The organism is Streptomyces sp. NPDC001002 (assembly GCF_053599215.1).
Genome location: NZ_JBSFLV010000046.1, coordinates 1 through 56420, shown reverse-complemented (window position 1 = coordinate 56420; position 56420 = coordinate 1). Strand labels below are relative to the sequence as shown.

Here is a 56420-nt window from a genome sequence, read left to right as displayed (position 1 = left end):
TGCGGCGCAGTCGCTCTGCCGTCTTCAGGTGACGCTCTGCCGTCTTCATGTGATCAGCCCTCCCTGCGCTCGAAGTTGAGACCGCCGGGCACCTGGAAGGTGGGCAGGATCTCGATGTGGCCGATGTTGACGTGCCGGGGCGCGTCGACGGCGAACTCGATGGCGTCGGCGATGTCCTCGGGCTTGAGGGACTCGTAGCCGTCGTAGAACTCCCGCTGGGCGGCCTCCATGTCACCGAGGAGGCGGCCGAAGATCTCCGTCTCCACGCGGCCGGGGCAGATCTCGCTGACGCGGACCCGGCGGCCGTAGCCGTCGACCCGGAGTTGGCGGGAGAGGGTGTGCACGGCGGCCTTGGTCGCGTGGTAGATCGTGTTGCCGCCGAAGTTGTAGACACCGGCGATGGAGCTGATGTTGACGATGTGTCCGAGGTCGCGCTCGACCATGCCGGGCATGAGCAGGCGGACCAGGTGCAGGACCGACTGGATGTTGACGGCGATCTGCTCGTCCACGGCGAACTCGTCGGCGGTCAGGATGTTGCCGGTGCGGGAGACGCCCGCGTTGTTGACGAGAACGTCGATCTCCAGGCCGTCGAGTACGGCGGTGAGCGCCTCCGTGTCGGTGATGTCGACGGCGTGCGGGATGCAACCGGTCTCGTCGGCAAGGGTGTTGAGCCGGTCGGCGTTGCGGGCCACGGCGTGGACTTCGAGGCCGCGCTTGGCGAGGCGCTCGACGACCACGGCTCCGATGCCGGTCGACGCTCCGGTGACGAGGGCCGTCCTGTAGTCGGAGATGGGCATGCTGAGGGCTCCTTGCTGTGCGGGGTGGGGGGTGTACGGGCCGTGCGGGTGCGGGGTGCGGGTTGCTTGGGCGCGAGGGAGGCTCGGGCGCGGGGTTGCCTGAATGCCGGGGTGGGTCAGGCGTCGCGCAGGGGCAGGTGTGCCCGGTCCTGCACGCGGGACACGGCGATGAGCGTGCCCAGGGCCGTGATCACGGCGTAGAAGGCCGGCATGTTGACGTTGCCCGTGCGGTCGATCAGGTAGGTCATGAGCAGCGGGGCGGTGCCGCCGAAGAGGGCGGAGGAGACGTTGTAGCCCAGGCCGTAGGCGGAGTAGCGCACGCGGGTCGGGAAGAGTTCGACGAGCAGGATGTGGATGACGCCGGTGTGCCCGGCGAACACGACGGCCATGACGCAGGCGCCGATGACGGCGAGGGCCACGTTGCCGGTGCCGATGAGGAGGTAACAGGGGATGCCGACGACGGCCATGGCGATCGCGGCGCCGGCGATGACCTTCTTGCGTCCGATGCGGTCGGAGAGGCGGCCCATGTACGGGATGGCGATACAGATCGCGACCAGGCTGGAGGCGGTGACGAGGAGGCCCTGGACCTTGCCGAAGTCCAGCTCGCTGCTCATGAAGGTGGGCATGTAGCTGAACAGGACGTAGTAGCCGGAGCCGTTCATCAGCGGGATGAACAGGGCGAGCAGCATGGCGCGGCGGTGCTCGGGCGACTTGAATGCTTCTTTGAGGGGGTTCTTGGACAGCCCGTCCTCTTCTTTCAGGCGCGTGAAGTTGGGCGTGTCGCTGATCCGCTTGCGGATGTAGATGCCGGTGATGCCGAGCGGCACGGCGAGCAGGAACGGGATGCGCCAGCCCCAGGACTGCATGCGGTCGTCGCCGAGTCCGCTGGTCATCGCGGCAGCCACCAGGGTGCCGGTGAGCAGGGCGAGGAACGAGGCGATCTGCGCGTAGCTGGTGTAGAGGCCGCGCCTGCCCTCCGGGGCGTGTTCGGCGAGGAAGCTCATGGCGCCGGACGCCTCGCCGCCGACGGAGAAGCCCTGGGCGACGCGCAGCAGGATCAGCAGGGCGGGAGCGGCGACGCCGATGCTCGCGTAGGTGGGCAGGATGCCGATGGCCGCGGTGGCGATGCTGATCAGCATGATGACGAAGACCAGCATCCGCTGGCGTCCGATGCGGTCGCCGAGGTGACCGCAGATGACGGCGCCGAGGGGGCGGAAGAAGAAGGAGACGGCGTAGCCGAGGAAGACGAGCTGGATCGCGTTGTCCGAGCCGGGGAAGAAGACCGCGGCGAGCGATCCGGCCATGAAGCCGAAGATGCCGTTGTCGTAGAGCTCGGCGAAGATGCCGACGCACCCGGCGAGGGTGACCTTGCGGGCGGTTCTGGGATCGACCGTGTTGGGGACTGGCTGAGCGGCCACGGTACTCATGGCGTCTCCTGTCTTGAGCAGCAGGCGTGGGATGAGGGGTGTTGCGGCTCCGTGCGGGGTGCTTCCAGCGGGTTGGCGGGACGGGGTGGGTTTTGTGTGCGAGTGGGCTGTGTGCGGGTGGGGAGGAAGCGGTTGTGGGTCTGGCGCGGGGCGGTGGGGGCTGGGCGCGCAGTTCCCCGCGCCCCTAAAAGCGGTCGGTCACGTTCCCGCGGGTGCGCGGATGCGTAGGGCGTCGAAAGCCGTGCTGACCCTGGATCTCAGGGCGGCTATGGCGTTGCGTTGGGTGCGGTGGGCGGCTACCGCCTGGGCGAGGGTGCGGTGGCGGAAGTGGAGGGTTTGGCCTGGGCGGACCTGGCCCAGGGCGGACAGGCCGGTGGCGGTGACTACGGCGAGGACGGGGTAGCCGGCCGTGACACCGCGGCCGCGGTGCAGTACGAGGAGTTCGTCCCCGGCGGGTACTTCGACGGCGCCGATCGGGACGCCCCGGGAGAGCACCTCGCCCGTGGTGACGCGGCGGGGCACCTCGCCCTGAAGTCGCAGGCCGATGTGGTTGCTTCGCGAGGTGACCGTGAAGGGGGCGTCGAACAGGCGCCGTCCCGTGTCCCCGAACTCGGCCCGGTCGGGGCCGTCGGTGACGTCGATGGTCCAGCTGGCGGGGAAGGACGGGACGGGTGCTTTGAGGCGGAAGAGGGGGATGCGGGAGAACGGGTGGTCGAGGGGCGGACAGGCCGCGCGCAGGACGAGTTCGTCGCCGGCGCTCAGGGCCGGGCCGAAGCCGAGGATCGTGTCGGGAGCGCAACTGCCCTGCAACCGGTCCGCCTCGAAGGAGCCGAGCACGGCCAGATAGACGCGCAGTCCCTGCCGGATGCCGCTGACCTTGACGGTCTCGCCGGCCCGCACCGGAACGGGTTCCCACTGCGGCCGTACGCCTCCGTCGACGGTGACATCGGCGGGGGCGCCGGTCACCGCGACGAGGATGTCGCTGGACGGCACGCACGCGAAGTCGAGTGCCGTGATCTCCAGCAGCGGGGCGCGTTCGTCGTTGCCGCACAGGACGTTGGCGACGCGCGCCGAGTGCTGGTCGGCGGCTCCGTTGGCGGGCAGCCCGTAGCGGGAGCGGCCGACGCGGCCGAGGTCTTGGACGGTGACGATGCCGGGGGTGCGGATGGTGAGGGTGTCAGCCATGGTGGACCACCAGGTCTGCCGCGTCCGTCACGTCTGTCGTAGCCGCCGAGTCCACCAAGTCCGCGAGGCTCAAGTCGGCGTATTCGTCCCACTGTTGGGCCTCGATGGGCCGGAAGCGGAAGGTGTCGCCGGGCCGGTACGCGGTGATCGGGTCGCTGTGCAGGTCGAGGACGCGCACGGGGGTGCGGCCGAGGAGGGGCCAGCCGCCGGGCGAGGGCATCGGGCAGATGACCGCCTGCCGGCCGGCGACCGCGACCGAGCCGGGGGCGACCTTGGTGCGGGGCGAGGCGAGGCGAGGCACCGGTTTCGGGAAGGGCGGGCCGTCCGTCATCGGGGCGCCGGCGGGTGCGCCGAGGCAGCGCACGGTGAGATCGGACCCGGAGTGCAGGTCGACCACCTCGCCTTCGGTCAGGCCGAGTTGGGCCGCCACCACCGGGAGGTCGGGGCCGTACTCACCGCCGTAGACGACGGGGACGAGGAAGTGGCGTGGCGAGGTCGTCGGTTCGGGACGCGGGCCGAGGCGGGCGGCCTCGTGCGCCAGGACGCTCCGTACGGTGGCGTGGTCGGTGCGCGTGCAGTCGAACTCCACGAGCAGGGCGTCGTAGGTGGGCACCACGTCGTGCACACCGGTGAGCCGGACGGCGTCCAAGGCGTCGGCGAGGGCGTGGACCAGTTGCCAGGCGGCTTCGGCGTCGAGTCCTACGGCCTTGGCCATGAGGGCGGAGTCGCCGCAGTCGATGATCGTGACGCCGGCGTTCACCTCAAGATCCGTCACCTCAGGACCCCTTACCCCAAGATCCGTCACCTCAGGACCCTTCACCTCAAGACCCGTCACGTCAGGCCCCCTTGCCGCTCAGCACCTTGTCGAGCGAGGTGATCTCGACACCGGCGGCGAGGAGTTGCTCGCGGATCCGCCCGGCCAGCGCGATCGCTCCAGGGCTGTCTCCGTGCAACAGCACGGTGTCGCAGGCGACTTGGACATCCGTGCCGTCGACGCTGCGGATGACGCCTTCGGTGACCATCCGCAGAGTGCGCCGGGCGACCTCGTCCGGGTCGTGGATCACCGCTCCGGCCTCGGTGCGCGGGACGAGCGTCCCGTCGGCGCGGTAGGCGCGGTCCGCGATGCCTACGATGCCCACGCGCAGTCCGCGGGCGCGGGCCGCGTCGGCCAGCTCCCCGTCCTGTGCCAGCACGACCATCGACTCGTCCAGCGCGGCCACGGCGTCCACGACGGCGCGGGCGTAGTCGGCGCGGACGGCGACCAGGTTGCCGAGGCGGCCGTGCGGGGCCATGTGCTGCACCTGGGTGCCGTGGGCGACGGCGAAGGCCTGGAGGGCGCCGATCTGGTACAGCATGTCCGTGCGGACCTCCTCAGGGGTGAGGTCCATCGCGCGGCGGCCGAAGCCGACCAGGTCGGGAAAGCTGGGGTGCGCGCCCACGGCCACCTGCTTCTCCACGCACGTCCGCACGGTGGCGTCCATGATGCGCGGATCACCGGCATGGAATCCGCAGGCCACATTGGCGGACGTCAGCAACTCCAGAAGGGCCGCGTCGTCGCCCATCGTGTACGCGCCGAATCCCTCGCCGAGATCGGCGACGAGATCAACCATGGGAGTCATGACGTCCTCCGGGAGGGAATGCCGGGAAGGGAATTCAGGAAAGGGGAATCCTGGGGAGCGGAATTGTGGGGAGCAGAATTCTGGGAGCGGACACCATCACGTCTTCGTGAGTCCGGAAACCGTGAACGGGGAATGGCCCGGTGCGGATGCTCCGCTCGACTTGTTCCGCACAACTTATTCCGGCGGTCGCGTGATCGCCAATATCCGTTCGGTCTGGCGTTATCGCGAACCGCTATGACTCCCCTCACACCCTCCACTCGCCGGGGCTGTGCTCGGGGGTGATCCCTCCCTACGATGAGGCTTCGCTCCATCTGGAAGGCCCCGCGCATGGACACCAGGCGTCTGTACTCGTTCATCAAGATCATCGACGCGGGGAGCATCACGCGCGCGGCCGACATCCTGCACATCGCCCAGCCGGCGCTCAGCCAGCAACTGTCCGCGCTGGAGGCGCAGTTCGGCCAGCAGCTGCTGATCCGCAGCAAGCGGGGGGTCGCCCCGACCGAGGCGGGCCGGGCGCTGTACCAGCACGCGCAGCTGATCCTGCGGCAGGTGGATCTGGCGCACGCGGCCGTCGAGGTCTCGGGCCGGGCCCCCGCCGGCAGCGTGTCGGTCGGCCTCGCGCCGTACAGCCTGGGCGCGGCCCTCGCCCTGCCGCTCCTGAAGAGCGTGCGCGAGCGCTACCCGGACATCCTGCTGCACATCAACGAGAACTTCGGCGGCGTGATCAGCGAGGCGATCATGACGGGCCGGATGGACATGGCGTTCATCTACGGGGCGGGGCCGCTCCGGGGCGTGCAGTTCGAGCCCGTCCGCACCGAGGACCTGTTCCTGATCGGCGCGCCCGGCGAGACGGCCCCGCCGGGACAGGGCGAGGTGCGCCTGGCTGATCTGGCGAGCGTGCCGCTGCTGCTGCCCAGCCGCATCCACACCATCCGGCAGGTCGTGGACGCCGCCTTCCAGCAGGCGTCCCTCCAGTTGAACGTGGTCGGCGAGGTCGAATCCGCGCTGACGCTGGTCAACGCCGTGGACGCGGGCCTGGGCGCGACGGTGCTGCCCTGGTCGGCGGCGCGCGCCATCCTGGACGTCCGCTCGCTGTCCGTGCGGCGGATCGTGGAGCCGGTGATCCAGGTCAAGCTGTCGCTGGTGACGTCCGACAATCAGCCGCTCTCCGAGCCCGCACTGGCCGTGCACGATCTGTTTCTCGAACTGATCGAGGACAAGGATCCCTCGAACTGATCGGGGACCAGGATCCCCCGAACTGATCGGGGATAAGGATCCCCGATAGCGTCAGAAGAATCCGCTATTTGTTTCCGGTGACGGCCCCGACTAGCGTCGATCGAATTGGTCGACCTGGTCTTTTACGCATGTCTCGGCACTGGAGAAGCAGATGGAAGAGCGCGTCCTCGTCACCCGTGAAAACCTGCCGGGCGACGGTCTGATCCGCCTGTCCGAATCGGCGGAGCTGGTGGCCTGGCCCGGCACCGAAAAGCCCGGCCCCGCCGACCTCGCCGCGCTCGCACCCGGAGTGAGCGGCGTACTGGCCCTCGGCAACGACCCGGTGGACGCCGCGCTGATGGACGCGGCGGGCCCCTCGCTGCGGGTCGTCGCGCTGGCGAGCATGGGCTTCGACAACGTCGACCGGGCCGCCGCCGCGGAGCGCGGGATCGTCGTCACCCACACCCCGGGCGTGCTCGCGGAGACCACCGCCGACCTCACCTTCGCGCTGATCCTCGGCGCCCGCCGCCGGCTCGGCGCCGCGTCCGCGAGTCTGGCGGACGGCGCGTGGGAGCTGTTCCGGATGCACGACTACCTGGGCCAGGACATCCACGGCGCCACTCTCGGCCTGATCGGCTACGGCCAGATCGGCCGCGCGGTGGCCCGCCGGGCCCACGGCTTCGGCATGCGCGTACTCCACCACGACCCGTACGCCCCCGACGACGACCTGTCGACCGCGGTGGACCTGCCGACGCTGCTGACCGAGTCCGACGTCGTGTCGCTGCACGTGCCCCTCACCGAGGAGACCCGGCATCTGATCTCAGCCCGCGAACTGGCCGTGATGAAGCCGACCGCCACGCTCGTCAGCACCTCCCGCGGCGGGGTCGTGGACGAGGACGCCCTGCTGCACGCCGTCCGCGAGGGCCGACTGCACTCCGCCGGCCTCGACGTCTACGAACACGAGCCGATGGGACGGGAGTTGTCCCCGCTGGTCGCGGAGCCGTACGTCGTCACGCTCCCGCACATCGGCTCGGCGACCGAGTCCACCCGTGCCGCGATGGTCGACCTGGCGGTCGACAACATCCTCGACGTCCTGACCGGCAGGCCCGCCCGGACCCCGCTTCCGGGGAGCATACAGGCGTAGAAATCACGCAAGAATTTGCGCTTCTTGCGTTCGCTTGCACTCTCGGAACGCAAGTTCATCACTGCCGCTCAGTATCGCGCGCCGCTGCCGCCGCCAAGCACTGAGTGCTTCTGGTGAAAATTGTGCTGTTAGAGCTGTAGACCCATTCACTCGGCTCTGCAATATTTCGATGAAACACTGCAAATTCTCGCCTGAGCCGCCCCCATCGCACCTCTCTGATCGTCCTGCACTCTCTGATCGTCCTGCACCTTTCTGCACCACTCCGCCAGGAATGAGCCGCCCTCGCCGCCCCCACCGGCGCGCGAGCCTCCGCAGGAAGCGACCCCGCATGACTCGACACAAGCAGAGATCCACCAGACGGCGCGCAGCGACCGCCGCGCTCGCCTCAGCCGTCATGATTCTGGGCCTGCCCGCCGTCGGCGCCCACGCGGCCGGCGGCCCCAACGCCGCCGCGGACGCCAGGACCACGGCGGGCAGCACCCGCGGCGCGCACAAGGCCGCCAACATCACCGACGGCGACACCGACACCTACTGGCAGGCCGGAAAGAAGTCGGCCCAGTGGGTGCAGACCGACCTCGGGAAGACCGAGCGCGTCCGCCAGGTCGTGCTGCGCCTGCCCGAGGACTGGCAGACCCGCAAGCAGACCCTGGCACTCCAGGGCAGCGCCGACGGAAAGAGCTTCGCGACGCTCAAGACGTCGGCGCAGTACGTCTTCAGCCCCGGCAACGGCAACACGGTGAAGGTCTCCTTCCCCGCGACCCTCGCCCGGTTCGTACGGGCCGACTTCAGCGCCAACTCGGTCGCCGGAACCGCCCAGTTGGCGGAGCTTCAGGTCCTCACCGCCGCAGCCGCGACCCCCAACCTCGCCCAGGGCAAGCCCTTCAGCGAGAGCGGTCACGCCGACGTGTACGGCGCGGCCAACGCCGGTGACGGCAACCGCAACACGTACTGGGAGAGCACCAACAACGCCTTCCCGCAGTGGATCAAGGTCGACCTCGGGTCGTCGGTCCAGATCAACCAGGTGACCCTGCGACTGCCGAGCGGCTGGCCGAGCCGCAGCCAGACCCTCAAGGTCCAGGGCTCGACCGACAACCAGAACTTCACCGATCTGACGGCCTCGAAGGCGTACACCTTCGACAGCTCCAACGACCAGTCCACGACCATCGCCCTTGACACGACCACCACGCGGTACGTCCGGGTGCTGATCACCGCCAACACCGGCTGGCCCGCGGGGCAGTTGTCCGAGCTGGAGGTCTACGGACCGGCCACCGGCGACACCCAGGCGCCCACCGCGCCGACGGGCCTGGCCTACACCGAGCCGGCCACCGGGCAGATCAAGCTGACCTGGAACGCGGCGACCGACGACACGGCCGTGACCGGCTACGACGTCTACGCGAACGGGCAGTTGAGGGCGAGCGTCGCCGGCAACGTCCTCACGTACACCGACACCCAGTCGGCCGGCACGAGCGTCACGTACTTCGTGCGGGCCAAGGACGCGGCGGGCAATGTCTCCGCCAACAGCAACAGCGTCACCCGCGCGGGATCCGGCGGCGACACCCAGGCACCCACCGCGCCGGGCAACCTCGCCTACACGCAGACCGGCAACGACGTGAAGCTCACCTGGCAGGCGTCGAGCGACAACGTCGCGGTCACCGGCTACGACGTGTACGCCAACGGGACGGTCGTCGGTTCCGTGGGTGGCACCGTCCTGACCTACACCGACACCCCGTCGCCGACGGCCACGGTCGTCTACACCGTGAAGGCCAAGGACGCCGCCGGGAACGTGTCGGTGGCGAGCAACAGCGTGACCCGGGCCGGCAACGGTACCGGCTCCGACCTCGCGGCGGGCAAGCCCATCGAGGCCTCCTCGTACACCTTCACCTATGTCGCCGCGAACGCCAACGACGGCCAGATCGCGACCTATTGGGAGAGCGGGGGCGGCGCCTACCCGGCCACCCTCACCACCAAGCTGGGCGCCAACGCCGACCTCAGCCAGGTCGTCGTCAAGCTCAATCCGGACGCCGCCTGGTCCACGCGTACGCAGAACATCCAAGTGCTCGGCCGCGACCAGGACGCGACCGCGTTCACGAGTCTCGCCGCGGCGAAGGACTACACGTTCAACCCGTCGAGCGGCAACACGGTGACCATCCCGGTCTCCGGCGCGGCGGCCGACATCCAGCTCAAGTTCGCCTCCAACACCGGCGCCCCCGGCGCGCAGGTCGCCGAGTTCCAGGTGATCGGCACCCCGGCGGCCAACCCGGACCTCAGGGTCACCGGCATCACCAACTCCCCTGCGGCGCCTGTCGAGTCGGACGCCATCAGCCTGACGGCGACCGTCACCAACAGCGGCAGCAAGGCGGCCAAGGCCACCGACCTGAACTTCACGCTGGGCGGCACGAAGGCGGCCACGGCGGACGTCCCGGCTCTCGCGGCCGGCGCGTCGACGACGGTCACCGCGAGCATCGGCACCCGGGACGCGGGCAGTTACGCGGTCGGCGCCGAGGTGGACCCGACGAACATGGTCATCGAGCAGAACGAGGCGAACAACGTCTTCACCCGCTCCGACGCCCTCGTCGTCAAGCCGGTCTCCAGCTCCGACCTGGTCGCCGCACCGGTCGCCTGGTCCCCGACCAGCGCCTCCGCCGGTGACAACGTCTCGTTCACCGTGGCGATCAAGAACCAGGGTTCGGTGGACTCGGCGTCCGGCGCCCACGGCGTCACCCTGACGGTCAAGGACGCGAACGGCGTCACCGTCAAAACGCTCACCGGCACCTACAACGGCACCATCGCGTCCGGCCAGACGACCGCACCGGTCTCCCTGGGCTCATGGACGGCGGCCAACGGCAAGTTCACGGTGACCACGGTCATCGCCGACGACGCCAACGAACTGCCGGTCAAGCGGACCAACAACACCACCACGCAGAACCTGTTCGTCGGCCGCGGCGCGGACATGCCCTACGACATGTACGAGGCCGAGGACGGCACCGTCGGCGGCGGCGCCAAGGTCGTAGGACCCAACCGCACCATCGGCGACATCGCCGGCGAGGCCAGCGGCCGCAAGGCGGTCACCCTCTCCGCGACCGGTCAGTACGTCGAGTGGACCACCCGGGCGGCGACCAACACCCTGGTCACCCGCTTCGAGATCCCCGACGGCACCGACACCACACTCAACATCTACGTCGACGGCCAGTTCCTGAAGGCCATCGACCTCACCTCCAAGTACGCCTGGCTGTACGGCAACGAGACCGCGCCCGGCAACTCGCCCGGCTCCGGTGCCCCCCGCCACATCTACGACGAGGCGAACGTCCAGCTCGGAAAGACCGTGCCCGCCGGCTCCAAGATCCGGCTCCAGAAGGACGCGGCCAACACCTCCACGTACGCGGTCGACTTCATCAACCTCGAACAGGCGACGGCGGTCCCGAACCCGGACCCGGCGGCCTACACGGTCCCTGCCGGTTTCTCGCACCAGGACGTGCAGAACGCGCTCGACAAGGTCCGCATGGACACCACGGGCAAGCTGATCGGCGTCTACCTGCCCGCCGGTGACTACGAGACCTCCAGCAAGTTCCAGGTCTACGGCAAGGCGGTCAAGGTCCTGGGAGCCGGGTCGTGGTTCACCCGCTTCCACGCACCGTCCTCGCAGGAGAACACCGACGTCGGCTTCCGGGCCGAGGCGACCGCCAACGGCTCGTCGTTCACCGGCTTCGCCTACTTCGGCAACTACACGTCCCGAATCGACGGACCGGGCAAGGTGTTCGACTTCTCCAACGTCTCCAACATCACCATCGACGACATCTGGGTCGAGCACATGGTGTGCCTCTACTGGGGCGCCAACACCGACAACATGACCATCAAGAACTCCCGCATCCGTGACACGTTCGCCGACGGCATCAACATGACGAACGGCTCCACGGACAACCACGTGGTCAACAACGACGCCAGGGCCACGGGCGACGACAGCTTCGCGCTCTTCTCGGCGATCGACGCGGGCGGCGCCGACGAGAAGAACAACCTGTACGAGAACCTGACGTCGACGCTCACCTGGCGTGCGGCCGGTATCGCCGTCTACGGCGGCTTCAACAACACCTTCCGCAACATCAGGGTCGCCGACACCCTGGTCTACTCCGGCATCACGATCTCCTCGCTGGACTTCGGCTACCCGATGAACGGCTTCGGGACCGATCCGACGACGATCGAGAACGTCTCCCTGGACAGAACCGGCGGCCATTTCTGGGGCTCCCAGGTCTTCCCCGCGATCTGGGCGTTCTCGGCCTCGAAGGTCTTCCAGGGCATCCGGGTCAACGACGTCGACATCGACGACTCCACCTACGGAGGCGTGATGTTCCAGACCAACTACGTCGGTGGCCAGCCGCAGTTCCCGGTGAAGGACACGATCTTCACCGACATCTCCATCACCAACTCCAAGAAGAGCGGAGACGCGTTCGACGCCAAGTCCGGATGGGGCATCTGGGCCAACGAGTTGCCGGAACCGGGTCAGGGACCCGCCGTCGGCTCGGCCACCTTCCGCAACCTGCGGATGAGCGGCAACTTCCAGGACATCCGCAACACCACGTCCACCTTCACGATCAACGTCGAGTAGCGATCGAGTAGCGCAGACCATCACCGCATGAGGCGGGGCCGCCCTTCCTGACAAGGGCGGCCCCGCTTCGCGCTGTTCAGGAGAAATCCGGACGCACTACCAACCGACGGCGACCAGAAGCCACTGCGGGTTGGCGTGCGAGATGAAGGAGGACTGCCCCGCCACGTCGTCGTACGGGAATCCGTAGGCGAGTTGGTTGATGGCGTTGTCGTGCCAGAACTTGGCGTAGTAGTTCGCGGGCGCGGCCTTGTAGAACTGCGCCGGGTCGGACTGCTGCGAGGCCGGCAGCGTGGCCACATGACGGTTGAGCGCGGCACACATGTCGGGGTTGGCGGCCAACGAGGCGGCGCAACCGAAGATGTCGGAGGTGGCCGCGTTCACGCCGACCGACTGGGCGTACGACGTGAAGTAGTTGGCGTTGACCCCACCCGCACGGAAACTCGGGTCGCTGCCGGGCGCGATGATCCGGTACGGCCCCTGGGTCTGGGCCAGCACCTTGAACTGCGAAGGCACGGCATCGGTGAACCGCTGGAATGTAGTGGCGCGATCCTCGGCGAAGGTCTGCCGATTCTCACCGACCTCGACGTCGTAACCGTCCTTGCTGTGCAGCCGCATGGCGAGCTTGAGCCCGAACGCGTCGACGCGGGTGGTGTTCCCGTTGAAGACGTTGCTGCCGACGGTGAACTCGATGAAGTCGTAGTACGGCCCGTTGGGCGTGCCGAGATAGAAGTACATACGCCCCGCGGAGTTGGCCGGCATGTCCAGGTAGGGCTGCTCGGCGATGGAATGGACCTGCCCGTTGAAGCTCCAATACACCTGGCTGTCCGGGTACTTGCCGTTGGTCCGGTTGAGGATCTTCACCTCGACGGCGTTGGCGGCCGGAGGAATGTCACTGGTACTCCCCCAGAAGTCGTCCGGCGGCGTAGTACTCCCGGGCCCATAGACCTGGAACTCCCAGAGCGAGTAGCCCCATTGGGTGGCCCGCGCGGTGCCGTACACGCGCACGTAGCGTCCACTACCGGAGACATTGATGCTCTGGTTGCCACCGGTGGAGGTGGTGGTGGAGTAGACGGTGGTCCAGCTGTTGGCGTCGTTGGAGATCTGGATCTGGTAGGCGGTGCCGTAGGCGGCCTCCCAGTTCAACGCGACCCGGGTGAGCTGCTGGGTGGACCCGAGATCCACCCGCACCCACTGCGGATCGGCGAAGGCCGAGGACCACCGGGTGCCGGTGTTCCCGTCCACGGCCGCACTCGCGGGAAAGGCCCCGCTCTCGGTCGAGGACGCGGTGGCGGGCTTTCCTTGGGACAGCAACTGCTCGGCGGCTTGGGCGGGCGACGACGTCAGCGTGACGAAGCAGGCGACGATCAGGATGACGACAAGTCCGAGAGCGGTACGGGGGCGTACGACACGGGCCGAAGGTCTGCGGGGCGTGCCGGGTACGCCGGCGGAAGTCTGCATGGGGTGTTCTCCTCAAGCCGGTTCGGCGTGCGGGGTAGGAGCAACAGCAGATGTGAGAGCGCTCTCTCCGGGTTGTAGACCTGCCGGTGGCCGGCGTCAACAACTGAAGCCGAATCCATGGCAGTTGGTCGATGAGGGCGCACGACGCCGGTGATCCGTTCAGAACCCGACCGCAGACCTGCCCCAACAGGCCCTGTTCCTCCATCACTTGACGCGTCCGGTACGGACCTTCGCCAAGGTCAGGAGCCGTACCCGGCCCGACTCACCACAAGGTGTAGCCCCCGTCGATCACCAGAACCTCCCCGGTCACGAACGACGAAGCGGGACTGGCCAGATAGAGCGCGGCCGGGGCGATCTCCGAGGCCTGCGCGTAGCGCTGCATCGGGACCTCGTCGATCCAGTAGTGCCGGTACTCGGGGCGGTCGATGTCGGAGATCTCCGTCTTGGTGTAGCCCGGGGCGATGGCGTTGACCCGGACCGACCTGGGCGCCCATTCCGCGGCGAGGGACCGGGTGAGGTGGTGCACGCCGGCCTTGGAGACGGCGTAAGGGGTGTGCCACTGGGGGCGGTTGACGATCATGCCCGACATGGAGCCGACGTTGACGATCGCTCCGGTGCCGCGTTCCACCATGGACTCGCCGACGACCTGGCTGGCCTTCCAGACCGCGTCGAGGTTGGTGGCCATGACCCGGTCCCAGCTGTCGTCGTCGATGGTGAGGGACTCGCCGTGGATGCCGATGCCGGCGTTGTTGATCAGGATGTCGATCGGGCCGAGCCGGTCGGTGACCTCGGTGCGCATGGCGACGAGGTCGTCCCGGCGGGTGACGTCGGTCCGGGTGGAGATCGCGGTGGCGCCGGCCGCGGTCAGTGCGGCGACCGCCTCGGCGTTGCGCTCCTCGTCACGGGCGGCGATCGCGACCGACGCGCCCGCTTCGGCGAGCGCGAGCGCGACGGCCTTGCCGATGCCCCGGTTTCCTCCGGTGACGACGGCGACCTTGCCGTCGAGACGGAACTGGTCCAGGACGCTCATGCGGTTGCCTCCTCGGCGGGCTCGGGCGGGGTGCGCACGGTGGGCACGCGGACGATCCGGTGCGCCGCGGCGCGGGTCGCCCGGACCAGTTCGGCGTTGCGCTGGTCCGAGCCGTGCGAGCGTTCGTACGCCTCGTCGGCGGAACGGCCGTAGGACATGTGCCGGGCGATGAGCCGGTCGAGGCGTACGTCCTCGCCGGGTTCCACGTACCAGCACTCGTCGAGCAGTTCCCGTACGGGTCCCCAGACGGGTCCGTCGACGAGGAGGTAGTTGCCCTCGGTGACGACCAGCGGTACGTCACGCGGAACGGGCACCGCGCAGGCTATGGACTCCTCCAGGCTGCGGTCGAAGAGCGAGGCGTAGACGACCTCGTCCTCGCGGGAGGCGAGCCGGCGCAGGAGGTTGACGTATCCGGCGGCGTCGAAGGTGTCGGCGGCTCCCTTGCGCTCCCGGCGTCCCAGGCGGTCGAGTTCGGCGTTGGCCAGGTGGAAGCCGTCGAGTCCGACCAGTACGGCCTGGTCGCCGAGCGCGGACACGAGGAGTTCGCCGAGCGTGGACTTGCCCGAACCGGGAGCGCCCGTGATGCCCAGGATCCGGCGCCGGCCGGGGGTGATGAGCCCTCGGGCCGCCTCGATCAGATCCTGGACACCCATGGCGTGCACCTTCGGTTCCTGCTCGGTGTCATGGGCCGCTGCGGGCTTGTTCACTGTTCGCCTTCCACGCGGGGGGTCGATGCCGTCGGCTCGTCGGGCCGGTGCGGGCCCGGGTCGAGCCGTTCGATCGTGTCGGGTGACTTGGCACCGGTCATGATGGCGACGGCTTCCTCCATGGAGATGGCCTTCGGGTCCGCCAGGGCGATGCGGCGCCCCAGCCGGTGGATGTGGATGCGGTCGGCGACCTGGAAGACGTTGGGCATGTTGTGGCTGATCAGGACGACCGGCAGACCGCTGTCCCGGACGCGCAGGACGAGGTCGAGGACCTGGTTGGTCTCGCGTACGCCCAGCGCGGCGGTCGGCTCGTCCATGATCACGACGCGGGTCGCCCACGCGGCGACGCGGGCGACGGCGACGGCCTGCCGCTGTCCGCCGGACAGAGTCTCGACCTTCTGCCGGATGGACTGCACGCGGATGCCGAGATCGGCCATCTGCTGGGCGGCGCCCCGCCGCATGGCGCTCTTGTCCAACTGGCGGAACACCGTGCCGAGCACCCCGCGGCGACGCTGTTCGCGGCCGAGGTAGAGGTTCTGGGAGATGTCGAGCGCCGGGGCCACACCGAGTTCCTGGTACACGGTCTCGATGCCGGCCCGGCGCGCGTCGAGGGGGCTGCGGAAGTGCACGGTCTCGCCGTCGAGCCGCATGGTGCCGGAGTCCGGGAGGACGGCTCCCGTCAGGGACTTGATCAGGGTCGACTTGCCCGCTCCGTTGTCGCCGATGACGGCGAGGATCTCGCCCGGCCGCAGATCGAAGTCGCAGTCGTCCATGGCCACGACATGGCCGTAGTGCTTGGTCAGGCCGCGTGCTTCGAGCACGTTGGGCACGGGCCCCTGGGGTGCGGGTCGCTCGCTGGTCATCGTGTCTGCCTCCTTCGCACCAGGTGGTCGACGCCGACCGCGATGATCACCAGCACGCCGGTGGCGACCTGCTGGTAGAGCGAGTCGATGCCGGCCTGGGTGAGCCCGTTCTGCAGCACGGTCACGATCAGCGCGCCGACGAGCGTGCCGACGACTCCGCCGCGACCGCCGAAGAGGCTGGTGCCGCCGATGACGACCGCGGTGATGCTGTCGAGGTTCGCGGTCGGGTACCCGCTGGGGTCGGCGGTCGGCGTCCGGCCGAGCGCCTGCCAGGCGGCGAAGACATAGATGACGGCCGCGACCACGTACACGCTGAGCAGCATGCGCCGGACCTTGATGCCGGCCAGCTCCGCCGCCTTGTGGTTGTCGCCGACGGCGTACACCCGCACGCCCCACGAGGTCTGGGTGAGCGCATAGGCCAGCGCCGCGGTGAGGGCGACCCAGAGCATGACGCCGTACGTGATGGTCACCCCGCCGACCGTCGGGCCGAGGTTGAGACAGGTCAGCAGGTCGGAGGTGACGGGGTAGCTCTGCGAGTCGGTGTACAGCCGGGCCGACGCGGCGACCACGGACAGCACGCCGAGGGTCACGATGAACGGCGGCAGTCTCAGCAGCGAGACCAGCAGGCCGTTGACCGCGCCGACCGCCACGCACACCACCAGGCCGACGATCAGCGCCTGGACGGGGTTGTCGTGGACGGCGAGCTTCCCGATGACCACGGAGCCGAGCACCATGATCGCGCCGTTGGCCAGGTCGATGCCGGAGGTCAGGATGATCAGCGTCTGGCCGAGGGCGAGGGTGCCGACCACGACGGACTGCTGGGCGATCAGGGAGAGGTTCTCCGAGTTGAAGAACGTGCTCGTGGACAGGGAGAAGACGAGGACCGCCAGCAGCAGGGCCGCGAGCGGGCCCGAGATCTGATGGGTCGCCAGCGCGCGCAGGCCCGAGGCGCGGCCGGCCTCCCCCTCAAGGGCCGCCACGTCGGCCTCGCGCGTCGCCGTCGCTGTCACTTGTCGCCCCAGCAGTGCTCCAGGCCCCATGCCGAGTTCTGGGAGGCGACCCCCGCGACGGGCTTGTCGGTGATCAGGACGGTGCCGGAGTCGGTGACCTTGTCGGGCGTCGGCGGCTTGGTGCCGTCCTTGAGGTAGGCGGCGGTGGCGTCGACCGCCATCTGTCCCATCTTGCTCGGGAACTGCATGGCGGTGGCGCCGATGATGCCGTTCTTCACGTCCTGGACGCCCGAGCACGCTCCGTCGACCGAGACCATGACGACCTTCCCCGACAGGCCCTTGTTCTTGATGGCGGTGTACGCGCCGTGCGCGGTGGGCTCGTTGATCGTGTAGACGACGTTGATGTCGGAGTGCGCCGACAGGAGGTTCTCCATCGCGCTCTGCCCGGTGTCCACGGTCGCCTGGGTGAGCGCGCTGCCCGCGATGAGCGGGGACTTGATGGTGATGCCGTAACCGCTGAGGAATCCGTTGTGCCGGCCGGCGGACGGCTGGTCGGTGAGGTCGAAGTCCAGCATCGCGATGTGCGGATCGCTCGGGGACGAGGCCTTGGCCCACTGGCCGATGAGCTTGCCGGCGGCGAGGTTGTCGGTGGCGTACGTGCCGTCCGCGGTGCCGACCGGGTCGAGCGGTGAGTTGACGTCCAGGACGAGGATGCCCTTGTCCCTGGCCTGCTTCAGGACGCCGTTCAGCGCGGTCGAGTTGGCCGGGGTGACGACGAGCGCCTTCACCTTCGCGGCGATCATGTTCTCGATCGCGGTGACCTGGGTCGCGGAGTCGCCGGGCACCTTGGCCTCGGCCTTCATGACCTTCCAGCCCTTGGCCTTGGCCGCGGCCTCGGTGGCGTCCCCCAGCGTCCCGAAGAACGGGTTGCTGAGGTTCAGATTCACTATGCCGATCGTGACGCCTCCACCGGCCTGACCGGCGGACGTGTCGGAACTGCCGGAACCCGAACCGCATCCCACGGCGGCGACGGCACAGGCGGCGGCCAACGCCATGGCCTTGATTCCGAGTCTGGGGGTGCGGCGGACGATCTTCATGGAGTCCTCCTGGAAGCGGACCGGCGGCTCACCCTGCAGGAGCGTCCATTTGTCTCTGCAGTGGCAGTATGACTTGCCGATTACGGAGATGTTGCGCACAGTTTCGGCGACTGTCAAGCATCAAATTCCTTCTTATGCGTTGTCATCGACGAAAGTCGGTGCTTCACTACAGTGCACGCAGACGTTCGAACGAGTGGAGCGAGATGACCGAGACGACACCCACGGCCCCGGCGAATCCGTCACTGTGGCGGGCCGACGAGGGTCCCGGACGAGTCTTGGAGCTGATCACCTCCGGCCGGGCCCGCACCCGGACCGCCATCGCCGAGGCGACGGGCCTGTCGCGCTCGACGGTCGGCCAGCGGCTCGACGCGCTGTTCGCCGCCGACCTGGTCCGGGAGAGCGACAAGAACATTCCCTCACGGGGCCGGCCGTCCCGCGCGCTGCAGCTGAACCCCTCCGCCGGGCTCCTCATCAGCGTCGACATCGGCGAGGAGCGGACCCGCGTCGCGGTCACCGACCTCGACACGGTGATCCTCGCCGACCGGGTCGAACGGCTCGCCGTCGGAGCAGGCCCCGACGTCCTGCTCGACCGGATCACGGCGACCGTGCACGACATGATCGGCCACGCGGGCCTGGCCGACAGACCGGTCGCCGGCATCGGCTTCGGCCTGCCCGCGCCGGTCGACTACGAGGCCGGAAAGGTGCTCGGCTGGTCGATCATGTCCGGCTGGGACGACTACGACATCCGCGGCCACCTGCGCCAGAACTGGCCGGTCCCCATCCTGATCGACAACGACGTCAACCTGCTGACCCTCGCCGAGCACCGGCGCTTCTGGCACGACCAGCGGCACCTGCTGTACATCAAGGCCGGGACCGGGGTCGGCAGCGGGATGGTCATCGACGGCCGGGTCAACCGCGGCGCCCAGGGCGCGGCCGGCGACATCGGCCACGCCCGCATCAGCGGCTTCGGCGACCCGCAGTGCCGTTGCGGCAACCGCGGCTGCCTGGAGTCCCTCGTCGGCGGCTGGGCCCTGGCCCGCGACGCCCGCGCCCGCCACCAGGACAACAGCCACGACGCACGCGACGTCGTCGAACAGGTGAAGAGCGGCGACAGCGGAGCCGTCACGGCCCTACGCGCCGCGGGACGCGTCCTGGGCGAGGCGGTCGCCTACGCGACCAGCCTGCTCAACCCCGATGTCATCGTCCTGGGCGGCATCCTCGGCACCACCGGCGACCACCTGATGGCAGGAGTCCGCGAGGTCGTCTATCAACGCTCACTCCCTCTCGCCACCCGCCAGCTGCAGATCGTCCCCACCAAGTACAAATCCCGGGCCGGCATCGCCGGAGCCGCGTACCTGGTCCGCGACCACGTCCTGCAACCGGCCCGCCTGGACGCGGCGCTCGGCGTCGGGAACGCGCCTTTCGCGAGGCTGTGACAGGCATGCGAGGGTCCGGACGGCCTCCCGCTATTGCGGTGCGATGGTTTTGAGCCAGTCCTCGACGGTGACGACATCCGCCCACTGCGGAAACAGCTTCTCGGTGAGCATCCGGTGCACCTCGGGGTCGGTGTCGAGGCAGCCGTCCGCCAGGACGGTGAGGCCGAAGTCCAGGTCGATGGCGTGCCACAGAGTGGACAGCACCACAGCGCTGGTGGCGATGCCGGTGAGAACAAGGCTGTCGATATTGCGCGCCCTGAGTACCAGGTCGAGGTCGCTGCCCGAGAACGCGCTCCCCCGCCTCTTGGTGACCACCACGTCGTCCTGCTGGGGCGCGACGTCGTCATGGATCGCGCTGCCGGGGGCGCCCTCGGTGAACAGTCCTGCCCGCACGGCGTTCGTCATCACCTTGTTGCGAGGGCTGACTTCCGGATCGCCCGGCCGTAACCCGATCACCACGTAGATCACGGGGATGCCGGCAGCGCGGGCACCGTCGATCGCTCTGCGCAAGCGCGGCAGATATCCGGAACCGTCGTCGGCGATGGCCACGATGTCCCGCTGGACGTCCATCACCAGAAGTGCGCTGTTCGCCATGCTTGCCGCCCCTTCTCCGTCGGGAAACAGCGGCAAGTCTGGCGGATCGCCCGCAACGCCCGCACCACACACCATGCGCACGCCCGAAACCGCAGGTCAGGCCCCCTTGCCCACCGGCTCCAGAATCGCCACGCACTCCACATGATGAGTCATAGGAAACAAATCAAACGCCCGCAACGTCCGCACCTTGTACCCCCCATCCCGGAAATACCCCAAATCCCGAGCCAACGCAGCCGGATCGCAAGCCACATAAGCGATCCGCCGTGCCCCCAGCGACGCCAGATGTTCGACCGTCCGCTTGCCAGCCCCCGCACGGGGCGGGTCCAGGACGATCAGGTCCGCCTCCGTGATGCCCGTGCGCGGAAGGACCGTCTCGACCTTGCCTTGTTCGATCCGTACGCGCTCGAACCCCGCCAGGTTGTGCCGCGCGTCCTCGACCGCCCGCTTGCCGGACTCGATGCCGAGGACCGCGCCCTTGTCGCCGAGGCGGTCCGCGAGGGCGCCGGCGAAGAGGCCGACGCCGCAGTAGAGGTCGAGCGCCATCTCGCCCTTGCGCGGCATCAGGCCCTGCATGACCGCCTTGACGAGGGTGTCGGCCGCCATCGGGTGGACCTGCCAGAAACCGCCGCTGCCGACGCGATACGTACGACCGTCGGCCCGCTCGCGCACGAACCCGCGGCCGTGGACGCGGTGGATGCCGCCGTCGTGCTCCTCGACGCGCATCACGGAGACGGGGCGGTCGAGCTCGACCAGGGGCAGGCGCGCGCCCGGGTTCGGCTCCAGGATCACCATGCGGTCCTGGGAACCCGTCGCCGAGATCGCCTCGACCGACGCCATGCCGGCCCAGTCCCGCTCCTCGATGCCCAGTTCGCTGACGCCCGGCGCCGCGATCATGCAGTGCTCGACCGGCTCGACCTCGTGCGAACGGTGCTTGCGCAGACCGGCGTTGCCGTCCACGTCGACCGCGTACTGCACGCGCGTACGCCACTGCGGCACCTGTCCGGCCGGCAGCTTGTCGCCCTCGGCCGGCACCACCGTGCCGTCCCAGCCGGCCTCCTCCGGGGTGAGGCCCGCGAGCCGCTGGAGCTGCTCGGCGATCACCTCGCCCTTGAGCCGGCGCTGCGCCCCCGGCTTGGCGTGCTGCCAGTCGCAGCCGCCGCAGCGGCCGGGGCCCGCGTAGGGGCAGGGCGCCTCGATGCGGTCCTTGGACGCGGAGAGGATCTCGACCGCGTCCGCGCGCAGGAAGCGGGCGCCCTCCTCGCCGTCGGTCACCCGGGCCACGACCCGCTCACCGGGCAGCGCGTGCCGGACGAACAGCACCTGGCCCTCGGCGGTACGGGCGATACAGTGCCCGCCGTGCGCGACGGGCCCGACCTCGACCTCGTACGCCTCCCCGACCAGCGATTTCTTCGGTTCTGCCTGCATGGCGGGGTGACTCCACAACATCGAAAGAAAATACGGCCGGACAACAGCCCACCAGTCTACGTGGGTGCCGTCCGGCCGCCGACCAACGAACGCCGGCCGTCAGCGCCCGAAGCCGAGGACTTACTCAGTCCTTGCCGCCCGCCCCCGGACCCGTACCCGACCCCGTCGGCTCCTTCGGCCGCACCTGCGCCGGACCCCGCCGCACCGCACCCGGCGCGTTCCAGTCCTGCCGCTTGCGGGCGCGGTCGCGGGCCGCCTCGGAGGACTGCAGTTGGTACGGCACGGACGTCACCATGATCCCCGGCACGAACAGCAGCCGGCCCTTGAGCCGCAGCGCGCTCTGGTTGTGCAGCAGATGCTCGTACCAGTGGCCCACCACGTACTCGGGGATGATCACGGACACCGCGTCCCGCGGCGACTCCTTCCGCAGCCCCTTCACGTACTCGATGATCGGCCGCGTGATCTCGCGGTACGGCGAGTCGAGGACCTTCAGCGGTACGTCGATCCCGCGCCGTTCCCACTCCTCGCGCAGCGCCTTGGTCTCGGCCGGGTCGACGTTGACGCTGAGCGCTTCGAGGGTGTCCGAGCGCATCAGCTTGGCGTAGGCGAGAGCGCGCAGGGTGGGCCGGTGGATCTTGGAGATCAGCACGACCGAGTGCACGCGGGAGGGCCGTACGCTGTCGTCGCTCGGGCCCTCGGGGGCCGCGATCTCGGTGGAGACGCGGTCGTAGTGCTTACGGATCGCCGTCATCGTCGCGTAGAAGATGACCATGCCGAGCAGGGCGACCCAGGCGCCGTGGGTGAACTTGGTGCCGAGGACGACGACCAGGACCAGGCCGGTGAAGAAGGCGCCGAAGGTGTTGATGGCGCGCGAGCGGACCATGTGGCGGCGCTTGGCCGGGTCCTTCTCGGTGGCCAGATGGCGGTTCCAGTGCCGGACCATGCCGGTCTGGCTGAGCGTGAAGGAGACGAACACGCCGACGATGTAGAGCTGGATGAGGCGGGTCGAGTCCGCGCCGTAGATGACCACGAGCAGCATGGCCGTGCCGGCCAGGAGCACGATGCCGTTGGAGAAGGCGAGGCGGTCGCCGCGGGTGTGCAGTTGGCGGGGCAGGTAGCGGTCCTGGGCGAGGATCGAGCCGAGCACCGGGAAGCCGTTGTAGGCGGTGTTGGCGGCCAGGAACAGGACCAGCGCGGTGGCCGCGGCGAGGATGACGAAGAGGAAGCTGCCCTTGCCGAAGACGGCCTCGGCGACCTGGGTGATGACCGGGTTCTGCACATAGCCGGAGCCGACCTCGGCGCCGTTCCTGAGCAGGTCGGTGGCCGGGTTCTCGGCCATGCGGACCTTGGTGGTCAGGGCCAGGACGATGATCCCGCAGAACATGGTGACCGCGAGCAGACCCATCGCGAGCAGCGTGGTCGCCGCGTTCTTCGACTTGGGCTTGCGGAAGGCCGGCACGCCGTTGGAGATCGCCTCGACACCGGTGAGCGCGGCGCAGCCGGAGGAGAAGGCGCGCAGCAGCAGGAAGACCAGGGCGAATCCGGCCAGGCCCTGGTGCTCGGCCTTGATCGTGTAGTGGGCCGTCGGCGCCCGCATGGCATCGCCGAGCACCAGGCCGCGGAACGCGCCCCACGCGATCATGATGAAGACGCCCGCGACGAAGACGTACGTCGGGATGGCGAAGAGCTTCCCGGACTCCTTCACCCCGCGCAGGTTCATCAGGGTCAGCAGCACGATCACGCCGACCGCGCAGGCGACCTTGTGCTCGACCACGAAGGGGATGGCGGAGCCGAGGTTCTCGATGCCGGAGGCGATCGAGACGGCGACGGTGAGGACGTAGTCGACGAGCAGGGCGCTCGCGACGGTCAGTCCGGCCTTGGGGCCCAGGTTGGTGGTCGCCACCTCGTAGTCGCCACCGCCGCTGGGGTAGGCGTGCACGTTCTGCCGGTAGGAGGCGACCACGGTGAACATCAGCACGACGACCGCGAGGGCGATCCAGGGGCTGAAGTGGTAGGCCGACACACCCGCGATGGACAGGACCAGCAGCACCTCGCCGGGGGCGTACGCCACGGAGGAGAGCGGGTCGGAGGCGAAGACGGGGAGGGCGATGCGCTTCGGCAGGAGCGTTTCGCCCAGCCGGTCACTGCGCAGTGCGCGCCCGATCAAAATCCGCTTGGGCACGTCGGTCAGTTTGGACACAACTGAGCATCGTAGGCGTTCGAACGGGTGCACAACCACCCGCCACCCCGCATCTGCTCTACGGGTGAACTCTGCGACGGTCGACCTGCGGATTCCGCAGGTCGCCCGCTCCCCATGTCTATATGACTAACACCGCCCCATTCCCCGGCCGTTGCCGCCGCTTGCCATGACCCGGAGGTTCCATGCACGCCACAGCGGAGTTGATCGGCGCCGCGGTGACTCTCGTCGGCCTCGGACTCCTCACCCTCGCCAGTGTCCGCAGCATCAGCCGTCGCTGAAGACCCGGGCGTGCACGGCAACCGTGCACAGGGGTGCCGACGTCCTACCGCGCGTGTGTAGCTTGGGCGTCGGTCTGAGACCCTTGGCTGAGCAGTAGTTTTAGGACACCGGAAGGACGGTCGTGCACATCGTCATCATGGGCTGCGGAAGAGTGGGTTCCGCTCTTGCCCAGACCCTGGAGCAACAGGGGCACACGGTCGCCGTGATCGACCAGGACCCCACCGCCTTCCGTCGTCTCGGTCCCGGATTCGGCGGCCGCCGGGTCACCGGAGTCGGCTTCGACCAGGACACCCTGCGCGAGGCCGGCATCGAGGAGGCCGGCGCCTTCGCCGCCGTCTCCAGCGGCGACAACTCGAACATCATCTCGGCCCGGGTGGCCCGCGAGATGTTCGGCGTGGAGAACGTCGCGGCCCGCATCTACGACCCCCGCCGCGCCGAGGTCTACCAGCGCCTGGGCATCCCCACCGTGGCCACGGTCCGCTGGACCGCCGACCAGATGCTGCGCCGGCTGCTCCCCTCCGGCGCCGAGCCGCTGTGGCGCGACCCCACCGGCGGCGTCCAGCTCGCCGAGGTGCACGCCTCCGCGGCCTGGGTCGGCCACAAGATCAGCACGCTGCAGGAGGAGACGGGCGTCCGGGTGGCGTTCCTGACCCGGCTCGGCGAGGCGATCCTGCCCAGCTCCCAGACGGTGCTGCAGGAGGGCGACCTGGTGCACGTGATGATGCGCACCGACGAGGTCGACAAGGTCGAGGCGTCCTTCGCCAAGGGTCCCGAAGAGGAGAGCGGTCACTGATGAGGGTCGCTATTGCCGGTGCCGGCGCCGTGGGCCGCTCGATCGCGGGCGAACTGCTGGAGAACGGCCACGAGGTCCTGCTCATCGACAAGGCGCCGACCGCCATCTCGGTCGAGCGCGTCCCGCAGGCGGAGTGGCTGCTCGCCGACGCCTGCGAGATCACGTCCCTGGACGAGGCCGCGCTCCAGCGCTGCAACGTCGTGATCGCCGCGACCGGTGACGACAAGGTCAACCTCGTCGTCTCCCTGCTCGCGAAGACGGAGTACGGCGTCCCGCGGGTGGTCGCCCGCGTGAACAACCCGAAGAACGAGTGGCTCTTCAACGAGTCCTGGGGCGTCGACGTCGCCGTCTCCACCCCGCGCCTGATGTCCGCCCTGGTCGAGGAGGCGGTGTCGGTCGGCGACCTGGTCCGGCTGCTCCGCTTCAGCCACGGCGACGCCAACCTCGTCGAACTGACCCTCCCCGAGGAGTCGGCCCTGGCCGGCACCCAGGTCGGCGACGTGGAGTGGCCCGAGGACACGTCCCTGGTCACCATCATCCGCGGCACCCGGGTCCTCACCCCGTCCCGCGAGGATTCCCTGGAGGCCGGCGACGAACTCCTGTTCGTGGCGGCCCAGGCCAGGGAGGAACAACTGGAGGACCTGCTGTCGGTCCGCAAGGAGGACGCGGCGGGCTAGCCGACGGTTCTGTTCGGTCCGGTACGTGGTTGAGGGGCCCTGGGATTCCCAGGGCCCCTCAACCACGTACCGAAAGCTCCGTCGTGCCGGAGACTACGCTTCGCGGCGGTGCCGGCCCGCGACCTCGCCCTGCTCCGCGCGCTCCTCAGCGAGTGCGGCCTTGCGTTCCTTCTCGGCCTGCTCCTCCGCCTCCATCTCCGCGAAGACGTCGATCGGCGCGGGCGCCTTCGCGAGGAAGACCCAGGTCAGCCAGACCGCGAGCAGGAAGGGCGGGATCTTGAGGGCGATCAGGACCCAGCCGAGCTGTGCGGTGTTGGCCCACCAGTACAGCGGGAAGAGGACCGCGCACTTGGCGAGGAGGATCAGGCCCCAGGCCCAACTGGCCTTCGCGTAGGCCTTCTTGCGGCCCGGGTTGCGGGTGCGCCAGGAGAGGTTCTCCTTGAAGACCGGGCCGAGGATGAGGCCGATCAGCGGGACCCCGCACAGGGTCGTGATGATGTACGCCAGCGCCAGGCCCAGCGTGTAGAGCATGCCGGGGAGGTAGAAGTCCTTGGCGTTGCCGGTCATCATCGCGAAGACGACACCGAAGGCGACGCCGAAGACACCGCTGAAGGCGTGCTTGACGGTGTCCCGCATGGCCAGCCGGACCACCACGAGCGCCAGGGAGACGCCGAGGGCGGCGATGGCCGACCAGTGCAGGTCCTTGTTGATCGTGAAGATGGTGACGAACAGCAGGCCGGGCAGGACGGTCTCGACCATGCCCCGCACTCCACCGAACGCCTCGAACAGGGCGGCCTCGGTCACCGCCCGCGCATCGTCGGCTTGAGTGTCTTCGGTCGGCTTGTCGAGCGACGTCACCGGCTACTCCCGTCCGAGGGGTCTCAGTTCGTATTTCGGATTGAACAGCACCCGGCGGCCTCGGCTCATCGAGATCCGGCCCGATGCGATCAGTCTGCGTCCCGGCTCTATCCCCACGATGGAGCGCCTGCCGAGCCACACCACGTCCAGCGCGGCGGAGCCGTCGAACAGCTCGGCCTCCAGGGCCGGGACCCCCGCGCGCGGGCGCAGGGTGACCGTGCGCAAGGTACCAGTAACCGTGACGATCTGTCGGTCGTGGCAGTCACCGATCCGCACGCAGCCCGCGGTCTCCGCGTCCTCACGCAGCTCCTCCGACTCCAGGTCCTCCTGGGACGAGGAGAGCCGGTCGAGCATGCGCCGGAAGCGGCCCACCGCCTTTTCGGAACGAGGAACAGCACTCATATCTGAAGCGTACCGGGGTGCACTGACACGTACGTACCCGCGAGCCCGGGCGTTCGAACGGGCGCGCCACCTCTGGTCACTTGTCGTCATGTCCCGTCACCGCTCGTCACTTCCCCGCTCAACTCCTCACTTCTCGAAGCGGTATCCCATCCCCGGCTCCGTGATGAAGTGCTTGGGGTGCGACGGGTCCGCCTCCAGCTTTCTGCGCAGCTGGGCCATGTACACGCGGAGGTAGTTGGTCTCCGTCCCGTACGACGGACCCCACACCTCCTGGAGCAGCTGGCGCTGGCTCACCAGCCGGCCCGTGTTGCGGACCAGCACCTCCAGCAGATGCCACTCGGTGGGCGTGAGGCGTACGTCCCGGCCGTCGCGGTGGACCTTCTTGGCTGCCAGGTCGACGGTGAACTCCTCGGTCTCCACCGCCGTCACCTCGTCCTCGCCGACCCCGACCGGCTCGGCCCGGCGGACGGCGGCCCGCAGCCGGGCGAGGAGTTCGTCCATGCCGAAGGGCTTGGTGACGTAGTCGTCGGCGCCGGCGTCCAGGACCTGGACCTTCTCGTCGGAGGAGTGCCGGGCGGACAGCACCAGGATCGGCACCCGGGTCCAGCCGCGCAGGCCCCGGATCACCTCGACGCCGTCCATGTCGGGCAGGCCGAGGTCCAGGACGACCACGTCGGGGTGGCGGGCGGCGGCGAGCTGGAGGGCGGTGGCGCCGTCGTGGGCCGCGTCGACCTCGTACTTGCGCGCCTTGAGGTTGATCACGAGGGCGCGCACGATCTGCGGCTCGTCGTCGATCACGAGCACCCGGGTCATTGAACCTGCCTCTCGGGTTGTGCCTGCTGCAGAAGCTCCTGCGGGGCCGATCCTGCCGCCCGCAGGGAGAGGACCATGGTGAGACCGCCGCCGGGCGTGTCCTCGGCGTTGAGGGTGCCGCCCATGGCCTCGGCGAAGCCGCGCGCGACCGCGAGCCCCAGGCCCACGCCGGCCCCGCGCGGGGCGTCGCCGTAGCGCTGGAAGGGTTCGAAGATACGGTCCTTGGCGTCGTCGGGGACACCGGGGCCGCGGTCGACCACCCGGACCTCGACCCGGTCGGCGATGGCGCTGGCGGCCACCAGGACCTGCTTGCCGTGCGGGTTGTACTTGACCGCGTTCTCCACCAGGTTGGCGACCGACCGCTCAAGAAGCCCCGGGTCGACGGCGACCATGGGCAGCGTCTCCGGGACGTCCAGGTCGACGCTGCCCTCGGGCACCCCGACCAGCGCCATGGGGACGACCTCGTCGAGGTCGATCTCGCGGATCAGCGGGGTGACCGTGCCGGTCTGCAGGCGGGACATGTCGAGGAGGTTGCCGACGAGGTGGTCGAGCCGGTCGGCGCCCTCCTCGATGCCCTCCAGGAGCTCGGCCTGGTCCTCTTCCGACCAGGCCACGTCGTGGGAGCGCAGCGAGGAGACCGCCGCCTTGATGCCGGCCAGCGGGGTGCGCAGGTCGTGGCTGACGGCGGCCAGCAGGGCCGTGCGGATGCGGTTGCCCTCGGCCAGGGTGCGGGCCCGGTCGGCCTGTTCCTGGAGGCGGCGGCGGTCCAGGACGACTGCGGCCTGGGCGGCGAACGCGGCCAGCACCCGGCGGTCCTCGGCGGGCAGCACGCGGCCGGTCAGGGCGAGCGCCATGTGGTCGCCGACCGGCACGTCCACGTCCGCCTCGTCGGGTCTGCCGACGGGCGGGCCGGTGCCGACACGTCCCGCGCACGTCCACGGGTCGTGCTCGCCGGTCCGCTCCAGCAGGGCCGCCGACTCCATCCCGAAGGTCTCGCGGACCCGCTCCAGCAGGTCCTCCAAGCCGGTCTCGCCGCGCAGCACGTTGCCCGCGAGGAACGACAGGATCTCGGACTCGGCGCGCAACCGGGCCGCCTGGTGGGTGCGCCGGGCGGCGAGGTCGACGACGGAGGCGACGGAGATGCCGACGCCTACGAAGATCACGATGGCGACGATGTTCTTGGGGTCGGCGATGGTGAACTTGTGCAGCGGCGGCGTGTAGTAGTAGTTCAGCAGGAGCGAGCCCACCGCGGCCGAGGCCAGCGAGGGCAGCAGCCCGCCGAGCAGGGCGGCCGCCACGGTCAGCGCCAGGAACAGCAGCATGTCGTTGGCGAGGCCGAGGTCGACGGTGTTGAGCAGCAGCGCCAGGGCGACCGGTCCGAGCACGCCGACGATCCAGCCGGCGATGATCCGGGACCGGCCGAGCCGCGCGCTGCGGGCCACCGGAAGGCCGCGCCCCTTGCCGGCCTCGCCGTGGGTGATCAGGTGGACGTCGAGGTCGGGTCCGGACTCGCGGGCGACGGTGGCGCCGACGCCCGGTCCGAAGACGTACTGCCAGGTCTTGCGGCGGGAGACGCCGAGCACGATCTGGGTGGCGTTGACTCCGCGCGCGAAGGCGAGCAGGGCGGCCGGTATGTCGTCGCCGACGACGTGGTGGAAGGTGCCGCCGAGGTCCTCGACCAGGGTGCGCTGGACGGCGAGTTCCTTGGGCGAGGCCGCGGTCAGACCGTCGCTGCTGGCTATGTAGACGGCCATGACCTCGCCGCCGGCGCCCTTCTCGGCGAGCCGCGCGGCCCGTCGGATGAGGGTGCGGCCCTCGGGTCCGCCGGTGAGGCCGACCACGATCCGCTCCCGCGAGCCCCAGATCTTCGACACCCGGTGCTCGCTGCGGTACTGCTTCAGGTACTCGTCGACCCGGTCGGCGACCCACAGCAGCGCCAGTTCGCGCAGCGCGGTGAGGTTGCCGGGCCGGAAGTAGTTGGACAGGGCCGCGTCGACCTTGTCGGGCTTGTAGACGTTGCCGTGTGCCATCCGGCGGCGCAGGGCCTGGGGCGACATGTCGACCAGCTCGATCTGGTCGGCCCGCCGCACCACCTCGTCCGGCACGGTCTCCCGCTGCCGTACGCCGGTGATCGACTCGACGACGTCCCCGAGCGACTCCAGGTGCTGGATGTTCACGGTGGAGACGACGTCGATGCCGGCCGCGAGGAGTTCCTCGACGTCCTGCCAGCGCTTGGTGTTGCGCGAGCCGGGGATGTTGGTGTGCGCGAGTTCGTCGACCAGGGCCACCTGGGGGTGCCGGGTGAGGACCGCGTCGACGTCCATCTCGGAGAAGACGGCCCCGCGGTGCTCCAGTTCCTTGCGGGGCACCTGCTCCAGGCCGTGCAGCATCACCTCGGTGCGCGGCCGGTCGTGGTGCTCCACGAAGGCGACGACTACGTCGGTACCGCGCTCCACCCGCCGGTGCGCCTCGGAGAGCATCGCGTACGTCTTGCCGACGCCCGGTGCCGCACCGAGGTAGATCCGAAGCTTGCCGCGTCCCATGGCCCCATTGTCTTCCGCTCACCGCTGACTGCGCAGCGTCGAGAGTACGGCGGGCCATCGCGACAAATGGTGCGGGGAAGGGCTGAGCGGGGCTCTTTGACGGAACTCTGACGCGCGGTGCTCAGTGCTCGACGATCTCCCCGTCGCCCAGTTCCAGCACCCGGTCGGCCAGGTCGAGCAGGGTCGCGTCGTGAGTGGCGACCAGGGCGGTGACCCGCTCGCTGTGCACGACCGCGCGCAGCAGCTCCATGACGGCGTGCCCGGTCTCGGCGTCCAGCTGGCCGGTCGGCTCGTCGGCGACGAGCAGCGAGGGGCTGTTGGCGAGGGCGCGGGCGATGGCCACGCGCTGCTGCTGGCCGCCGGAGAGCTCGCCGGGCCGCTGCTTGGCGTGGTCGGCGAGGCCCACCAGGGCCAGCAGCAGCTCGACGCGCTCCTCGCGCTCGCGCACGGGTGCCCGGCGCAGCCGCATCGGCACCCCGACGTTCTCGGCGGCGGTCAGGATCGGGACGAGCCCGAAGGACTGGAAGACGAAGCCGATACGGTCCCTGCGCAGCCCCAGCAGCCCGTCCTCGCCGAGCGCGGAGAGGTCGAGGCCGTCGACGGTGACCCGCCCCCGGTCGGGCAGGTCGAGTCCGCCGACGATGTTGAGCAGGGTCGTCTTGCCGGAGCCCGAGCGCCCCTTGAGGGCGACGAGTTCGCCGCGCGGGACCTCGAAGGAGACTCCGCGCAGCGCGTGCACGGCGGCCGCCCCATGGCCGTAGGACTTGTGCACGTCCTCGACCCGGACCATGGTCTCGGTGACCACCTGGCTGTTCATGTCGCTTCCCCCGTCTCGTCTCCCCCGAAGACCGGGCGCCAGTATCGCGGTCGGGCGCCCGGCCGTTCAACGGTTCAGTTCGGGTTGTCGCCGTGGGTGAGGGTCTCCCAGGCCACGAAGAGGTTGTTGCTGCCGGCCGGGCGCTGGTTCTGGGTCAGCGTCTGGGTGTTGGCCATGGCGATGCCGAGGCGGTTGTGCAGGGCGTTGTAGCCGACCTCGGTGATCGGGCCGAGGCCGCGGGTGAGGGTGCCGCCGCACAGCCAGCTCGGGGCGGCCTCGCCCAGCTGGTACTTGGACTGGAAGCCGAGCGCCTGGCGCAGCCGTTCGCCGACGTCGGTGCCGTAGAGGTCGGCGCCCTGGATGCGGCTGGTCTCGGCGACGTGCGAGATCGCGGAGATGCCGTACCCGGTGTGCACGAAGTCCCGGCAGGTCTCCTGGGTGAGCCCGGTGACGAAGGTGGACTGGCCCTGCCAGTAGGAGACGATCTTGGCGGTGGTGTCCAGGTTCTGGCTGGGCACGGTCTTGGGCACCGAGCCGTCGGAGGCGAGGTACACGTAGGCGGCGGTGCGGGTGCGGAACTTCGCCATGGCGGTGTCGTAGGACGCCTTGTCCTCCAGGAAGACGGAGATGCCGACGGCGGCCTCCATCATCGACAGCTCCCAGTTGCCGTTGGAGTTGGAGCCCTTGATGACGACGGGGAGATAGACGTTGCGCAGCATGGTGGAGAAGCGGGCGGAGTTGGCCCAGGTGCCGGTGTACGTGTACTTGATGATCTCGGCGGCCTTGGGCCAGGAGGAGCCCGCCCAGCCGGTCTGCAGGGGCGCGTTGCTGTTGGTGTGACTGGTGATCGTGCCCGACCAGGCGTCCATGAGCTGGATCGCCTTCTGGGCGTAGCGCGCGTCCTTGGTGATGTACCAGGCGAGCGCGTCGGTGTACGCGGCTATCGCGTCCTCGCGCTCGTCGGTGCAGCCGTAGTTGGGGTTGGAGTACGAACCGCACTCGACGGTCGCCCGGGGCGCGGGCGTGCGGGTCAGGCTGGCGTACTTGCTCGCCATCATCTGGTCGTAGGCGCCCTTCCAGGGCTGGGCGCCGGCGTTGACCTTGGTGCGGGCGAACTCCAGCTGGGACGCGGAGACCGTGACTCCGGGATGGACGAAGGTCGCGGGGGCGGAGTGCGCGGCGGGCGCGGAGAGGGCACCGAGCAGCAGGGCGGCAACGGTCGTGATCAAGGCGGTTCTGCGCATGTGGGGGTCTTCCGTTCTCCTATGTGAACGTGAAGCGCCTTTATGAACGGACGCGTTGAGCGGAGACCATAGGTACAGACCAATACGCCGTCAAGAGGTCACGCACGCCGAGGAACGCCGAAGAGCCGCGCCCCGAAGGGTGCGGCTCTTCGCTCGGTTCTCGAACTCAGCTCCTCGCGGAGCGTTCGGTTAGCGGACCTCCGTGATCTCCGGTCCGCGCTGCAACTGGCCCATGCCACCGGAGAAGCGCGAGCCCTCCTCCTGCTGCTGGACACCCTCGGGCACCATCTGGGCGTCGTTGGGCAGCTTCAGGACGATCGGGTCGCGGGGCGCCATCGGGCCCTCGCCGCGGACCACGACCGTGTCCCGGAAGATCTGCTCCAGCAGACCGGCCGCCTGCGGCTGCACCGCGCCCTGCCCGGAGATCACCCCGCGCAGGAACCAGCGGGGGCCGTCCACGCCGATGAAGCGCACGACCTGGAACCCGCCCGTGCCGTCCGGCAGCTGCACCGGAACCTGGGCACGCAGCTCCCAGCCCAGCGGGCCCTCGACCTCGTCGACGATGCCACCCTGCTGGGTGATACCGGTGGCGATCTCCTCACGCACCTCGCCCCAGATGCCCTCGCGCTTGGGTGCGGCGAAGGCCTGCAGCTGGACGGCGCTGTCACGCAGCACCACGGTGGCCGCGACGATCGCGTCGCCCGCGACCTCGACCCGCAGCTCCATGCCGTCGACACCCGGCACGAACAGACCGCCCAGGTCGACCCGGCCCTCGGCCGGATCGCTCACCTCGGTGTCGTCCCAGGGCCCATCGGGGCGCGGCTCCGGTTCGAGCCGCACGCGCGTGCGCCGGCCCTCTTCGTCGTCCGCCTCAGTGTCGACACTGTCGACGACCTGCTCGGCCTCGCCGGCCGCGTCCTCGGCGGCATCCCTCTTCTTGCGACGTCCGAACACGTCACTGTCCTTCCCGGTCGGATACGACCGAAGCGTATCGATTCCCACCCGCCAGGCCGCCCGGGGCGACCTGACCGCTTGTGCCGCTCGCGTCGCCCACGGCGGCATGGCCACCGGTGGACCCGAAGCCCCCCTCGGCCCGCGCCGAGTCGGGAAGCTCCGCGACCTCCTGGAAGCGGACCTTCTCGACCTGCTGGACGACCAGTTGGGCGATCCGGTCGAAGCGCTCGAACCGCACGGGCTCGTGCGGGTCGAGATTCACCACGATCACCTTGATCTCCCCACGGTACCCGGCATCAACCGTCCCCGGGGCATTCACGAGGGCGACACCGCAGCGGGCGGCGAGACCGGATCTGGGGTGCACGAAGGCCGCGTACCCCTCCGGGAGGGCGATTGACACCCCCGTGGGCAGAACAGTCCGTTCCCCGGGCTTGAGTTCACAGCTCTCGGTGGTGCGCAGATCGGCTCCGGCGTCACCGGGTTGCGCGTACGTCGGAAGCGGTACGTCCGCGTCGACGCGGCGGATCAGCACGTTCAGGGGTTCTCGGCTCAGGGGGGTCACGGGTTCACCTCGAAGGCACGGGCACGCCGGGCCTGGTCCGGGTCGTTCATGGCGGCGCGGATCTCCTCCGGGCGGCCGTTGTCGATGAAGTGGTCGACCAGCACCTCGACGAAGAGGGCGTCGGCGCGGACGGCGACGGGCCCGTCGGGGCCGCCGATCCGGCCGGTGGCCGTCGAGTAGATCTTCCGCCGGGCGACGGCCGTCACCTCGGCCTCCAGGTACAGCACGGTCCCCACCGGGACCGGCCGCACGAAGTCCGTCTCCAGCCGTCCGGTCACCGCGATCGTCCGCAGCAGCCAGTTCAGCGAGCCCAGCGTCTCGTCCAGCGCGGTGGCCAGCACCCCGCCGTGCGCGAGCCCGGGCGCCCCCTGGTGGGCGGCCTGCACGGTGAACTCGGCGGTGATGGTGACGCCCTCGCCGGCCCGCGCCGCCAGATGCAGCCCGTGGGCCTGTCCCCCGCCACACCCGAAACACTGTTCGTAGTGCGAACCGAGCAGCTCACCGGGTGCGGGAGCATCCGGGTGCCGCACAGGTTTCACCGCGTCGGCGGGAGGCTGAAGAGCCGCGGAAGTACCACTCACAGCCGCAGACCTTACCCGCGCGTCGGCCATATCAGGACACCGTGCCAAGCTTGGCTCCATGCAGCTCTCCGCCGCCCCTTACGAAGAACGCCTCACCGCCCCCCGCACCTGGTGGCTGATCTCCTTCCTGGTCGGGGTCTCCTTCGCCCTGATCCTGCTGCCGTTCGGCACCCTGCCGTTGCTCGGCGGACTGGTCGGCGGCACGGCGGCGGCCGCGGTCTGCGCGAGCGCCTACGGCTCGGTCCGCATCCGCGTGGTGGGCGACTCGCTGATCGCCGGCGAGGCCCGGATCCCGGTGGCGGCGCTCGGCGACGCGGAGGTCCTGGACGCGGAGGAGGCCCGCGCCTGGCGCACGCACAAGGCGGACACGCGCGCGTTCCTGCTGCTGCGCTCCTACATCCCCGGGGCGCTGCGCGTGGAGGTCACCGACCCGGCGGACCCGACCCCCTACCTGTACCTGTCGACGCGTGAGCCGGAGCGGCTGGCGGAGGCGCTGCGGACGGCCCGGGAGACAGCGGCGTAGGGCTCGGCCCCGCACGCCCCGCACAGGGCCCGGAAAGGCGTCTGCTGGGCCCGCTAAGGCTCCAGCGCCTTGCGGCCGTCCCCGAGCTCCAACGGCTCGGCCGGGGCCTCCAGGGGCGGCAGGGCGGGCAGCGCGTCCCAGGGCACCTGGACCTTGCGGAGGTCGACGCGGATGCGCGCGGCGAGCTTTCTGGTGTCCTTGCGGTTCATGACCGCTCCGACGGCGGCGCCCACCATGAAGGGCATCAGGTTCGGCAGATCGCGGACCATGCGCTTCATGATCTGCTGGCGCAGCTCGCGCTTCATGTGACCGTTCAGCGCGGACGTCACCGTCGACGGCTTGGTCACCTGGATGCCGCGCTCTCCGGACCACGAGTTCAGATATGTGGTCGAGCGCTCTTTGAGATTGCCGGGCGGGCGCACCCCGTACACCTCGTACAGCTCGGCGATCAGCTTCAGCTCGATCGCGGCGACGCCGGTGATCTCGGCCGCCAGTTCGGTCGGCATCGCGGGCGGCACCGGCAGCATCGCCGCCGCGCCGATCCCGGCTCCGACCGTCGCCGTGGCGCTCGCCGCGCCGGCGACGAGTTTGTCGGCGAGCTCCTCGGGGCCGAGGCCCGGGAACTGCCCGCGGAGCGTCGCGAGGTCCCGTACGGGGATCCTCGGGGCGCTCTCGATGATCCGGTCGGCAAGGTACGCCAGTCCCGCCCTGGCGCGGCTGCCGCTCTTGCGGACGCCTTCCCTGGCCTTGTCCCGGATCACCGCGGCCCGTCGCCGTGCGACGGGCGCGCTTTCCTGCTCCGTCGGTACCGGGAGGTCACCCCGGTCAGCCGCCGGTTCGAGCGAGGCCGATCCTGCAGATCCTTTCGTACCGGATGAGCCCCGCTCGTCTTCACGCGCGCCGTGCGGGCCGTCCTTCGGCCCCTTGTCCGCTCCCGGCAGGGGGAAGCGGCGCTTCCGAGGAGGGGTCGAGCCAGTCACGGCCGACCCCGCCTCAGTCGCAGTCGCGGCAGATCGGCTGGCCGTTCTTCTCCCTGGCCAGCTGGCTGCGGTGGTGCACCAGGAAGCAGCTCATGCAGGTGAACTCGTCCTGCTGCTTCGGCAGCACCCGGACGGCCAGCTCCTCGTTCGAGAGGTCCGCTCCGGGCAGTTCCAGGCCTTCTGCGGCCTCGAACTCGTCGACGTCGACCGCGGAGGTCGACTTGTCGTTCCTCCTGGCCTTGAGCTCTTCAAGGCTGTCCGAGTCGACGTCGTCGTCGGTCTTGCGTGGGGTGTCGTAATCCGTTGCCATGTCGCTCTCCCCCTCTGGGTGTCTTCGGTGTCTCCAGCGCACGTAACGCGTGAGAGGCCGGACTTGTGCCCGACCCGAGGCGGAGATTTTGCCTCACATCAAGGTCTGTTACTCAATCGACACCCAACCGGACTCCTCAAGAGTGATCGGCTTGGATGGCGATGCGGACCGTACACGGTCCCAATGCCGCACTTCAAAGGCGTCTCACCGTGTACTTCCCGTGATCAAGACCCCCGAAAACCCGGATTATCCCGGCTTTCCGGCAGGTTCTGTGATCACTGAGAGTAGATGGCCGGAAATTCGCCCTTGTGATCGATCACACACGGGTTCGTCGATTCGATGCCCAGAAAATTCCGCGCAAAGCGAACATCCCCGTGTGTCGGCGACATGCTCTCAGATGGGAAGGGTGACCCGCATCACGAGCCCACCCCCCTCACGAGGCTGTGCCGAGATGTGGCCGCCGTGCGCCCGGGCCACCGACCGCGCGATGGACAGCCCGAGCCCGACCCCCTTGTCACTGCCCGTCCGCTCGGTACGCAGCCGCCGGAAGGGCTCGAAGAGGTTGTCGATCTCGTACGCCGGCACGACGGGACCCGTGTTCGACACGACCAGGACCGCCTGGCCGTGCTGGACCTCGGTGGTGACCTCGACCCAGCCGTCCTTGGGCACGTTGTACCGCACCGCGTTCTGTACGAGGTTCAGCGCGATCCGCTCCAGGAGCACGCCGTTGCCCTGGACCACCGCCGGCTTCTGCTCGCCGCGGATCACCACGCCCTTGGCGTCCGCCTCCGAGAGCACCTGGTCGACCGCCTGCTCGGCGACCTCGGCGAGGTCCACCGGCTTGCGCTCGACGATCTGGTTGTCGCTGCGGGCGAGCAGCAGCAGACCCTCCACGAGCTGCTCGCTGCGCTCGTTGGTCGCCAGCAGCGTCTTGCCCAGCTGTTGGAGCTCCACGGGGGCACCAGGGTCCGACAGGTGCACCTCCAGCAGCGTGCGGTTGATCGCCAGCGGGGTGCGCAGCTCGTGCGAGGCATTGCCGACGAAGCGCTGCTGGGCGGTGAAGGCGCGCTGCAGCCGCTCCAGCATGTCGTCGAAGGTGTCCGCCAGTTCCTTGAGCTCGTCGTCCGGGCCGTCCAGCTCGATCCGGCGGGAGAGGTCCGAGCCCGCCACCGCGCGGGCGGTACGGGTGATCCGGCCCAGCGGCGACAGGACGCGGCCGGCCATCGCGTAGCCGAACGCGAAGGCGATCACGGCGAGGCCGAGCAGGGCCAGCAGCGAGCGGCTGAGGAGATCGTCCAGGGCGTGCTGGCGCTGGACGGCGTCGCACGCCTTGAGGATCGAGTTGAGCTCACTGTTGTCGGACGCCCGGTCGAGCTGGGGGCAGGTGCTGCTCGTGATGCTGAGGTTGCTGCCGGACACCGAGAACTGCTGGCCGCTGCCCTCGTGCAGGGCCTGGGCGGCGAGCAGGTAGATGATCGACAGCAGCAGGATGCCGGCGATCAGGAACATGCCGCCGTACAGCAGCGTCAGGCGTATGCGGATGGTCGGGCGCAGCCAGGGGAACGGCGGCTCGGGCTTGCGGGGGTCCCAGGTGGGCTTGGGGGGTGCCGTGGGGAGAGCGGGTGTTGCGGCCATGGGGTATCAGATCCGGTAGCCGGAGCCGGGCACGGTGACGATGACGGGCGGCTCGCCCAGCTTGCGGCGCAGGGTCATGACGGTCACGCGGACGACGTTGGTGAACGGGTCGGTGTTCTCGTCCCAGGCCTTCTCCAGGAGCTGCTCCGCGGAGACGACGGCGCCCTCGGAGCGCATCAGCACCTCCAGGACGGCGAACTCCTTGGGCGCGAGCTGGACCTCCTTGCCGTCCCGGAAGACCTCCCGGCGGTTGGGGTCGAGCTTGATCCCGGCGCGCTCCAGGACGGGCGGCAGCGGAACGCTGGTGCGCCGGCCCAGGGCACGCACGCGTGCGATGAGCTCGCTGAACGCGAAGGGCTTGGGGAGGTAGTCGTCGGCGCCGATCTCCAGGCCCTCCACACGGTCGCTGACGTCACCGGAGGCCGTGAGCATCAGCACGCGCGTGGGCATGCCGAGTTCGACGATCTTGCGGCAGACGTCGTCGCCGTGCACGAGCGGGAGGTCTCGGTCCAGGACGACCACGTCGTAGTCGTTGACACCGATACGCTCCAGGGCGGCCGCGCCGTCGTACACGACGTCCACGGCCATGGCCTCTCGGCGCAGTCCGGTGGCCACCGCATCGGCGAGCAGTTGCTCGTCCTCGACGACGAGTACGCGCACGTCGCTTGTCCTTCCTGATGTCCACCCGCGTAGCGCCCCTGAGGGCAGGCGCGGGCGGAGTTCTCCATGACTGTGTGCCTCCATCCTGCCCTTTTCGGCCATAAGTCGGCTGTAAGGCGGCCGGGTGGCAGGCGGGCGGCGGGTTAGGGCGGAGTGAGCGGTGGATGAAAGACAGTTGTGAGACTCGGGAATGCGGGATTTTCTCGGCCGGTTGAGGTTTCCGTGGAAGGAAGCGCGGGGAGGACCGTTCATACCCCGCGATCACGCTCTGCTAGTGCCGCAACACCATGCGGCACGGCGCAATCCGCTTTCCGCAGAGTGGACGTGGGTGTCCGGCACCGTCGCCGCCCGGCGCGGGCTGTGCCGGGCACCTGTTGGAGACGTGATCGCCCCTTCCGAACGGCACACCCCCGTGCCATCGACCCACGACCCAGGACGAGGGGGCGCAGCATGGACGCATTCACCGCAGGACTTCTGCAGCGCATAAGGACGACCGAGTCCGACCTGACGCGGGCTCGCAACGAGGGCGACGACTTCCTCGTCGAGGTGGAGCAGGGCGAACTCGACGACCTGCGCCGCCTCGCCGCCGAGCACGGTGTGGAGGTCGGCGCTTAGCGTCTGCTCGCTTGTAGGCATACCGCAGAAAGAGACGGGGCCCGACGAATCCAGCGTCGGGCCCCGTTTCTCTGCCCGGACCCTCAGTCGTGCCAGGCGCCGAAGTCCTCCAAGAGGTGTTGCAGGGGCTCGAAGACGCCCGGGGTGGCGGCGATGGTCAGGGTGCGTGAGGGGCGCTCTCCGGGGCGTCCGCCGGTCAGGGCGCCCGCTTCTCGGGCGATCAGGTCGCCGGCGCCGTAGTCCCAGGCGTTCAGGCCGCGTTCGTAATAGCCGTCCAGGCGGCCGGCGGCCACGTCGCAGAGGTCGACGGCCGCGGAGCCGCTGCGGCGGATGTCGCGCAGGAGCGGGATCAGGCGGTGGGCGACGTCGGCCTGGTGGGTGCGGACCTCGGTGACGTAGTTGAAGCCCGTGGAGACCAGTGCCTGGTCGAGAGGCGGCGCGGGGCGGCACGTGAGCCTGCGTTCGCCCTCCCAGGCGCCGCTGGCCCACGCTCCGGTGCCGCGGACCGCGTGGTACGTCTCCCCGCGCATCGGGGCCGCGACGACGCCCACGACCGTCTCGCCGTCCTGCTCGGCGGCGATGGAGACCGCCCAAGTGGGCAGCCCGTACAGGTAGTTGACCGTGCCGTCGAGCGGGTCGATCACCCAGCGGACGCCGCTCGTGCCCTCGCTGGAGGCGCCCTCCTCGCCGAGGAAGCCGTCGTCGGGGCGGTGGGCGGAGATCAGGTCGGTGATCAGCTTCTCCGCGGCGATGTCCATCTCGGTGACGACGTCGATGGGACTGGACTTGGTGGCGGCCACCGCGAGGTCGGCCGGGCGGCCGTCCCGCAGCAGCGCTCCGGCGCGGCGGGCGGCCTCCAGAGCCAGCTCCAGCAGTTCCTGGTACGGGGCGTCGGTCACGGGGCTCCTCACGCGTACGGACTGTCGGCACCCGCGGCGGCGGGGCGGGCGGCGCGGGCCGGGCAGCAGCCGGCGGGGCAGAGGTTGCGGCTCGGGCCGAGGACGCCCAGGGCGCACGGCGTGACCTCCTGGCCGCGCTCCACGGCCGCCCGCTCCAGGACCAGGTCACGGACTGCGGCGGCGAACCGCGGGTCGGCCCCGACGGTCGCCGAGCGGCGCATCGGCAGGCCCAGTTCCTCGGCCTTCGCCTTGGCCTCCGTGTCGAGGTCGTAGAGGACCTCCATGTGGTCGGAGACGAAGCCGATGGGCGCGATGACCACCGCGGGGACGCCGGCCGCGTGCCGCTCCTCCAGGTGGTCGCAGATGTCGGGCTCCAGCCACGGGATGTGCGGGGCACCGGAGCGCGACTGGTAGACGAGCTGCCAGGGGTGCTCGACGCCGGTGCGGTCGCGGACCGCGTCGGCGATCTGCCGGGCCACGTCCAGGTGCTGGGCGACGTACGCGCCGCCGTCGCCGTGGTCCTCGACCGGGCCGGAGGTGTCGGCCGCGGCGACGGGGATCGAGTGGGTCGAGAAGGCGAGGTGCGCGCCGTCGCGGACGTCCTCGGGGAGGTCGGCCAGGGAGCGCAGGACGCCCTCGATCATGGGCTCCAGGAAGCCCTCGTGGTTGAAGTAGTGCCGGAGCTTGTCGATCTTCGGCAGGGGCAGACCCTCGGCCTGAAGGGCGGCCAGCGAGTCGGCGAGGTTCTCGCGGTACTGACGGCAGCCCGAGTACGAGGCGTAGGCGCTGGTGGCCAGGACCAGGATCCGGCGGCGGCCGTCGGCGACCATCTCGCGCAGGGTGTCGGTCAGGTACGGGGCCCAGTTGCGGTTGCCCCAGTGGATCGGCAGGTCCAGGCCGTGTTCCGCGAAGTCCTTGCGCAGGACGTCCAGCAGGGCGCGGTTCTGGTCGTTGATCGGGCTGACCCCGCCGAACAGGAAGTAGTGCTGCCCGACTTCCTTGAGGCGTTCGGTGGGGATGCCGCGCCCTCGCGTCACGTTCTCCAGGAACGGAACCACCTCGTCCGGGCCTTCGGGGCCGCCGAACGAGAGCAGGAGGAGGGCGTCGTAGGGAGTGGCATCGAGCGCGTCTGGCATGACATCGATCCTGCCACCCCGCTCCGACAGCCCGGCAGCGGCCAGGGGGACGACGGGGGCAGGTCGGACGACGGTCCCGGTTCCGGACCGCCTGCGGGGGTGCGGTCGGTCCCGGTTCCCGACCGCCGGCCCGGGTGCGTTCGGTCCCGGTTCCCGGCCGTCCGACCGGGTGCATTAGGGTGACCTCACTCGTAAGCTGTATGAGCCGTGTTGGCACCTTACGGAGCCGGTACCGGCGCCTTACCGAGCCACTTTCGTCCACGCCGTGCCCGAGCCGCCCCGTACGCGCGCGTGGCCGTACCCCTTCGGAGACCCCGTGCCCAGCCCCTACCGCGCCCTGTTCGCCGCCCCCGGCTCCAAGGGGTTCGCCGCCGCGGGCCTGCTCGGCCGGATGCCGCTGTCCATGATGGGCATCGGCGTGGTCACGATGATCTCCCAGCTCACCGGGAGGTACGGGCTCGCGGGCGCCCTGTCGGCCACCATCGCGCTGTCCGCCGCCGCGATCGGGCCGCAGATCTCCCGGCTGGTCGACCAGCACGGGCAGCGGCGCGTGCTGCGGCCGGCGACGCTGGCGGCGCTCCTCGCCTCGGCCGGGCTGCTGCTCGCCGCGCACTTCGAGTGGCCGGACTGGACGCTGTTCGTGTGCGCCGCCGGCATCGGCTCGGTCCCGAGCCTCGGCGCGATGGTCCGCGCGCGCTGGGCGGCCGTGTACCGGGGCACCCCGCAGCTGCACACCGCGTACTCCTTCGAGTCCGTCGTCGACGAGGTGTGCTTCATCTTCGGGCCGATCATCTCCATCGGGCTGTCCACGGCCTGGTTCCCGGAGGCCGGGCCGCTGCTCGCCGCCTGCTTCCTGGCGCTCGGCGTCTTCTGGCTGACCGCGCAGCGCGCCACCGAGCCCGAGCCGCACCCGCGCGTGCGCGGCGCCGACAGCGGCGGCTCGGCGCTGCGCGCGGCCGGTCTCCAGGTCCTGGTGGCCACGTTCGTGGCGACCGGAGCGATCTTCGGGGCGGTCGACGTGGTCACCGTCGCCTTCGCCGACGAGCGGGGCCACAAGGGCGCGGCCAGCGTGGTGCTCGCCCTCTACGCGGCGGGCTCCTGCTCCGCGGGCGTCGTCTTCGGGCTGCTGCGCTTCCGGGGAGCGCCCGCGCGCAGGTGGCTGCTGGGCATATGCGCGATGGCCGTGAGTATGATCCCCCTCCTACTGGTCGGAAACTTGCCGCTTCTGGCCGTGGCGCTGTTCCTTGCGGGCCTGTCCATCGCACCCACGATGATCACGACGATGTCCCTCATAGAAGAGCACGTACCTCGCGCGAAGCTCACCGAAGGCATGACCTGGGTGAGCACCGGCCTGGCGGTCGGGGTCGCGCTCGGCTCCTCCGTCGCCGGCTGGGTGATCGACGCGGCCGGCGCGCGTGCGGGGTACGGGGTTCCGGTGGTCGCCGGAGCCGTCGCGGTCGCGGTCGGTTTCCTCGGGTACCGCCGGCTCAGCAGACCGGCACCGGGTCGGGGAGGCACCGTTGTTGAGCACCACAGCGAGCGCGAAGAACGGCACGTGGCGTAACTGGGGCGGTACGGTCACGGCCCGCCCCGCGCGGGAGGTCACGCCGGCCTCGGTCGAGGAACTGACGGCGGCCGTGCGGCAGGCCGCCGAGGACGGGCTGACGGTGAAGGCCGTCGGCAGCGGGCACTCCTTCACCTCGATCGCCGCCACCGACGGTGTGTTGATCCGCCCTCAACTGTTGACCGGCATCCGCAACATTGATCGCGATGCCATGACGGTCACGGTCGAGGCGGGCACCCCGCTCAAGAGACTCAACATGGCTCTCGCGCGCGAGGGTCTGTCGCTCACCAACATGGGCGACATCATGGAGCAGACGGTCTCCGGCGCCACCAGCACCGGCACCCACGGCAGCGGCCGCGAGTCGGGCTCGATCGCCGCCCAGATCAGGGGACTTGAGCTGGTCACGGCGGACGGTTCGGTGCTGACCTGCTCCGAGAAGGAGAATCCGGACGTCTTCGCGGCGGCCCGCATCGGCCTCGGCGCCCTCGGGATCGTCACCGCGATCACCTTCGCCGTGGAGCCCGTCTTCCTGCTCTCGGCCCGCGAGGAGCCGATGCCCTTCGACGAGGTCACCGGCCGCTTCGACGAACTCTGGGCCGAGAACGAGCACTTCGAGTTCTACTGGTTCCCGCACACGGCGTCCACCAACACCAAGCGCAACAACCGCAGCGCGGGCCCGGAGCAGCCGGTGAAGCCGCTGGCGGGCTGGTTCGACGACGAGTTCGTGGCCAACGGCCTGTGGCAGGTGGCCAACATGCTCGGCCGCGCGGTGCCCTCGACCGTGCCGACCATCGCCCAGATCTCCACCCGGGCCTGGTCCTCGCGGACGTACACGGACATCCCTTACAAGGTCTTCACCTCCACCCGTCGGGTGCGGTTCGTCGAGATGGAGTACGCCATCCCGCGTGCCGCGCTGGTGGACACGCTGCGGGAACTCAAGGCGATGGTCGAGCGTTCGAAGTTCAGGATCAGCTACCCGGTCGAGGTCCGCACCGCCCCGGCCGACGACATCACCCTGTCCACCGCCTCCGGCCGGGACAGCGCCTACATCGCCGTGCACATGTTCCGGGGCACGCCCTACCAGGCGTACTTCACCGAGGCCGAGCGCATCTTCACCGCGCACGAGGGCCGGCCGCACTGGGGCAAGGTGAACACCCGGGACGCCGAGTACTTCGCCGGGGTCTACCCGCGCTTCGGCGAGTTCACGGCGTTGCGGGACCGTCTTGACCCGGATCGGCGCTTCCAGAACGACTACTTGCGGCGGGTGTTGGGGTCGTAGCGGACGCGCTGGGCGTCGGCGTCGGGGTGCCGCCGCCGTCCGAGGCGCTCGGTGTCGGCGTCGGGTCGGTGGCCGAAGTGCCGCTGTCGTCCGAAGAGGTGCCGCTCGAACCCGAAGGGGTGCCGGCGTCGGGTGTGGTGGACGGCGTCGGCGAGGACGACGGCGAAGTGGGCGAGTCGTCACCGGACTTCGAAGTCGAGGGGTCGTGGCCGGTGACGGCGTCGCTGACGGTGGTGCCCTTGCCGCCGCTGAAGCTGTTGCCGGACACCAGCTCATAGGTGGTGATGCCGGTCAGGGTCACCCCGAAGACCAGGGCGGCCGCGACCACCGGCCGCTTCCAACTGCCCACCCGCGCGCGGTAGACGGTGCCCTCGGTGAACTCGCCGGGAGCGGGCGACGACCGCTGCCCGGGCCGGTCCGCGACGGTGACCTCCCGGAGCTGTTCGCCGGTGCGGCTGAAGAAGTGCTGGAAGACCGAGCCGCCGCAGGTCGCGACGACGCTGACCAGACCGGCGCCCAGGATCGTGCCGTAGACCCCGAAGTACGAGGCGAGTTTGGCCGCCACCACGGCGGCCACCGCGCTGCCCGCGACTTGAGGGACGCTCAGATCGAGCCGCTTCTTCTTGACGTCCGCGGCTTCCGCGACTGCTGGGTCCGCGACCTCGACGACCTCGGCGTCCGACCTTTCACGCATACCGGTTCCTTGCCTGCCTTTCCCGTACTTGATCGACTATTGCTGCTTGATCAACGTTGATCGACCGCGATCGACCAACTGCACGAGAAAGGGACGTACAGACGAAACCGATAGTTCCGTTTCGGGGGTTTACGTGAAGTACGCCACTTTCAAGATCCCGAAACCGCGTGACGGGCGGCCAACTCGCACCTCTCGCGAGAAGTTGGACCGCGTCCCAATCCACGCACGTGGCCCAAATGGAGTACTGTTGCGAGCCCTGGGCCCGGCCTCCCGCCAGGATGTCCGCGGCCTTACTGGACCGCCCGGAGGGGGCTTGTTGCACAGGGTGACGGAGTTGGTCACTTAGCGTTGCGAATAGGTAACCGTGCCATAACGGCGTTCCAGGGCCTGTGCCCGACACGCCGGGCAACTCGGCAAGGTTGTGGCAGGCTGCACCCGGGCAGGCCACACTCGACTAGCGGAAGCAGCGACGCACGTGACGTCGGCAGGCACCACCCGGGAGGTCCCCATGCCCGAACTGCGTGTCGTGGCCGTCTCGAATGACGGCACACGGCTGGTGCTGAAGGCTGCCGACTCAACGGAGTACACGCTTCCGATCGATGAGCGGCTCCGTGCCGCTGTCCGCGGCGATCGTCCCCGCCTCGGTCAGATCGAGATCGAAGTCGAAAGCCACCTCCGTCCTCGCGACATCCAGGCGCGTATACGTGCCGGTGCCAGCGCGGAAGAAGTCGCCCAGCTCGCAGGCATCCCCGTCGACCGTGTACGGCGTTTCGAGGGCCCCGTCCTCGCGGAGCGCGCGTTCATGGCCGAGCGGGCTCGCAAGACCCCTGTCCGCCGGCCCGGCGAGAACGCGGCCGGTCCCCAACTCGGCGAAGCCGTCCAGGAACGGCTGACACTGCGCGGTGCCGACAAGGACACCGTGCAGTGGGACTCCTGGCGCCGCGACGACGGCACCTGGGAAGTCCTGCTGGTCTACCTGGTCGCGGGTGAACCGCACTCGGCGAGCTGGACCTACGACCCGCCCCGGCGGCTCGTCCAGGCCGTCGACGAGGAGGCGCGCTCGCTGATCGGCGAGTCCGAGGACCTCGCCGCGGCGGAGCCCAGCTTTCCGTTCGTGCCGCGTATCGCCCGGCTGCCACGCGACCGTCCACTGGACCGCGCGCTGGAGCGGCCGAGCCTGCCGGCACCGCCGGTCGAGTCCGACGAGGACAGCGCGGCGAGCGAACGGGACTCGCTGACCAGCCTGTTGGAGGCGGTACCGAGCTTCCGTGGCGACCTGGTCGTCCCGGAGCGCCCGGCGCCCGAGCCTCCGGTGGAGGAGCCCGCCGCCGAACCCGCGGAGGAGGAACCCCCGGCCCCCGCGGCCTCGGCCGGTTCCGCCTACGCGGACGTCCTGATGCCCCGTTCGGTCGGCGCCCACCGCGACCGTCTCGTCGGCGCCACGGACCGCCAGGCCGAGGCCGACGGCGTCCGCCCCGGCCGCCGCGCGGCGGTCCCGAGCTGGGACGAGATCGTGTTCGGGACACGCCGCAAGAAGCAGGAGTAGCGGGAACGGTACGAGTTCGTACGAGGGTGAGGGCCGCGCCGGTTGGGCGGCCCTCTTCCTCATGCCTGCCCGAACTACTGCGGGTCGGGGCCGACGGCGACCGGGCGGGACGGGTCGGCCGACCACTCCGACCACGAACCCACGTACAGCGCGGCCGGGATGCCGGCCACCGCGAGGGCCAGCACCTCGTGCGCGCCCGAGACGCCCGAGCCGCAGTAGACGCCGACCGGTGAACCGTCGGCCGCGCCAAGGGACTTGAAGCGGTCGGCCAGTTCCTCGGCGGACAGGAAGCGGCCGTCGGGCGTCACGTTCTCGTTGGTGGGCGCGGAGACGGCTCCCGGGATGTGGCCGCCGACCCGGTCGATCGGCTCGACCTCGCCGCGGTACCGCTCCCCCGCGCGGGCGTCGAACAACACCCCGGAGCGGGCCAGCGCCGCGGCCTCGTCGGCGTCGAGCAGACCCGAGGCACCCGGCGCGGGGACGAAGTCGCCCGGTGCCGGGGTGGGCACGGACGTCTCCAACGACCCCTCCCAGGACGGCAACCCGCCGTCGAGGACCCGCACGTCCGGGTGACCCGTCCAGCGCAGCAACCACCACGCACGGGCGGCCGCCCAGCCCTGTCCGCCGTCGTACACGACCACCGGCGTCCCGGCGGACACGCCCGCCCGGCGCATCGCGGCGCCGAAGATCTCCGGGTCGGGCAGCGGGTGCCGGCCGCGGTCGCCGGGGGCGGAGGCCAGCTCCGAGTCGAGGTCGACGTAGACAGCGCCCGGGATATGGCCGGCTGTGTACTCGGCGCGGCCGTCGAAGGGCGGCTCACCTGCCGCCTTGGCCACGCTCAGCTGCCAGCGGACGTCGAGCACGACGGGCGGCCGCTGCCCGGCCAGGTCGCTCGTGAGTTCGGATGCGGAGATGATGGCGTTCATGGCCCCCATCCTTGCGTACGGGGTGGCCGCGCCGTCGATGTCCGACTAGTCTGCTCCGCCGGGCAGACCCGATCACGAGGCGTACGGGTTCGGGCACATGCTGTACAGCTGATCGACATCCTTCGGCAATCGCACGGAAACGGGCGAGAAACCGCGTGTCGGGCATCCTCCGGGCACGGAGTCCGGGGTACGGCGCGCCCGGAGCGCGCGACGGCACGGGTGGTGCGAGCATCGGCTCGGGGTATCCGGAGAGCGGAAGCGAACGGCCACCGCGAGGGGTCGAGGAGAGAGTGACGATGACCGAGGCACGGGGGTCGGCCGGCCCGAACGGCGAGACGCACGATCTGCGCGCGCCCGGCACACCCTGCTGGGTGAGCCTGATGGTGCACGGGATGGACGCGACCCAGGAGTTCTACGGAGCGCTGTTCGGCTGGGAGTTCCGGCCGGGCCCGCACCAACTGGGCCCCTACGCGCGTGCCTTGCTGGACGGTTACGAGGTGGCCGGCATCGGCCAGTTGCCGCCCGACCGCCATCTGCCGATCGCCTGGACGCCGTACCTCGCCTCGGACGACGTGGACGTGACCGCCGAGACGGTCCGGCTGTGCGGCGGCACGATCGGGGTGGGTCCCTTGGACGCGGCCGAGGCGGGTCGCCTCGCGATCGGCTCGGACCCCGCGGGCGCGGTCTTCGGCATCTGGCAGGCGGCGGCCCACCTCGGCACCGCCATCACGGGCGTCCCCGGCACCCCCGCCTGGAACGAGCTGGTCACCGCCGAGTCGGAGAGCGTGACCAAGTTCTACGAGACGGTCTTCGGCTACGAGACGGAACCGACCGGCCCCGCCGACTTCGACTACGTCACCCTCAACCTCGCCGGCCACCCGGTCGCCGGCATCCACGGCGTCGGCCACGCCCTCCCCCGCGACCGCGGCCCCCACTGGATGACGTACTTCGAGGTCGCCGACACAGACGCCTCGGTCACCCGCCTGACGGACTTGGGCGGCCACGTCCTGACACCCCCCACGGACAGCCCGCACGGCCGGGTGGCGACGGTTGCGGACCCGGAGGGCGCCCGCTTCTCCTTGATCCAGGTCCCGCGCTGAGCCCTCGGCTCGCCAGGGGCTCGATGTGGGCGGAGCATGTAGGTATCTGCTGCTCCACACATCGGGAGGAGCGATGCGAGGTCGTACCGCACCGTTGCTGACGTGTCTGTTGGCGGTTCCGGCGCTGGCGCTGGCGCCAGTGGCCGAGCCGAAGGTCGGGGACAAGGTGAGCCTCTCGGGGACCAATTCGGGCGAGATGCTCGACGTAACAGTGAGCAAGGTCGTCGATCCGGCACGACCGGGCGACTTCACACCCTCCGCCGGACAGCACTACGTGTCGGTCCAGTTCCGGCTCAAGAACACGGGTACCGCGGTCTACAAGGACTCCCCGTCCAACGGAGCCACCGTGATCGACAAGGCGGGCCAGCGCTTCACATCGACGGTCGCCAACACGACGGCCGGCCCGGAGTTCCCTGGCAGCGTCACCATCAGGCCAGGCAAGTCGGCCTTGGGCTTCATCACGTTCGAGGTGGCCGACGGATCCCGGGTCGTCAGCGTCCAGTTCGCCATGAACAGCGGCTTCTCCGACGACGTCGGTGAATGGACCGTCCCTTAGGAGGACGACACCGGCAGGACGTCCGGTGACAGTGCTGCCGCTCTCGCTGTTGCCGATGTCATGCGGCGGCGGTGGTGGCGGCGGCAGAGGACCTCGTAGCCGATGGCTTCGGACTGGTTGACGTCTCCGACTACCACCTGGGCGCCCTCCACGACCATCTCGCCGCCTATCGTGCGGGCGTTGTGGGTGGCTCGGGCGCCGCACCAGCAGAGGGCCTCTACCTGGAGGACCTCTACTCGGTCGGCGAGTTCGACCAGGCGTTGGGAGCCTGGGAAGAGCTTCGAGCGGAAGTCCGTGGTGATGCCGAAGGCGTAGACGTCGAGGCCGAGGTCGTCGACCACGCGCGCGAGTTGGTCGATCTGTTCGGGGACCAGGAACTGGGCCTCGTCGGCGATCACGTAGTCCGCGCGGCCGCCCTGGGAGAGGTGGTCGACGAGGTACGCGTACAGGTCCTGGCCGTCCTCGACCTCCACCGCGTCCGTGACCAGGCCCAGGCGGGAGGAGAGTTTGCCCTCGCCCGCGCGGTCGTCGCGGGTGAAGATCATCCCGGCCAGCCCGCGCGCCGAGCGGTTGTGCTCGATCTGGAGCGCCAGGGTCGACTTCCCGCAGTCCATCGTTCCGGAGAAGAACACCAGCTCGGGCATGGGGGGTTGAGCACCTTTCGGCGGGCAGGCAGGGGGACAGGGTGGATCGCCGTCAGGAGCGTACTTCCACGAGCGGGATCAGCTGTTCGGCGGGGGTCATCGAGCCGTGGTTGCCGACCATCGCCGACTCCTTCGGCTCCCGCTCGGTCGCGATGATCAGTACGTCGTCCCGCGCGGCCGCGATCACGTCACCGAGGCGGTCGTACACCCGCTCGTCGATCTTCGGCCCGAACCAGCCCGCCGCGATCGCCTCGTCCCGCGACGCCACCCAGAACTGCTCGCCGAGCACCTCGCGCCAGCAGGTGAGGACGTCGTTCGCGGCGCCCGGCACCGCGTACACGTGCCGTGCGCGGCCCTCGCCGCCCAGCAGGGCGACCCCGGCGCGCAGTTCCCAGTCCGCGTCGAAGTCGATGCGGTGGTCCTCGTCGAAGGGCACGTCGACCATGCCGTGGTCGGCGGTGACGTACAGCGCGCTGCGCGGCGGGAGTTGCTCGGCGAGGCGCTGGACGAGCCGGTCGACGTACATGAGCTGGCCGCGCCAGGCGTCGGAGTCGACGCCGAAGCGGTGGCCCGCGCCGTCGAGTTCGGCGTAGTACGTGTAGACCAGCGAGCGGTCGCCGACGGCCAGTTGCTCGGCCGCGAGGTCCATGCGGTCCTCGCCGGTGAGCCGCCCGTGAAACGTTCCGCCACTGAGCGCGACCTTGGTCAGCGGGGTGTTCTGGAAGGTGGGCGAGGACACCTGGGCCGCGTGCACGCCCGCGGCGTCGGCGAGCTGGAAGACGGTGGGGTACGGCTGCCAGGCGGCCGGCGAGGTCCACGGCTGCCAGCGCAGCTGGTTCATCAGCTCACCGGTCGCCGGATTGCGCACGGTGTACCCGGGCAGGCCGTGCGCGCCGGGCGGCAGGCCGGTGCCGACGGAGGCCAGCGAGGTCGCGGTGGTCGCCGGGTAGCCGGTGGTCAGGGGGCGGCCGGTGCCGCCGCGCGAGCTGCCGAGCAGCGAGGTGAGGTAGGGCGCCTCGTCGGGGTGCGCCCTGAGCTGCTCCCAGCCGAGGCCGTCGATCAGGAACACGCAGTTCCGGTCGGCGGGGGTCAGCTCGGTGATCGCGGCGGTGGTGCCCGGTACGGACATGCCCGCGGCGAGCGTGGGCAGCAGGTCGGCGAGGGAGCCGCTGCCGTACTCGGGCAGCGGGGCGGAGTCGACGGCGAGTGGTTCCGGGTGGGTGTCCCAGGATGCGGGGTGGGACATCAGCGGGTGACGTCCGCGGTCGCCTCGGAGAGCGACTGCGCGAAGGCGAGGGTCTGCCGCACGGTGTCCGGGCCGTCCCCGGCCTCGCTGACGCGCAGGCTGAGGTCGTCCGCCGTCGAGTTGCCCGTGTAGCCGTGGTCCGCCTCGCAGTTGGGGTCGCCGCAGGCGGCGGGCTCCAGGTCGATGCGGGCGACGGCGCCCCAGCCGATGGTCAGGACGACCTCGCGCGGCAGCTGGCCCGGCGTGTACTGCTCCGGGTTGGCGACCACGCGGCTGAGCACGACCGACGAGATCCGGCCGAGCTTCACGGACTCGGTGGACGTCGTCGCGTACGGCGTCGGGGAGGTGCTGTCCGCGGCCTGCTCGTCGGTGTGGCTGACGAGAAAGCGGTTGGCGGTGAGGACGAGCACCGTCACATGCCGCCGCACCTCGTTCTGGTCGAACGTCGTCTCCTGGTGGACCAGGTACGACCGGATGGGCTCGCCGCCCAGGGCGGCCTCCACCGCCTCGGCCACGAGGGCCGGGTAGTAGCCGCTGCGCTCGATCGCCGCTCGCAGCCCCTGGGTCGTCGTACTGGTCTTGGCCATGACGTCCATCCTACGGGGGTGGACTGACTGGGAGGCACCGGTCACGGCCGTCTCCGTGACCGTCTCAGTAGACGGGAAGCGTGCGCGGTCCGAGGTCGTCGCGGGCCGGTGGCGGGGCCAGCCGGACGGTGGCGCCGAGAACGCTCAGGCCACGGGGTGCGACGACGACCGGCTCCAGGGTGACCGCGACGACCTCCGGGTGATCGTCGACGAGCCGGGACACCCGCAGCAGCAGCTCCTCCAGCGCAGGCGTGTCGACCGGGGTGGAGCCGCGCCAGCCGAACAGGAGCGGTGCCGTCCGGATCGACCGCACCACGGAGGTCGCCTCCCGGTCGGTGACCGGGATCAGCCGGTGCGCCATGTCGTCGAGCAGCTGGGACGCGGCTCCCGCGAGCCCGAAGGAGAGCACGGCCCCGGCCGCCGGGTCGATGACGGCCCGTACAACGGTGTCGACCCCGCGCGGTGCCATCCCCTGCACCACCGGACGCAGCTCCGCCGGCTTCCCGAACAGCTCGGTCAACTCGGCGTACGCCCGCCGCAGTTGCTCCTCGTCCGCCAGGTCCAGGCGGACACCGCCCAGGTCGGCGCGGTGCCTGAGGTGGGGCGCGGTGGCCTTGAGGGCGACCGGGTAGCCGACGGTGCCGGCTGCCTTGACGGCGTCGTCCGCGGTGAACGCGGGGAGGGCCCTGCGTACGGGGATCCCGTACCGCCCGAGCAGCTCGCAGGTCTCCTCGGTGCCGAGGGTGAGGCCCTGCCCGCGCGCGAGCATGCCGTCGATGAGCTGGGCGGCGCCCTTCTCGTCGATGTCCTCGTACTCGGGCACCTTGCCGGGCTCGGCGGCCTCGCGGCGCCACTGCGCGTACTTCACGGCCTCGCCCAGGGCGCGGACCGCGCGCTCGGCGGCGGGGTAGGCGGGGATGAGGCGAGGGGAGGGCGCGTCGGGGGCCGCGGTCTCCGACGCCTGTACCGGCGGGGGCAGTTGCTGCGAGGGGCGGAGCCTGCGGGCGCCTGAGGGCTTGGTCTCGGCCTGGGGCGCGGTGGCGACCGCCGCCGACAGCGCCTCGGCGAGGCCGCCCAGCTCCACGTGCACGACGAGGACCGGCTTGCCGGGGACCTGTTCGGCGGCGGAGCGCAGCGCCTCGGCCAGTTCGGCGTCGGCGACCGAGGTCTCGCCGATGGCGGGTATCGCGGTGACGACGACCGCGTCGCACGCGTCGTCCCCGAGCGCGCGCAGCAGCGCCGCGTGGAAGTCGCCGGCCGTCGCCCCGGTGGTGAGGTCCAGCGGTCGCAGCGGGCGCAGCCCCTCGGAGAGGCAGGCGTCGTAGGTCAGCAGGCCCAGCGACTCGGAGTTGCCGAGGATCGCCACCCGGGGTCCGGCTGGGAGGGGTTGGCGGGCGAGCAGCAGTCCGCTGTCGACGAGGTCGGTGATGGTGTCGACGCGGATCACGCCGGCCTGCCGGAGCAGCGTGGTCACCGTGGCGTGCGGCAGCCGGGTCGCCTGGACGGCGTGGCCCTGGGGTGCGGACCCGGCGCTCTGGACGACGACCAGCGGCTTTGCGGCGGCGGTGCGCCGGGCGAGGCGGGTGAACTTGCGCGGGTTGCCGATCGACTCCAGGTACATGAGGACGACGTCGGTGTCCGGGTCGTCGTACCAGTACTGCAGGACGTCGTTGCCGGACACGTCCGCGCGGTTGCCTGCCGAGACGAAGGTGGAGACGCCGGTGACCCCGGTGACGCCGCCGCCGCGTCGGTGCAGGCGGGAGAGGAGGGCGATGCCGATGGCGCCGGACTGGGCGAACAGGCCGATGCGGCCGGGGCGGGGCAGCTCGGGGGCGAGGGAGGCGTTGAGCCGTACCTCCTCGGCGGTGTTGATCACCCCGAAGGCGTTCGGTCCGATGATGCGCATGCCGTACGTGCGCGCGTGGCGGACGAGTTCGCGCTGGCGGTCGCGTCCCTCGGGCCCGCTCTCGGCGTATCCGGCGGAGACGACGACCAGTCCCTGTACGCCGTGTTCGCCGCACTCGGTGACGATCTCGGGTACGTGGTCGGCCGGTACGGCGACGACCGCGAGGTCGACGGGTCCGTCGATGTCCCGCACCGAGCGGTGGGCGGCGATCCCGTCGAGCTCCTTGAGGTCGTCGGGGAAGGCCTTGTTCACCGCGTACAGCCGGCCGGTGAATCCGGCCTCCTTGATGTTGTCGAGGATGCTGCGGCCCACTCCCCCGGGCGTGCGGCCGGTGCCGATCACGGCGACCGAGCCGGGCACCAAGAGCCGTCGCACCGACCGTGCCTCCGCGCGCTGTTCACGCGCGCGTTGGACCGCGAGCGAGCGGTCGGTGGGCTCCAGGTCGAACTCCAGGCGGACGACGCCGTCCTCGAAGCTGCGCTTCTGGGTGTACCCGGCGTCCATGAAGACTTTGATCATCTTGTTGTTGGCGGGCAGCACCTCGGCGGCGAACCGGCGGATGCCGCGCTCGCGGGCGACGGCGGCGATGTGTTCGAGGAGCGCGGAGGCCACGCCGCGTCCCTGGTGGGCGTCCTGGACGAGGAAGGCGACCTCGGCCTCGTCGGCGGGAGCGGACGCGGGCGTGCCGTCGGGACCAATGCGGTCATAGCGTACGGTGGCGATGAACTCGCCGCCGATCGTGGCCGCGAGGCCCACCCGGTCCACGAAGTCGTGGTGCGTGAAGCGGTGGACGTCCTTCGCGGACAGACGCGGGTAGGGCGCGAAGAAGCGGTAGTACTTCGACTCGTCCGACACCTGCTCGTAGAAGCTGACCAGGCGGTCCGCGTCGTCGACGGTGATGGGGCGGACGCGTGCGGTGCCGCCGTCGCGCAGCACGACGTCGGCTTCCCAGTGGGCGGGGTACTCGTGCCGGTCCGACGAGGTCTGCATGGGCCCCAGCGTACGGCTCGCGTATGACAACGGCGCGAGGCAGTCTGTGGGGAACACGCCTGTCCGCCGGGGACGGTGGAAGGGTGTGAGTGGGGCCGAGGCCGCGGCCCCACGACACGCTATGGAAAACTGGTCTAGACAATATGGTCTAGACAACCTGAGACACTGAAGGGCAGCATCACATGGCTGAGCGCCGCGTCAACGTCGGCTGGGCCGAGGGCCTCCACGCCCGCCCCGCTTCCATCTTCGTCCGAGCCGCCACGGCCACAGGCGTCCCGGTGACGATCGCCAAGTCCGACGGCAACCCCGTCAACGCGGCCTCCATGCTCGCCGTGCTGGGCCTGGGCGCCCAGGGCGGCGAGGAGATCGTCCTCGCTTCCGAGGCCGAGGGCGCGGACGCCGCGCTCGACCGGCTGGCGAAGCTGGTCGCCGAGGGGCTCGAGGAGCTTCCCGAGACCGTCTGAAAATCGAATTGAGGGATATGCACGCGTCACGTCGACGCTGCCGTCCCACAACTCCGAAGGGCTCGCCCGAATTACCGGGCGAGCCCTTCGAATTTCCCGGATTCGGGCAGCAAAAATAATCCCCCTGGAATTACCTTCTCTTTGTATACGGCGCCTGTGTTAATGCCGCACACCCGACATGTTTACGGGATGTTGCGAGTTCCTCACACGCTCCGCGCGCTCCCCGCCACCGAAGCGCAGCCGGTGCGAGCTCGTCGAGTGCTCGGTGTGCAGGGCGGTGATCGCCCGGGCACGCTCGGCGTCCCCGCGCGCAACGGCGTCGACGATCGCGCCGTGCTCCGCCCAGGACTCCGCGGGGTTGGCCGGCGCCTCCACGGCGTACATCCAGGCGATCTTGTGGCGCAGCTGGGTCAGCGTCGAGGTCAGCGCGTGGCTGCCGGAGGCCTGGGCGAGCGTCTCGTGGAACCAGCCCCCCAGGGAGCGCAGATCCTCGCTGTTGCCCCGCCTGGCGCGCTCCTGGCCCAGCCTGACCAGGCCGCGCAGCACCTTGAGGTGGGCCTCGGTGCGCCGCTGGGCGGCCCGGGAGGCGCCGAGCGGCTCCAGCAGCATGCGCATCTCCAGGAGGTCGGCGGCCTCCTGCTCGGTCGGTTCCGCGACGCACGCGCCCGCGTGCCGCCGGGTCACCACGAAGCCCTCCGCCTCCAGCGTACGCAGGGCCTCACGGACGGGGACGCGCGAGACGCCGTAGCGTCGCGCCAGGAGTTCCTCGGTGAGCCGGCCGCCGCGCTCGTAGACACCGGCGACGATGTCGTCCCGGATGGCCGTGCACACCGAGTGCGCCGGAATACGCATGTCCGACCTCCGTCTTAATCCCCGTGAAACGTCGCCGGTTGACGTGTGTTCAGTGACTCTATTGCAATCGGCTGGAATTTCCGACGGGGGGCCGGAATCGATGGATATTTTTTGGACAGTGGGCGGACAGAAAGACCGAAAGCCCCGGCTCGGGGAGCCGGGGCTGAAGAAGATCTCGCGGTCCGTCGTCAGACGTTCACGCCATGCGAACGCAGGTAGGCGACGGGGTCGATGTCCGAGCCGTACTCGGGGGTCGTGCGGGCCTCGAAGTGCAGATGCGGCCCGGTGACGTTGCCGGTCGCGCCGGAGAGGCCTATCTGCTGCCCCGGGGTGACCGTCTGGCCCACCGAGACCCCGATGGACGACAGGTGACCGTACTGGGTGTACGTCCCGTCGTTCATCTTGATCACTATCTGGTTGCCGTAGGAGCCGCCCCAGCCGGTCTCCACGACCGTGCCGGAGCCGACCGCGTGGACGGTCGTGCCGCTGGCCGCGTGGAAGTCGATGCCGGTGTGGCTGCCGGAGGACCACAGCGAGCCGCCGCTCTTGTAACCCGTCGAGACGTACGAGTTCGAGATCGGCGCGACGAAGGTGTTGAGGCGCTTGCGCTCGGCGGCGCGGGCGGCACGCTCCTTGGCCTCGCGTTCCTCCTTGGCCCGGGCGGCGGCCTTCTTGCGTGCCGCCTCGGCCGCGGCCTTCTTGAGGGCGGCCTGTTCGGCCGCCTCCTTCTGGGCGTCGGCCTGGGCGTCGATCTTGGCGGCGATCGTGTCGCCGATGGTGATGACGGGGGTGAAACCGGTCTGCTCGACGGCGTTCTCCGCGGAGTTGTCCGCGGCGAGCGCCGGAGCGGCCAGGGTGCCGACGACGCCGGTGGTGGCGAGTGCCGCGACGCCCGCCGCGCGGGCGGTGGTGCGCTTCATGCGGCTGGGACGACGGTGCTTCCCGGTGGCGCAGGTGAACGCCATGTACTGGGTGGTCCTTTCCTTCCTTCTCGCCTACCGGGTTAGCTGACGGGTTCGGAGCAGGAAGGTCTCCTAC

52 protein-coding genes and 1 riboswitch (1 of these 53 running past the window's edge) are annotated in these 56420 nt (G+C 70.0%); of the genes, 14 read left to right on the top strand and 38 right to left on the bottom strand.

Annotation, left to right across the window (positions count from 1 at the left end):
- The 6 genes from ACWDR3_RS22030 to ACWDR3_RS22005 all read right to left on the bottom strand — a co-directional run.
- On the bottom strand, positions 1-49 hold the 5' portion of the coding sequence (locus ACWDR3_RS22030) for an aspartate transaminase (RefSeq protein ID WP_450354207.1). It extends 1199 nt beyond the left edge of the window; the window shows 49 of its 1248 coding nt (coding positions 1-49); its start codon is at positions 47-49; its stop codon lies beyond the left edge, outside the window.
- A gap of 4 nt (positions 50-53) precedes the next feature.
- Positions 54-797, bottom strand: coding sequence for an SDR family oxidoreductase (locus ACWDR3_RS22025; protein WP_450354206.1), 744 nt, complete (start codon positions 795-797; stop codon positions 54-56).
- Positions 798-913: 116 nt separating this feature from the next.
- Positions 914-2224 carry an MFS transporter gene (locus ACWDR3_RS22020; protein WP_450354205.1) on the bottom strand — a complete coding sequence of 437 codons (1311 nt, stop codon included), beginning with the start codon at positions 2222-2224 and terminating at the stop codon, positions 914-916.
- 198 nt (positions 2225-2422) lie between these two features.
- Positions 2423-3409, bottom strand: a complete 987-nt coding sequence (locus ACWDR3_RS22015) for a 5-oxoprolinase subunit C family protein (RefSeq protein WP_450354204.1) — start codon at positions 3407-3409, stop codon at positions 2423-2425.
- Positions 3402-4184, bottom strand: a complete 783-nt coding sequence (locus ACWDR3_RS22010) for a 5-oxoprolinase subunit B family protein (protein WP_450354203.1) — start codon at positions 4182-4184, stop codon at positions 3402-3404. Before ACWDR3_RS22010 ends, ACWDR3_RS22015 begins: the two co-directional genes overlap by 8 nt.
- A 61-nt stretch (positions 4185-4245) precedes the next feature.
- Entirely contained in the window at positions 4246-5028 is a 783-nt protein-coding gene (locus tag ACWDR3_RS22005; RefSeq protein ID WP_450354202.1) for a LamB/YcsF family protein, read from the bottom strand.
- A gap of 327 nt (positions 5029-5355) precedes the next feature.
- Between ACWDR3_RS22005 and nac the strand changes: the two genes are divergently transcribed.
- The 3 genes from nac to ACWDR3_RS21990 all read left to right on the top strand — a co-directional run bounded on the left by nac (position 5356) and on the right by ACWDR3_RS21990 (position 11987).
- Positions 5356-6264 carry a nitrogen assimilation transcriptional regulator NAC gene (gene nac / locus ACWDR3_RS22000; RefSeq protein WP_450354201.1) on the top strand — a complete coding sequence of 303 codons (909 nt, stop codon included), beginning with the start codon at positions 5356-5358 and terminating at the stop codon, positions 6262-6264.
- A gap of 151 nt (positions 6265-6415) precedes the next feature.
- The gene (locus ACWDR3_RS21995; protein ID WP_450354200.1) at positions 6416-7387 is read left to right on the top strand and encodes a 2-hydroxyacid dehydrogenase; all 972 of its coding nucleotides are present in this window, start codon (positions 6416-6418) and stop codon (positions 7385-7387) included.
- Between the two features lie 328 nt (positions 7388-7715).
- On the top strand, positions 7716-11987 hold the full coding sequence (locus tag ACWDR3_RS21990; RefSeq protein WP_450354199.1) for a discoidin domain-containing protein: 4272 nt from the start codon (positions 7716-7718) through the stop codon (positions 11985-11987).
- Between the two features lie 96 nt (positions 11988-12083).
- Here ACWDR3_RS21990 and ACWDR3_RS21985 read toward each other — a convergent pair whose 3' ends face one another.
- The 6 genes from ACWDR3_RS21985 to ACWDR3_RS21960 form a co-directional block, all read right to left on the bottom strand.
- Positions 12084-13445, bottom strand: a complete 1362-nt coding sequence (locus ACWDR3_RS21985) for a beta-1,3-glucanase family protein (protein ID WP_450354198.1) — start codon at positions 13443-13445, stop codon at positions 12084-12086.
- 262 nt (positions 13446-13707) lie between these two features.
- Positions 13708-14475: an SDR family NAD(P)-dependent oxidoreductase gene (locus tag ACWDR3_RS21980; RefSeq protein WP_450354196.1), complete on the bottom strand. Its 768-nt coding sequence runs from the start codon at positions 14473-14475 to the stop codon at positions 13708-13710.
- On the bottom strand, positions 14472-15137 hold the full coding sequence (locus tag ACWDR3_RS21975; protein WP_450354222.1) for a nucleoside/nucleotide kinase family protein: 666 nt from the start codon (positions 15135-15137) through the stop codon (positions 14472-14474). The genes ACWDR3_RS21980 and ACWDR3_RS21975 overlap by 4 nt, the downstream gene beginning before the upstream one ends.
- A gap of 41 nt (positions 15138-15178) precedes the next feature.
- Positions 15179-16045, bottom strand: a complete 867-nt coding sequence (locus ACWDR3_RS21970; protein ID WP_450354195.1) for an ATP-binding cassette domain-containing protein — start codon at positions 16043-16045, stop codon at positions 15179-15181.
- Complete coding sequence (locus ACWDR3_RS21965; protein WP_450354194.1) at positions 16042-17055, bottom strand: ABC transporter permease; 1014 nt, start codon at positions 17053-17055, stop codon at positions 16042-16044. Before ACWDR3_RS21965 ends, ACWDR3_RS21970 begins: the two co-directional genes overlap by 4 nt.
- Entirely contained in the window at positions 17052-18092 is a 1041-nt protein-coding gene (locus ACWDR3_RS21960; protein WP_450354193.1) for a substrate-binding domain-containing protein, read from the bottom strand. The genes ACWDR3_RS21965 and ACWDR3_RS21960 overlap by 4 nt, the downstream gene beginning before the upstream one ends.
- A gap of 203 nt (positions 18093-18295) precedes the next feature.
- Between ACWDR3_RS21960 and ACWDR3_RS21955 the strand changes: the two genes are divergently transcribed.
- On the top strand, positions 18296-19528 hold the full coding sequence (locus tag ACWDR3_RS21955) for an ROK family protein (protein ID WP_450354192.1): 1233 nt from the start codon (positions 18296-18298) through the stop codon (positions 19526-19528).
- 30 nt (positions 19529-19558) lie between these two features.
- Here ACWDR3_RS21955 and ACWDR3_RS21950 read toward each other — a convergent pair whose 3' ends face one another.
- The 3 genes from ACWDR3_RS21950 to ACWDR3_RS21940 form a co-directional block, all read right to left on the bottom strand.
- The gene (locus tag ACWDR3_RS21950; protein WP_450354221.1) at positions 19559-20122 is read right to left on the bottom strand and encodes a cysteine hydrolase family protein; all 564 of its coding nucleotides are present in this window, start codon (positions 20120-20122) and stop codon (positions 19559-19561) included.
- A gap of 96 nt (positions 20123-20218) precedes the next feature.
- On the bottom strand, positions 20219-21547 hold the full coding sequence (locus ACWDR3_RS21945; RefSeq protein WP_450354191.1) for a class I SAM-dependent RNA methyltransferase: 1329 nt from the start codon (positions 21545-21547) through the stop codon (positions 20219-20221).
- Between the two features lie 124 nt (positions 21548-21671).
- Positions 21672-23747, bottom strand: a complete 2076-nt coding sequence (locus ACWDR3_RS21940; RefSeq protein WP_450354190.1) for an APC family permease — start codon at positions 23745-23747, stop codon at positions 21672-21674.
- Between the two features lie 400 nt (positions 23748-24147).
- Between ACWDR3_RS21940 and ACWDR3_RS21935 the strand changes: the two genes are divergently transcribed.
- Together ACWDR3_RS21935 and ACWDR3_RS21930 are read left to right on the top strand one after the other, a co-directional pair.
- Positions 24148-24819 (top strand): potassium channel family protein, encoded by a 672-nt coding sequence (locus ACWDR3_RS21935; RefSeq protein ID WP_280879668.1) that lies wholly within the window; start codon positions 24148-24150, stop codon positions 24817-24819.
- Entirely contained in the window at positions 24819-25496 is a 678-nt protein-coding gene (locus ACWDR3_RS21930; RefSeq protein ID WP_450354189.1) for a potassium channel family protein, read from the top strand. The genes ACWDR3_RS21935 and ACWDR3_RS21930 overlap by 1 nt, the downstream gene beginning before the upstream one ends.
- Positions 25497-25589: 93 nt before the next feature.
- Here the strand turns inward: ACWDR3_RS21930 and ACWDR3_RS21925 are convergent, their stop codons facing one another.
- The 9 genes from ACWDR3_RS21925 to ACWDR3_RS21885 all read right to left on the bottom strand — a co-directional run bounded on the left by ACWDR3_RS21925 (position 25590) and on the right by ACWDR3_RS21885 (position 34270).
- Positions 25590-26354 carry a DUF3159 domain-containing protein gene (locus tag ACWDR3_RS21925; protein ID WP_450354188.1) on the bottom strand — a complete coding sequence of 255 codons (765 nt, stop codon included), beginning with the start codon at positions 26352-26354 and terminating at the stop codon, positions 25590-25592.
- 3 nt (positions 26355-26357) lie between these two features.
- Positions 26358-26756: an OB-fold nucleic acid binding domain-containing protein gene (locus ACWDR3_RS21920; RefSeq protein WP_401721977.1), complete on the bottom strand. Its 399-nt coding sequence runs from the start codon at positions 26754-26756 to the stop codon at positions 26358-26360.
- Positions 26757-26882: 126 nt separating this feature from the next.
- A complete protein-coding gene (locus tag ACWDR3_RS21915) occupies positions 26883-27569 on the bottom strand; it encodes a response regulator (protein ID WP_280879670.1) in 687 nt (228 codons plus the stop codon).
- On the bottom strand, positions 27566-30112 hold the full coding sequence (locus tag ACWDR3_RS21910; protein WP_450354187.1) for an ATP-binding protein: 2547 nt from the start codon (positions 30110-30112) through the stop codon (positions 27566-27568). The genes ACWDR3_RS21915 and ACWDR3_RS21910 overlap by 4 nt, the downstream gene beginning before the upstream one ends.
- Positions 30113-30233: 121 nt before the next feature.
- A complete protein-coding gene (locus tag ACWDR3_RS21905) occupies positions 30234-30929 on the bottom strand; it encodes an ABC transporter ATP-binding protein (RefSeq protein ID WP_450354186.1) in 696 nt (231 codons plus the stop codon).
- 74 nt (positions 30930-31003) lie between these two features.
- Positions 31004-32173, bottom strand: a complete 1170-nt coding sequence (locus tag ACWDR3_RS21900; protein ID WP_450354185.1) for an alginate lyase family protein — start codon at positions 32171-32173, stop codon at positions 31004-31006.
- A 189-nt stretch (positions 32174-32362) separates the two neighbouring features.
- A complete protein-coding gene (locus ACWDR3_RS21895) occupies positions 32363-33127 on the bottom strand; it encodes a DUF3710 domain-containing protein (RefSeq protein WP_123997189.1) in 765 nt (254 codons plus the stop codon).
- 1 nt (position 33128) lies between these two features.
- Positions 33129-33680 carry a dUTP diphosphatase gene (gene dut / locus ACWDR3_RS21890; protein WP_450354220.1) on the bottom strand — a complete coding sequence of 184 codons (552 nt, stop codon included), beginning with the start codon at positions 33678-33680 and terminating at the stop codon, positions 33129-33131.
- A gap of 5 nt (positions 33681-33685) precedes the next feature.
- Positions 33686-34270, bottom strand: coding sequence for a PaaI family thioesterase (locus ACWDR3_RS21885; protein ID WP_450354184.1), 585 nt, complete (start codon positions 34268-34270; stop codon positions 33686-33688).
- A 58-nt stretch (positions 34271-34328) separates the two neighbouring features.
- On the opposite strand from ACWDR3_RS21885, the gene ACWDR3_RS21880 reads away from it, so the two are divergent.
- Complete coding sequence (locus tag ACWDR3_RS21880; RefSeq protein ID WP_450354183.1) at positions 34329-34793, top strand: DUF3093 domain-containing protein; 465 nt, start codon at positions 34329-34331, stop codon at positions 34791-34793.
- 53 nt (positions 34794-34846) lie between these two features.
- Here ACWDR3_RS21880 and ACWDR3_RS21875 read toward each other — a convergent pair whose 3' ends face one another.
- From ACWDR3_RS21875 to ACWDR3_RS21860, 4 genes are all read right to left on the bottom strand, one after another.
- A complete protein-coding gene (locus tag ACWDR3_RS21875; protein WP_450354182.1) occupies positions 34847-35773 on the bottom strand; it encodes a hypothetical protein in 927 nt (308 codons plus the stop codon).
- Between the two features lie 13 nt (positions 35774-35786).
- Positions 35787-36083 (bottom strand): DUF4193 domain-containing protein, encoded by a 297-nt coding sequence (locus tag ACWDR3_RS21870; protein ID WP_005481602.1) that lies wholly within the window; start codon positions 36081-36083, stop codon positions 35787-35789.
- A gap of 393 nt (positions 36084-36476) precedes the next feature.
- Positions 36477-37718 carry a sensor histidine kinase gene (locus ACWDR3_RS21865; protein WP_450354180.1) on the bottom strand — a complete coding sequence of 414 codons (1242 nt, stop codon included), beginning with the start codon at positions 37716-37718 and terminating at the stop codon, positions 36477-36479.
- A gap of 6 nt (positions 37719-37724) precedes the next feature.
- Positions 37725-38378, bottom strand: a complete 654-nt coding sequence (locus ACWDR3_RS21860) for a response regulator transcription factor (RefSeq protein WP_003993508.1) — start codon at positions 38376-38378, stop codon at positions 37725-37727.
- Between the two features lie 450 nt (positions 38379-38828).
- Between ACWDR3_RS21860 and ACWDR3_RS21855 the strand changes: the two genes are divergently transcribed.
- Positions 38829-38993 carry a hypothetical protein gene (locus ACWDR3_RS21855; protein WP_185146023.1) on the top strand — a complete coding sequence of 55 codons (165 nt, stop codon included), beginning with the start codon at positions 38829-38831 and terminating at the stop codon, positions 38991-38993.
- 83 nt (positions 38994-39076) lie between these two features.
- On the opposite strand, the gene ACWDR3_RS21850 is transcribed toward ACWDR3_RS21855, so the two are convergent.
- Positions 39077-39892 carry an inositol monophosphatase family protein gene (locus tag ACWDR3_RS21850; RefSeq protein WP_450354179.1) on the bottom strand — a complete coding sequence of 272 codons (816 nt, stop codon included), beginning with the start codon at positions 39890-39892 and terminating at the stop codon, positions 39077-39079.
- 8 nt (positions 39893-39900) lie between these two features.
- Positions 39901-41028, bottom strand: a complete 1128-nt coding sequence (locus tag ACWDR3_RS21845) for a ferrochelatase (protein WP_450354178.1) — start codon at positions 41026-41028, stop codon at positions 39901-39903.
- Positions 41029-41344: 316 nt separating this feature from the next.
- Between ACWDR3_RS21845 and ACWDR3_RS21840 the strand changes: the two genes are divergently transcribed.
- Entirely contained in the window at positions 41345-42592 is a 1248-nt protein-coding gene (locus ACWDR3_RS21840; RefSeq protein WP_450354177.1) for an MFS transporter, read from the top strand.
- Positions 42552-43871: a D-arabinono-1,4-lactone oxidase gene (locus ACWDR3_RS21835; RefSeq protein ID WP_450354176.1), complete on the top strand. Its 1320-nt coding sequence runs from the start codon at positions 42552-42554 to the stop codon at positions 43869-43871. The genes ACWDR3_RS21840 and ACWDR3_RS21835 overlap by 41 nt, the downstream gene beginning before the upstream one ends.
- Here ACWDR3_RS21835 and ACWDR3_RS21830 read toward each other — a convergent pair.
- A complete protein-coding gene (locus ACWDR3_RS21830) occupies positions 43795-44565 on the bottom strand; it encodes a hypothetical protein (protein ID WP_450354175.1) in 771 nt (256 codons plus the stop codon). The two genes, ACWDR3_RS21835 and ACWDR3_RS21830, sit on opposite strands and share 77 nt — an antisense overlap.
- Positions 44566-45073: 508 nt before the next feature.
- Here ACWDR3_RS21830 and sepH point away from each other — a divergent pair.
- Positions 45074-46111: a septation protein SepH gene (sepH, locus tag ACWDR3_RS21825; RefSeq protein WP_123997200.1), complete on the top strand. Its 1038-nt coding sequence runs from the start codon at positions 45074-45076 to the stop codon at positions 46109-46111.
- Between the two features lie 74 nt (positions 46112-46185).
- On the opposite strand, the gene ACWDR3_RS21820 is transcribed toward sepH, so the two are convergent.
- Entirely contained in the window at positions 46186-47037 is an 852-nt protein-coding gene (locus ACWDR3_RS21820) for a sulfurtransferase (protein ID WP_450354174.1), read from the bottom strand.
- Positions 47038-47333: 296 nt separating this feature from the next.
- Here ACWDR3_RS21820 and ACWDR3_RS21815 point away from each other — a divergent pair, with 296 nt between their 5' ends.
- Positions 47334-48137 (top strand): VOC family protein, encoded by an 804-nt coding sequence (locus tag ACWDR3_RS21815; protein WP_450354173.1) that lies wholly within the window; start codon positions 47334-47336, stop codon positions 48135-48137.
- Positions 48138-48210: 73 nt separating this feature from the next.
- Entirely contained in the window at positions 48211-48693 is a 483-nt protein-coding gene (locus ACWDR3_RS21810; protein ID WP_450354172.1) for a DUF4352 domain-containing protein, read from the top strand.
- Here ACWDR3_RS21810 and ACWDR3_RS21805 read toward each other — a convergent pair.
- The 4 genes from ACWDR3_RS21805 to ACWDR3_RS21790 all read right to left on the bottom strand — a co-directional run bounded on the left by ACWDR3_RS21805 (position 48690) and on the right by ACWDR3_RS21790 (position 54066).
- Positions 48690-49337, bottom strand: a complete 648-nt coding sequence (locus ACWDR3_RS21805) for a thymidine kinase (protein ID WP_450354171.1) — start codon at positions 49335-49337, stop codon at positions 48690-48692. The two genes, ACWDR3_RS21810 and ACWDR3_RS21805, sit on opposite strands and share 4 nt — an antisense overlap.
- Positions 49338-49389: 52 nt before the next feature.
- Positions 49390-50583, bottom strand: a complete 1194-nt coding sequence (locus tag ACWDR3_RS21800) for an alkaline phosphatase family protein (protein ID WP_450354170.1) — start codon at positions 50581-50583, stop codon at positions 49390-49392.
- Complete coding sequence (locus ACWDR3_RS21795) at positions 50583-51170, bottom strand: DUF5998 family protein (RefSeq protein ID WP_450354169.1); 588 nt, start codon at positions 51168-51170, stop codon at positions 50583-50585. The genes ACWDR3_RS21800 and ACWDR3_RS21795 overlap by 1 nt, the downstream gene beginning before the upstream one ends.
- Positions 51171-51234: 64 nt before the next feature.
- A complete protein-coding gene (locus ACWDR3_RS21790) occupies positions 51235-54066 on the bottom strand; it encodes a bifunctional acetate--CoA ligase family protein/GNAT family N-acetyltransferase (RefSeq protein ID WP_450354168.1) in 2832 nt (943 codons plus the stop codon).
- 182 nt (positions 54067-54248) lie between these two features.
- Here ACWDR3_RS21790 and ACWDR3_RS21785 point away from each other — a divergent pair, with 182 nt between their 5' ends.
- Complete coding sequence (locus tag ACWDR3_RS21785) at positions 54249-54530, top strand: HPr family phosphocarrier protein (RefSeq protein ID WP_123997208.1); 282 nt, start codon at positions 54249-54251, stop codon at positions 54528-54530.
- A gap of 159 nt (positions 54531-54689) precedes the next feature.
- On the opposite strand, the gene ACWDR3_RS21780 is transcribed toward ACWDR3_RS21785, so the two are convergent.
- Both ACWDR3_RS21780 and ACWDR3_RS21775 read right to left on the bottom strand, forming a co-directional pair.
- Positions 54690-55382, bottom strand: a complete 693-nt coding sequence (locus tag ACWDR3_RS21780; protein ID WP_450354167.1) for a GntR family transcriptional regulator — start codon at positions 55380-55382, stop codon at positions 54690-54692.
- Between the two features lie 188 nt (positions 55383-55570).
- On the bottom strand, positions 55571-56347 hold the full coding sequence (locus ACWDR3_RS21775; protein ID WP_450354166.1) for a M23 family metallopeptidase: 777 nt from the start codon (positions 56345-56347) through the stop codon (positions 55571-55573).
- A gap of 12 nt (positions 56348-56359) precedes the next feature.
- Positions 56360-56420, bottom strand: a riboswitch (cyclic di-AMP (ydaO/yuaA leader). This riboswitch is flagged as partial in the annotation.

Coding starts and splice junctions, on each gene's coding strand:
- ACWDR3_RS22025 (WP_450354206.1), bottom strand. CDS start 797: ATGCCCATCTCCGACTACAGGACGGCCCTCGTCACCGGAGCGTCGACC.
- ACWDR3_RS22020 (WP_450354205.1), bottom strand. CDS start 2,224: ATGAGTACCGTGGCCGCTCAGCCAGTCCCCAACACGGTCGATCCCAGA.
- ACWDR3_RS22015 (WP_450354204.1), bottom strand. CDS start 3,409: ATGGCTGACACCCTCACCATCCGCACCCCCGGCATCGTCACCGTCCAA.
- ACWDR3_RS22005 (WP_450354202.1), bottom strand. CDS start 5,028: ATGACTCCCATGGTTGATCTCGTCGCCGATCTCGGCGAGGGATTCGGC.
- nac (WP_450354201.1), top strand. CDS start 5,356: ATGGACACCAGGCGTCTGTACTCGTTCATCAAGATCATCGACGCGGGG.
- ACWDR3_RS21995 (WP_450354200.1), top strand. CDS start 6,416: ATGGAAGAGCGCGTCCTCGTCACCCGTGAAAACCTGCCGGGCGACGGT.
- ACWDR3_RS21990 (WP_450354199.1), top strand. CDS start 7,716: ATGACTCGACACAAGCAGAGATCCACCAGACGGCGCGCAGCGACCGCC.
- ACWDR3_RS21985 (WP_450354198.1), bottom strand. CDS start 13,445: ATGCAGACTTCCGCCGGCGTACCCGGCACGCCCCGCAGACCTTCGGCC.
- ACWDR3_RS21980 (WP_450354196.1), bottom strand. CDS start 14,475: ATGAGCGTCCTGGACCAGTTCCGTCTCGACGGCAAGGTCGCCGTCGTC.
- ACWDR3_RS21970 (WP_450354195.1), bottom strand. CDS start 16,045: ATGACCAGCGAGCGACCCGCACCCCAGGGGCCCGTGCCCAACGTGCTC.
- ACWDR3_RS21960 (WP_450354193.1), bottom strand. CDS start 18,092: ATGAAGATCGTCCGCCGCACCCCCAGACTCGGAATCAAGGCCATGGCG.
- ACWDR3_RS21955 (WP_450354192.1), top strand. CDS start 18,296: ATGACCGAGACGACACCCACGGCCCCGGCGAATCCGTCACTGTGGCGG.
- ACWDR3_RS21950 (WP_450354221.1), bottom strand. CDS start 20,122: ATGGCGAACAGCGCACTTCTGGTGATGGACGTCCAGCGGGACATCGTG.
- ACWDR3_RS21945 (WP_450354191.1), bottom strand. CDS start 21,547: ATGCAGGCAGAACCGAAGAAATCGCTGGTCGGGGAGGCGTACGAGGTC.
- ACWDR3_RS21930 (WP_450354189.1), top strand. CDS start 24,819: ATGAGGGTCGCTATTGCCGGTGCCGGCGCCGTGGGCCGCTCGATCGCG.
- ACWDR3_RS21920 (WP_401721977.1), bottom strand. CDS start 26,756: ATGAGTGCTGTTCCTCGTTCCGAAAAGGCGGTGGGCCGCTTCCGGCGC.
- ACWDR3_RS21915 (WP_280879670.1), bottom strand. CDS start 27,569: ATGACCCGGGTGCTCGTGATCGACGACGAGCCGCAGATCGTGCGCGCC.
- ACWDR3_RS21910 (WP_450354187.1), bottom strand. CDS start 30,112: ATGGGACGCGGCAAGCTTCGGATCTACCTCGGTGCGGCACCGGGCGTC.
- ACWDR3_RS21905 (WP_450354186.1), bottom strand. CDS start 30,929: ATGAACAGCCAGGTGGTCACCGAGACCATGGTCCGGGTCGAGGACGTG.
- ACWDR3_RS21900 (WP_450354185.1), bottom strand. CDS start 32,173: ATGCGCAGAACCGCCTTGATCACGACCGTTGCCGCCCTGCTGCTCGGT.
- ACWDR3_RS21880 (WP_450354183.1), top strand. CDS start 34,329: ATGCAGCTCTCCGCCGCCCCTTACGAAGAACGCCTCACCGCCCCCCGC.
- ACWDR3_RS21870 (WP_005481602.1), bottom strand. CDS start 36,083: ATGGCAACGGATTACGACACCCCACGCAAGACCGACGACGACGTCGAC.
- ACWDR3_RS21865 (WP_450354180.1), bottom strand. CDS start 37,718: ATGGCCGCAACACCCGCTCTCCCCACGGCACCCCCCAAGCCCACCTGG.
- ACWDR3_RS21855 (WP_185146023.1), top strand. CDS start 38,829: ATGGACGCATTCACCGCAGGACTTCTGCAGCGCATAAGGACGACCGAG.
- ACWDR3_RS21845 (WP_450354178.1), bottom strand. CDS start 41,028: ATGCCAGACGCGCTCGATGCCACTCCCTACGACGCCCTCCTCCTGCTC.
- ACWDR3_RS21830 (WP_450354175.1), bottom strand. CDS start 44,565: ATGCGTGAAAGGTCGGACGCCGAGGTCGTCGAGGTCGCGGACCCAGCA.
- sepH (WP_123997200.1), top strand. CDS start 45,074: ATGCCCGAACTGCGTGTCGTGGCCGTCTCGAATGACGGCACACGGCTG.
- ACWDR3_RS21820 (WP_450354174.1), bottom strand. CDS start 47,037: ATGAACGCCATCATCTCCGCATCCGAACTCACGAGCGACCTGGCCGGG.
- ACWDR3_RS21815 (WP_450354173.1), top strand. CDS start 47,334: ATGACCGAGGCACGGGGGTCGGCCGGCCCGAACGGCGAGACGCACGAT.
- ACWDR3_RS21810 (WP_450354172.1), top strand. CDS start 48,211: ATGCGAGGTCGTACCGCACCGTTGCTGACGTGTCTGTTGGCGGTTCCG.
- ACWDR3_RS21805 (WP_450354171.1), bottom strand. CDS start 49,337: ATGCCCGAGCTGGTGTTCTTCTCCGGAACGATGGACTGCGGGAAGTCG.
- ACWDR3_RS21800 (WP_450354170.1), bottom strand. CDS start 50,583: ATGTCCCACCCCGCATCCTGGGACACCCACCCGGAACCACTCGCCGTC.
- ACWDR3_RS21795 (WP_450354169.1), bottom strand. CDS start 51,170: ATGGCCAAGACCAGTACGACGACCCAGGGGCTGCGAGCGGCGATCGAG.
- ACWDR3_RS21790 (WP_450354168.1), bottom strand. CDS start 54,066: ATGCAGACCTCGTCGGACCGGCACGAGTACCCCGCCCACTGGGAAGCC.
- ACWDR3_RS21785 (WP_123997208.1), top strand. CDS start 54,249: ATGGCTGAGCGCCGCGTCAACGTCGGCTGGGCCGAGGGCCTCCACGCC.
- ACWDR3_RS21780 (WP_450354167.1), bottom strand. CDS start 55,382: ATGCGTATTCCGGCGCACTCGGTGTGCACGGCCATCCGGGACGACATC.
- ACWDR3_RS21775 (WP_450354166.1), bottom strand. CDS start 56,347: ATGGCGTTCACCTGCGCCACCGGGAAGCACCGTCGTCCCAGCCGCATG.